The organism is Nocardia fodinahabitans, from assembly GCF_052983615.1.
In genome coordinates this window covers 230,687-288,357 of the sequence record NZ_JBRJJC010000001.1, presented here as the reverse complement: position 1 = coordinate 288,357, position 57,671 = coordinate 230,687, and the positions used below count along the sequence as shown (strand labels likewise).

Sequence of the window (57,671 nt, the reverse complement as noted above, 5' to 3'; positions counted from 1 at the left end):
GGCGACCTGGACCGGCGGGTGCCGACCTGGCCGGTGATCGAATGGCTCGCCATGCGCCCCGGCGCCAGACAGATGTGGCTGTCGCCGGAGACCTCCAGCGCCACCCTGCAGGCCGATCTGGTCGACAGCGGCGCCACCGGGGCCGCGCGCGCCGTCGCCCTGCGGGCCACCGAGACCGCGAGCGCGGCCCTGGGCATCTTCCCGTCGTCGCCGGCGCGCGACGACCTCCGCGAACTCTTGCAGCAGGTGATCAACCGATGAGACAGACCAGAATCGGCTCCCTGGCCTACGGGCTGCGGCATCTTCGGCGCGCGCCGGACATGACCGCGCTGCGGGCCGCGTCCTCGCCGGCGGAGCTGGCCCGGCTGGCCCTGATCCCCGCGGGCCGCAACCTCGGCATCTCGGTGAGTTTCCTGCCCGCGCACCTGCGCGCGGAGGCGACCGCCGCGCTGCTCGCGTGTCGGGTGCTCGACGCCTTCGAGGATCTCAGCGATCGAGCGGTCGCGAGCAGTGCGGTGCTGGCCGCGGCCGACTACCTCAACAGCACCTCCGACACGCCGCCGCCGGCGCTGCCGGCCGTCACCGCCGAGGCCCGCGACAGCGAGGCCGTCGACCGGCTGCTGGCCGAGCGTATCGGCGACATCAGGGCGCTGCTGTCGGCGCTGTCGGCGGAAGGCCGGCAGCGGGTCGGCGAGGTGATCACCGATGTGGCCGGGGTGATGGCCCGCAATATCGACGGACCGCTCTCGCGGATGGCCTACAGCGAGGGCGTGCTCGGCCGGGTCACCCACTACGCGTGCGCGCTGGTCGCCGAGAACGTGCTCTCGGAAGCGGACCTGCGCGAACTGACCGGGTGCGTCGCGGTGATCGCCCAGTCGGCGAACGACCTGCGCGACAACGAATTCGAGATCTACGGCGTCGCCGACCGCGAGGAACTGAAGCGGATGGTGATGCTGCAACTGCTGGCGCCCGCCCTCGGCGGGTTCGCCCTGCTGGCCCGCCTCGGGCCCGGCACGCCCAGTCGCGGTGCGCGCGCGGCGATGGCGTACATGACCATCACCACCTCCGCGTTCCTGTGCTCGGTCGTCGACGCGCCGTCGCCGTATCGGCGCAAGGTCGGCGCCGCGCTGCTGGCCGCCTCCTCGTCGCGGTACTGGACCAGGATGATCGACCGGGTCCGCCACACCGCCGACCTGGCGATCCACCGGATGCTCGACGCCTCACCGGATGTCACCGACGGCGCCGGCCATACCCGCGAGGTGCTCGGTGCGGGCGATCCGGCCACGATGGCGACCTCGCTGGTCCCACTGATCGTCGACACCACGTTCGCGCTGGTGCAGACCCTGCCGGAAGCCCCACTGACCGGCGAACTGCCCGACGCCGAAGTGCGCACCATGATGATCGCCGACCATCTCGCCTTCGGTGCGATGGAACGAGTGCCACCGCACGAACCCGAAGCGCTGCAGGCGCTCGCCACGAGACTCCAACTCGCTGCCCTCGACACCAGCACCCAAGGGAGCCGCCCATGAGCACCGTCACCAGACCCGCGCTCACCGTCCTGGACATCACTAGCGAAGGAGCTCGACTATGAGCACCGGAACGCCCGTCGCGCCCGAACAGACACCGTTCAGCAAACGCGTGCTCAAGCTCGAGCACGCCTCCAATGTCGGTCCGCTCGTGCACATCGCGCTGTGGATCGGGATGACGGCCTTCGGCCTGTTCGTGCCGTTCGCGTCGAACTGGTACGTCGCGGTGCCGCTGATCATCGTGCTGGCACTGCTGAACCTCTCGCTGACCATCGGCGTCATGCACATGCACACCCACCGGCCGCTGTTCGTGTCGAAGTTCCCGAATCGCATCGTCGACATCCTGTGCTGCCTGCCGGGCAACCTGACCGCGGCCGAGATGCGGGAGGTGCACGTCCTCAACCATCACCGCTTCAACGACGGGCCCGGTGACGTCACCGCGACCACCGGCATGGAAAAGGGTTTCGGCGCCATCTGGTACTGGGTCCGCTACGGCGTGATCGTCAAGATCCACACGATGCGGATGGTCTTCGCCGCCGACCCGGCACCGCGCCGTCGCCGCACCCGCCACCAGTTCCTCTTCGACATCGCGGTGTACACGGTCGTGATCGGCAGCGTGTGGTACGTCGCCGGCATGGAGAAGTTCGTGCTGTTCTACTGGGTCCCGTTCTTCATCACCCAGGTCAACGCGGGCTACTTCGCCTGGCTGAGCCACGCTCCGGCGCGCGGGTTCGACGACGAGCCGAGCACCTCGCTGAACAACGCGGGCAACATCCTCAACTTCCTGATCTTCAACCAGGGCTACCACAGCGTGCACCACCGCTACCCCGGTATCCACTGGAGCCAGATCCCGGACAAGCTCGACTACATGCGCGATGTCAACCCCGGCGTCATCGTCCCGTATTGGATGGTCGCGCAGTCGGGGTGGCGCCTGTTCTGGCCGGGCGGCTTCCTCAACGAGGGCTACGGCACCCAGTGGAAGGCCAAGCTGGAGAAGCGCATCGACGAGGGGACCGTGCGTAACCGGTACCTGCCGTGGTTCGCATGGATCTGATCACCCCGACTCCCACCCAGACACGGGACGTGCTGACGAGCCGTTCGCGGCTCGTCCCGTTCCTGTTCTCCTTCGCCGTCTACGGCGTCGCCGGCATCACCGTGCCGCTGATGCTGCTCTTCGCCGGCGGCTGGTTCCTGCCGAAGACGATCGACCAGGGCCCGCACCTGTCGACCGTCCCGGCGCTCGTCATCGATGTGGTGCTGCTGGCACTGTTCGGCCTGCAGCACTCGGGCATGGCCCGGCCCTCGTTCAAGGCGTTCATCACCCGCTGGGTGCCCGAGGCCCTCGAACGATCGGTCTACATCCTCATGGTGTCCCTGGTCATGTGGGTGATCATGCTGGCGTGGCAGCCGATTCCGGCCGAGCTCTGGTCGGCCGAGGGCACGGTGGGCCTGGTGCTCGACGCCGGCTTCTGGCTCGGTTTCGTGCTCGTCTACGCGGCGACGTTGCTGCTGAACCATTTCCACCTGCTCGGCATCAGCCAGGCCTACCGCGAGTACGTCATCCAGGTACCGGACGCGACCGTGGACCGGTTGCAGGTGAACGGGGTCTACAAGCTCGTCCGGCATCCGCTGATGACCGGCCTGCTGATCTCGTTCTGGTTCGCCAGCACGTTCACGGTCGGGCACCTGGTGTGGGCACTCGGGCTGACCGGCTACATCCTGCTGGGCACCTACCTGGAGGAACGCGATCTGATCGCGCGCTTCGGCGCGTCCTACCGCGCCTATGCCGCGCAGGTCCCCGCGTTCTTCCCGTCCGTGCTCCGCATCTTCGGCCGATCGACTCGGCAGCCGTAACGGCCGGCCGCCCAGCGTGTTTCCCCGCGGGGGGACGCGCCGGGCGGGCACTGCCCGAGTTCGGGAGAGGAATCGACGTGAACGGTCATCCTGTTCGAGAGCGCATCAGACACAACTCCACCGACCCGGGTCCCGTCGCCGGCGTCGGCCACTCCTACGCCAAGGCGATCCTGCTCGGCGAGCACACCGTCGTCCACGGCACTCCCGCCATCGCGTTCCCGCTGCCCGCGCTGCCGGTGCGCGCCGTCGCCCGGCCCGCGTTCGCCGGGACGGAATCCGATGTGCTCGCCGCGGGACACTTCCGGTTCCGCGCCGGTGACGCGGGCACCGCATCCGGACCGCGCGTCGCGGTCGAGGAAGCGCTGCGGCGCTGGGGATTCGCCGAGGACGTCGTCGATGTCGTTGTCGAGTGCGACATTCCGCTCGCGCGTGGCCTGGGCTCCAGCGCCGCCTGCGCGGGCGCCGCGGTGCGCGCGGTGGCCGATCTGTACGGCCGCGAGGTCGATCCCGGCACGCTCTACGAGCTGGTGCAGTGTGGCGAACAGGTCGCGCACGGCCGGGCCAGCGGCATCGACGCCGGCGCGGTGCTGGCGAGCGGGCCGATCTGGTTCCACGAGGGCGCGGCCCGACCGATGGCCGTCGGCCTGGACGCCGCGCTGGTGATCGCCGACACGGGGGTGCCGGGTTCCACCCAGCACGCGGTGGCGGGCGTGCGCCGGGTGCTGGACCGGGACCGAGCGGCCGCCGATCGGCTGCTGGCCAGGGCCGCGGACCTCATCGCCACGGCCGCGACCGAGCTGTCCGCCGGGCAGGCCGCGGCGCTGGGCACGACCATGCTCGAATTCCAGCGCCTGCTCGCCGAACTCGGTGTCAGCACGCCGCATATCGACACCCTGGTGAGCGCCGCGCTGGACGCGGGCGCGTACGGCGCGAAACTCACCGGCGCCGGCCTGGGCGGCTGCGTCCTCGCCCTCACCGCGACCGGCGCCGCGCCGACGGTCAGCGCCGCGCTGCGCCGTGCGGGCGCGACCCAGACCTGGACCGTGCACACCGCGAGCCTGCGCTCGGACGCCCTGCCCCTATCCGCCTCGAGACCGGAACGCGAAACCCATCGATGACACCCACTTCCGCAGTACCCGTCGCCGCCGCAGGGCCGGGCGAGCACGTCCGCGAGGGCGAGGCCGTCGCGGTCGCCTACCCGAACATCGCTCTGGTGAAGTACTGGGGCAAGCGCGACGAGACCCTGTTCCTCCCCGTCACGGGGAGCCTGTCGATGACGCTGGACATCTTCCCGACGACCACCTCGGTGCGGCTCGTCGACAGTCCGGCCGACACCGTCGAACTCAACGAGGCCGCGGCCACCGGCACCGCCCTGACCAGGGTCGAGAAGTTCCTCGACGTGGTTCGCGCCCTGGCGGGCCGCGACGAGCGCGCCGCCGTGGTGACCAGCAACGCGGGCCCCACCGGCGCGGGCCTGGCGTCCTCGGCGAGCGGGTTCGCCGCGTTGGCCACCGCCGCGGCCGCCGCCTACGGACTCGACCTGGACGGTCGCGCCCTGTCCCGGCTGGCCCGCCGTGGTTCCGGTTCGGCCTCGCGCTCGATTTTCGGCGGCTTCGTCGTGTGGCACGCGGGCGAGGGCGACGGCGAGGCGGGTGACCTGAGCTCCTACGCCGAGCCGATCGGCGGCGACGAACTCGACCCCGCCCTGGTCGTCGGCGTGGTCGAGGCGGGCGCCAAGGCGGTGTCGAGCCGGGTGGCCATGCGACAGACCACCGCGACCTCGCCGTTCTACCGCCCGTGGGCCGACTCCTCGGTGCTCGACCTCGCACAGATGCGCGAAGCCGTTGCCCGCGGGGACCTTCCGTCGATCGGGGAGATCGCCGAGCGCAACGCCCTCGGCATGCACGCCACCATGCTCACGGCGCGACCCGGGATTCGCTACCTCTCGCCGCACTCGATCGCCATCCTGGACACGGTCCTCGCGCTGCGCGCCGACGGCATCGCCGCCTACGCGACCATCGACGCGGGCCCGAATGTGAAGGTGCTGTGCACTCGCGCCGACGCGCCCGTCGTCGCGGCCACCCTCGAGGCGCTCGGCGATTTCGTCACCACCCGGACCGCGCACATCGGTCCGGGCGCCCGGTTGATCGGGGGTGACGACCGGTGATCAGTTGTCGCGCTCCGGGCAAGCTCTTCATCGCGGGGGAGTACGCCGTCGTCGAGCCGGGGCACCTCGCGGTGCTCACGGCCGTCGACCGCTACGCGACCGCCACGGTGACCGACGCGCCCGCCGGGGCGGCGGTGACGCTGCATTCGGATCTGAACGGCGGCATCTCGCTCACCCTCGGCCGCGACGGCGACCGGCTGGTCCCGGCGACGCCCGAGGGCGCGGTGCCCGCCGCGTTCGCGTACGTCTTCGCGGCCGTGTCGGTCCTCGACCGGCTACGCGCCGAACGCGGAATCGATGCGAGGCCCTATAGTTTGACGGTTTCCGCCGACCTCGGCGACGCCGACGGCCGCAAGTACGGCCTCGGGTCGAGCGCGGCCGTGACGGTCGCCACGGTGGCCGCGCTCGGCCGGTTCCACGACCTCGGGCTCGGCGCGATGGACCGGTACCGGCTGGCGATGCTGGCCACGATCGAGGTCAACCCCCGGGCTTCCGGCGGCGATATCGCCGTGAGTACCTGGGGCGGCTGGCTCGCCTACGGTTCCCCCGACCGCGCGGTGGTAGCCGCGACGGCAGCCACCGACGGGATCGACGCCGCGCTGCGTGCCCCGTGGCCCGGCCTGTCGATCCGCCCGCTGCCGACCCCGACCGGCCTGGACCTGCGGGTCGGCTGGACCGGCGACCCCGCCTCCACCCCGGCCCTGGTCGGCGCCGCCACCTGGGCTCGGGGCGACCGGACGGTGTTCAACGCCAGCAGCAACGAGTGCGTGCGCCGCCTGCTCACCGCCGTCGAAGCCGACGACTCCGCCGGTGTCGGCACCGAGATCGACTACGCCCGTGGCCTTCTCCTCGACCTGGACGCTACCGCGGGCTTGGGCATCATGACGCCGCGACTGCACGCGCTGTGCGCGGCGGGCGCCGCCGTCGGCGCCCCGGCCAAGCCGTCCGGCGCGGGCGGCGGCGACTGCGGGATCGCGCTCGTCGACCGCGCGCGCCCGGCCGCGAGCACCGAACTGACCGACCGTTGGGTCGCGGCCGGTATCCGGCCGCTGCCCTTGCGGACCCACCCGTTCGAAGGGGACACCGCATGATCGCCGATCGCAAGGACGACCACGTTCGCCACGCGGTGAACCAGCGTCGCGCCGACACCGGCGCCAACGACTTCGATGCCGTCACCTTCGTCCACCACGCGCTGGCGGGCATCGACAGCCAGGACGTGTCGCTGGCCGTGGACATCGCCGGAAAGCAGTGGGACACACCGCTCTACGTCAACGCGATGACCGGCGGCAGCGCCAACACCGGCGAGATCAACCGCAAGCTCGCCATCGCCGCCCGCGAGACCGGTATCCCGATCGCCACCGGTTCGATGAGCGCCTTCTTCCGTGACCCAGAGGTCGCGGGCACCTATCGCGTGCTGCGCGAGGAGAACCCGCACGGGTTCGTGATGGCCAATGTCAACGCGACCGCCTCGCTGGATCAGGCGCGCCGCGCGATCGACCTGCTCGAGGCCGACGCGCTGCAGATCCACCTCAACGCGGTCCAGGAAGTCGTGATGCCCGAGGGGGACCGGTCCTTCGGCTCGTGGCCCCGCCAGATCGAGCACCTCACCGCCAACGTCGCGGTGCCGGTGATCGTGAAGGAGGTCGGGTTCGGTCTGAGCAGGCAGACCGTCGCCTGGTTGCGCGACGCCGGTGTCGCGGTGGCCGATGTCGGCGGCCGGGGCGGCACCAACTTCGCCCGCATCGAGAACGAGCGGCGCCCCGCCGCCGACTTCGCCTTCATCGAGAGCTGGGGCCAGTCCACCCCCACCTGCCTGCTCGACTGCGCCGGGATCGACGGCATCGATATCGCCGCGTCCGGGGGCATCCGGTCCCCGCTCGACATCGCCAGGGCACTGGCGCTCGGCGCCGCCGCGACCGGGGTCGCCGGCGCCTTCCTGGACACCATCGTGCGTCAGGACACCGACGCGCTCGTCGCGCAGATCCGCACCTGGCTCGATCAGTTGCGCCAGATCCTGACCGTGCTCGGCGCCCGCACCCCGGCCGACCTGGCCGGCTGCGACCTGCTGATCACCGGGGACGTGGCGAGCTTCTGCGCATTGCGCGGCATCGACGCGGCGTCTCTTGCCCACCGGAGTCCCTGGTGGCGCGAATCGAAAGACCGAGGAGGAGTCATCGATGAATGACATGTCGTACGCAGCGGTCCCGCTGCAGTGGGTGGGGCCCTTGCGCATCACGGGCAATGTCGTCGACGATGCCGTCGACGTTCCCCTGGCCACCTACGAAACGCCCCTGTGGCCCTCGGTCGGTCGCGGCGCCCGGATCTCCACCCTCGCCGAGCGCGGCATCGTCTCGACGCTCATCGACGAGCGGATGACCCGCTCGATCCTGCTCGAGGCCGACGACGCCTACACCGCGCTCACCGCGGTGCGGCAGCTGAAGGACCGCTTCGCCGAGTTGCAGGAGGTCGTCACCGGCAGCAGCCGCTTCGCCCGCCTGATCGACCTGCACCACCAGATCAACGGCAATCTGCTGTTCCTGCGGTTCGAGTTCAGCACCGGCGACGCCTCGGGCCACAACATGGCCACCCTGGCCAGCGACCACCTGATGGACCACATCCTGACCACGGTCTCCGGTGTGCGCTACGGCTCCATCTCCGGCAACTACTGCACCGACAAGAAGGCCACCGCGGTCAACGGCATCCTCGGCCGTGGCAAGAACGTGGTGACCGAGCTGCTGATCCCCCGTGAGGTGGTACAGCAGCGTTTGCACACCACCGCGCGGCAGGTGGTGGAACTCAATATCCGCAAGAACCTGATCGGCACCTTGCTGGCGGGTGGAATCCGGTCCGCCAACGCGCATTACGCCAACATGCTGCTGGCGTTCTACCTGGCCACCGGGCAGGACGCCGCGAACATCGTCGAGGGCTCCCAGGGCGTCACGCACGCCGAGGACCGCGACGGTGATCTGTACTTCTCGTGCACGCTGCCCAACCTCATCGTCGGAACCGTCGGCAACGGCAAGCACGCCGGCTTCGTGGACGAGAACCTCGAACGGCTGGGCTGCCGCGAGGACCGGGAGCCCGGCGAGAACGCCCGCAGGCTCGCCGTCATCGCCGCGGCGACAGTGCTGTGCGGCGAGCTGTCGCTGATGGCCGCGCAGACCAATCGCGGTGAATTGATGCGCGCCCACACCCAATTCGAGCGGTCCACCACGAGCAACGGAACACAACGATGAACACATCCTCGGTCGGCATCCACGACCTGTCCTTCGCGACCACCCACTACGCCCTCGACCACGCCGTGCTCGCCGAGCGGCTCGGCGTCGACCGCGACAAGTTCTACCTGGGCATCGGCCAGGAGAAGATGAGCGTCGCCGCGGCCGACGAGGACATCGTCACCATCGCCGCGGCCGCGGCCGCGCCCATCCTCGAACGCCACGGCACCGACAACATCCGCACCGTGCTGCTGGCCACCGAGACCGGTGTCGACCAGTCCAAAGCCGCGGCGCTGTACCTGCATTCGCTGATCGGGCTGCCCAACGCCGCGCGCGTGGTGGAGCTCAAGCAGGCGTGCTACGGCGGCACCGCCGGCTTGCAGTTCGCCGCCGGGCTGATCGCGCGCGATCCGGCGCAGCGGGTGCTGGTCATCGCCGCCGACATCGCCAAGTACGACCTCGATTCCCCGGGTGAGCCGACCCAGGGCGCCGCCGCGGTGGCGATGCTGATCACCGCGAATCCGGCCATCCTGCAACTGGATCCGTACTCCGGTCTCTACAGCGCCGACATCATGGACTTCTGGCGCCCGAACTACCGCAGCGCCGCCATCGTCGACGGTAAGACCTCGGTCAACGCCTACCAGAAGGCCGCCCAGGAGGCCTGGACCGACTACCGACGCCAGGGCGGCCGCGAACTCGGCGAGTTCGCCGCGTTCTGCTACCACCAGCCCTTCACCAAGATGGCCTACAAGGCGCATCGGCACCTGCTGGAGAGCCAGGGCCAGACCGCCGACGCCGCCGAGATCGAGGCCGCCATCGGCGACACCACCCGCTACAACCGCACGGTCGGCAACAGCTACACCGCCTCGCTGTACCTGGGCCTGGCCGCGCTGCTCGACCACGCAGGCGACCTGACCGGCCGGGCCCTGGCCATGATCAGCTACGGCTCCGGCAGTGTCGCCGAATTCTTCAGCGGCACCGTGCAACCCGGCTACCGCGAGCACCTGCGGACCGAGGCGAACCTTGCCGCGATCGACTCACGCGAGCTGATCGGCTACGAGCACTACCGGGAGCTGCACGAGGCCGGCTCGCCCAGCGACGGCGCCTACCACGCCATGGCGGAGCAGACCCGCCGTCCGTACCGGCTGGCCGCCGTCTCCGGCCACAAACGCATCTACGAATCCCGCTGAGGTCGCCACATGAGCAGTAACGACACTTCCACATCCGTGGACGACCGGTCCGCCGGCGACACCACCCGGCGGCACGTGCAGGTCCTGATCGTCGGCAGCGGCCTGTCCGGCCTCGGCACGGCGATCCGGCTCAGCCAGCACGGCGTGAGCGACTACCTGGTCATCGAACGTGGCCCCGATGTGGGCGGCACCTGGCGCGACAACACCTATCCGGGCGCGGGCTGCGATGTGCCCTCGCACCTGTACTCGTACTCCTTCGCGTTGAATCCGGACTGGTCCCGGTCGTTCTCGCCGCAGGCCGAGATCGAGCGGTACCTGCGCGAGGTGGCCGACCGGTACGGGGTACGCGACAAGCACAAGTTCGACTGCGCGATGACCGCGGCGCGCTGGATCGACGCCGACGGCCGGTGGGAGATCGACACCAGCGACGGTGCCTTCTCCGCCGACTTCGTCGTCTCGGCGGCGGGCGTGCTCGCCGAGCCGAATCTGCCCGATATCAAGGGGATCTCGAGCTTCGAGGGCGAGATCTTCCACTCGGCGCGCTGGAACCACGACGCGAGCCTGGCGGGCAAGAAGGTCGCCGTCATCGGCACCGGTTCCTCCGCCGTGCAGATCGTCCCGTCGATCGCGCCCGAGGTCGAGCGGCTCGACGTGTACCAGCGCACCGCGACCTGGGTGATGCCCCAGCTGAACCGGCCGTACCTGGCGCCGGAACGCTTCGCCTTCAAGCACGTGCCCGGCCTGCAGCGACTGATCCGCGCGCTGATCTACACCACGCGCGAACTGTTCGTGATCACCCAGGTGAAGTACCCGTGGACCGGCCTGCTGCTCGAGGCCGTCGGGCGGGTGAAGATGCGGCTCGAGATCCGCGACCCGGAGAAGCGTCGCAAGGTGCTGCCCCAGCACCGCATCGGCTGCAAACGCATGCTGGTCTCCAACAAGTTCTACGGCGCCCTCGATCGCGACAACGTCGATCTCGTCACCGACGGCATCGCCGAGGTGCGCGAGCGCTCGATCGTCACCGAGGACGGCACGGAACGCGAAGTCGACGCCATCGTGCTGGCCACCGGCTTCCACGTCGCGGATTCGCCGACGTTCAACCTGTACACCGGCCGGGACGGCCGGACGGTGTCGGAGGCGGCCGACGCCGAGGGCTACCAGATGTACAAGGGCACCACGGTCGCGAACTTCCCGAACATGTTCTTCATGCTCGGCGCCAACTCCGGGCTGAACTACACCTCGCTGATCTACGTCATCGAGTCGCAGATCAACTACATCGTCGACGCGGTCACCACCATGCGGGCGCGTGGTCTGCAGTCGTTCGAGGTGAAGGTGGACACCCAGCGCGCGTACAACAAGGCGCTCGAGCCGAAGATGGCCAAGACCGTCTGGGTCACCGGCGGCTGCACCAGCTGGTTCCTCGACAAGCACGGCAACAACTCCGCGCTGTGGCCGGACTTCAGCTTCCGGTACCGGAAGTTGGTGCGGCACTTCGACATCGAGGCCTACGACACCACGGCGACCACGCGGTGACCGACACGCCTCGGCGCCACGTCCGGGTGGCGATCATCGGGGCCGGGTTCGCCGGGCTCGGCGTGGCCATGCGGCTGCGCCGGCTCGGGATCACCGACTTCGTCGTGTTCGAGCGGGCGGGCGACATCGGCGGCACCTGGCGGGACAACACCTATCCCGGCGCGGGCTGTGATGTGCCGTCGCAGCTGTATTCGTGGTCGTTCGCGCCGAATCCGGACTGGACGCACTCGTTCTCGACGCAGCCGCAGATCCAGCGGTACGTCCAGGACACGGTCGACCGGGAAGGGGTGCGCGAGGCGATCCTGCTCGACTGCGAGGTGACCGACGCGCGCTGGAACGTCGCGACGGCGCGCTGGGACATCCAGACCAGCCGGGGCGTGTTCACCGCCGACATCACGGTGTCGGCGGCCGGTCCGCTCAGCGCGCCGAAGCTGCCCGATATCAAGGGCATCAGCGCGTTTCGCGGCGCGCTGTTCCACTCCGCGCGGTGGGATCACGATGTCGACCTCACCGGCAAGCGGGTGGCGGTCGTCGGCACCGGCGCCTCGGCCATCCAGATCGTGCCGTCGATCGCGGGGCAGGTGGGCCGGCTCGAGGTGTACCAGCGCAGCGCGCCCTGGGTGCTGCCGCGCCTGGGTCATCGGTACACGCTGCCCGAACGCCTGTGGTACCGCCATGTTCCCGGTGCGCAGCGGGTGGCCCGCACAGGGGTGTACTGGCTGCGGGAGTCGTTCGTGCTCTGGCAGTCGAAGTATCCGCCGCTGGCCGACGTCTTCGCGGCGGGTGCCCGCCTGAAGCTCTGGTGGGTGATCCGGGACGCGGCCTTGCGGCGCAAGGTGACTCCGGACTACCGGCTGGGCTGCAAGCGGATGCTCATCTCGAACGAGTACTATCCGGCCCTGGCGCGCGCGAACGTCGATGTCGTCACCGACGGGATCCGGGAGATCGGGGAGCATTCGATCGTCGCGAACGACGGCACCGAACGGGAGGTCGACGCGATCGTGCTGGCGACGGGATTCGAGATCACCGACTCGCCGACCTACGACCTGATCAGCGGCCGGGACGGGCGCACCCTGGCGGAAGTGTTCGGTGAGAACGGGCTCAGTGTCTACAAGGGCACCACCATCGCGAACTTCCCGAATCTGTTCCTGATGATCGGCCCGAACGCGGCACTGAGCTACACCTCGGCGGTGTTCACCATCGAGTCGCAGATCAACTACATCGTCGACGCGATCACGACCATGGACGCGCGGGGACTACGGACGGTGGAGGTGCGCGAGCAGGCGCAGACCGAGTACAACCGGAACCTGCAGACGAAGTTCGTCGGCACCGTCTGGAACGCGGGTGACTGCACCAGCTGGTTCGTCGACGAGCAGGGCAGGCACTCCCGGCTCTGGCCGGACTTCAGCTTCCGCTTCGAGCGGATGCTGCGGACCTTCGACGTGGACGCCTACGACACGACCGTGCGGACGTAGCGCGCGAACGGGCAGCTGATCCCGGGACGAGATCGGTGGCGTCCCGGGATCACCGCTGAGCTAGCCCGACAGCGTCTCGAGCAGTGCGGTGACGATATCGATGAGGTCACCGAGAATTGCCGACATGAATCTCTCCCTTCCGTCGGATGATCGGCCCGCAGGAGTACCCAGAGCGGCGCAGAGCGCGGCTCCATCGGTGTTGTGCAGAATGGGCGGAAGCCCGTAATCCGGACTGCGGGAAGATCGCTGGAATATCCGGGATCACACCAGACTCGGTGTGGAAACGCATCCACACCGTAGCAAACCGGGTTTTGCGCGTACAAGGATTTGTAGGCCGGCTAAATATTCGTTATCGGAGTTTCGAATTTGCAGGTCACGGCGGTATTCGGGGTGCAGTAGCCGTCGATGGGCCGACGTTTTCGGCCCATTGCTCTCCGTCCATGGCGGGGTGGTCGGGACAGCCATTGTTGCGGCGCGTCCGCCGGACGTTATCGGAACGTATTGTTGGCTGCCTGCCCGGCTGGTCGCGTCGATCCGCGCAGCGGGTTGGCGGTGGGGAAAGTGATCGACGGGAGCGTCACCCACATGCGGACCCGGGTGCCCTTCTCGTCGTGGCCGAATTCCAGGTCCTCGGTGAGCACCCGCATCATCTCCACGCCGCGCCCGCGATAGCCGGGGTCGGTCGGGGTGGGAATCCAGCGGCCGGAATCGGTGACCTCGATGACCACCCGGTCGCCCTCGCAGGTGGCGGTGAGCGTGACCCGGCCGGGCTCGGTGTCGCGGTAGGCGTGCTCGACACTGTTGCTGCACGCCTCGTTGGCGGCCGCGACGAGGTCGGCGGCGAGATCGTGCGGGACCGCGGCGGTGGCGAACCAGCGGTAGAGATTGCGCCGCAGTCCGGTCAATTCCGCCGCGGCGGCGGGGATGTCGAGATGCAGCGGTTCCGGCGGCTGGCGGTAGACGACCATGGCGACGTCGTCGTCGTAACCCGCGGGCGGGCACAGCCGCGACAGCACGGCGTCGGCGACATCGCGGGGCAGCGCCGCCCCGGTCTCGCTGAGCACGCCGGCGATCTTGACGAAGCCCTCTTCGATGTCGTAGCCGCGCTGCTCGACCAGGCCGTCGGTGAACAGCACCAGCGTCGCGCCCGGTGGCAGCGCCGTGGTGGCCTCGGGCCTGCGCGGAGTGTCGAAAGTGGCCAGCGGCACCGCGCGTCCGCCCTCGAGCACCCGGCCGGTGCCGCCGGGCGGGGCGAGGATCGGCGGCATGTGACCGGCGTTGGAGTAGCGGACCATCCCGCGCTCGGGATCGAGCACCGCCGCGCACACCGTGGTGCACATGGCGCCGGGAATCCGGGCGGCGACCGCGTCGAGCTCGGCAAGCAGCTGCGCCGGACCGGCGCCGCGCAGCAGCAATGCCCGTGCGGCCGTGCGCAATTGGCCCATCACGACGGCGGCCGACAGGCCACGGCCGACGCAGTCGCCGACCACGACGCCGATGGTGCCGTCGCGCAGCGGCACCACGTCGTACCAGTCGCCGCCGATCTCGAGCGGCGGCAACGCGGGCTCGTAGTGCACCGAGAAGCGCGGCGGCAGCTCGATCGGGCCGAGCATCGCGCGCTGCAGGGTGAGCGAGGTCGCGCGCGCCTGGTCGAAGTTGCGGGCGCGCTGCAGGGCGACGCTGAGATGGCCGACCAGCAGCGAATACAGGGCCCAGTCCGCGGCGCTGATCGCGCGGGGCGCGCCGAAGCGCACCCACAGTGCCGCGTCGCCGGTCTCCCCGAGCGGCGCGACCACGGCGTCCACCCCGCCGTCCTCGCCGGTGATCGCGGACAGGCCGCGGGCGGGCTGCCTGCGCGCCCGATCGACCAGGGCTCGGATCTCCTCGTCGAGGACGACCCGTCCCGTCGGTCCCGAGACCGGTGCGGCGACGAACTGCGGTGTGCCCTCGATATTTTCGGTGGCCTCGGGTGCGCCGGTCGGCGGCTCGCCGCAGGAATACACGTCCGGCTGCCCGGTCCGGCTCGGCCACACCGCCACGAGCGCGGTCCGCGCGCCCATCGTCCGGCGCAATTCGTCGAGTCCGACCTCGAGCACCTCCACCATGCTGGTGGCCGCGCCCACGGCGGTCGCCAGCCGCGAGGCCGCCTGATCGCGGGCCTGCGCATCGTGTTCGGCGGTCACGTCGCGCACGGTGCCGACGAAGATCTGCTCGTTGTTCTCCTGCTTCACCAGCGAGCTCGCGCTCACCGCCAGCCAGCGTTCGCGGCCGTCGCGATGACGCACCGGCATCACGAAACGTGATGCCTCCGTACCGATCTGGGGGTAGCCCGTCCGATCAGGCAGAGCCCACGGATGCGGCACCGGGTAGGGCACCGCGTCCGCGCCGTAGCCGGTGAGCACGCCGAAGGCGGAGTTCACCTCGACGATGGTGCCGTGGTCGTCGGCGACGAAGAACCCGTCCTGCAGCGATTCGACCAGCGCGGCGCGGAAGGCATCGCGGCCCGCGAGATCCTCGGCGCGCGAACGCTGCTGCTCATAGCGGCGGGTGCCGTCGAGATAGCCGCGGGTGGCGATGTCGAGCGCGGCCATCGTCTGCAGCAGGAACTCCAGCGCCACCTCGGCGCTGCGCGAATCCGTCGCGTCGCCGGTGTACGCGGCGACCGCCCGGAAGTGGTTCTCGGTGAGGTCGAGCAGACTGATGCCCTCGACGAGGGCCCGCCTGCCGAGGTCGTAGCCCTCGGTGAGGCCCGCCTGGCCGGGCGCGGCGACGTGACGGCGTAAGGCAGCCGAGTAGTCGTCGAGAAATGCGGCCAGGACAGCGCTCATCGGCAACCTCTCATGGACGAGCTCCGCGGAAACGGGCCGCGAGGACCAAGGCGTCGTCGGTGTCCTTGGCGTCGCGGGCGAGCAGGTCGCCGGCGATCTGGGTGGCCGGTCGGGCCAGATCGATGGACTCGGGGCCGACCGAGACGATGCCGTCGGTGGCCATCAGCAGCAGGTCACCGGGCCGGATCGGCAGGGTCTGGGGTTGCAGGTGGGAGGGCAGCCGGTAGCCGACGATGCCGCCGGTGAGCAGCATGGTCGCCCGCAGTTCCGGGCCGGCCGGGCCGAGCGTCAGCAGCCGCGACTCGACATTGCCGACCCCGAGCCACTGCAGCGTCTCGCCCGGTCCCATCAGGGCCAGCGAGACCGCGGCGCCGCGGGTTTCGACCATTGCGCGATGACACAGCACCATCAGCACGTCCAGCGGTTCGCCGCGGTTCTCGGCCAGGATGACCATCGCGCGGTCGGCCGCGTCGGCCGCGGCCGCGCCGTGCCCCAGCCCGTCGAGCACGCCGAACAGCGCCCCGCCGTCACCGGTGTCGAGGATGACGGCGCGGTCACCCGAGACGTCCTGCCCGGGCAGTGCCCGACCGGCCGTCGACCATTCCGTGCGGCCGATGATCCCGTCTTCATGCACCGTCGGGTACCCACTTCCACATCTCGATCAACGTCCCGCGTCCGGGGGCGGAATCGACGGTGAGGCCGTCCATCAGCCTGCGCGCGCCGGGCAGGCCCAGCCCGAGTCCGCGGCCGGTGGAGTAGCCGTCCTCCAGGGCGCGCCCGATATCGCGGATGCCCGGTCCCTGGTCTTCCGCCTGCACGACGAGGGAGCGTCGGCCGTCGCGCAGGTCGACGAGCAACCGGATCTCGCCGCTGCCCGCGTAGCTGGTGATATTGCGCGCGATCTCCGAGATCGCGGTGGAGATCATGGTGCGGTCGGTGAGGGTGAAACCCAGGGCCGCGGCCAGCTCGTGTCCGGCCTGGCGTGCGGTGACGATGTCTTCGGAGACTTTGACCGCGATGGCCACCTGCTCAGCGGCCACTGTCACGACCGTCTCGTCGCCTGCTGGGGAGGCGGTTCAGCCACGCGAGGCCTTCCTCCAGATCAAGCGCGGTGTGCATGTCCTCGAAGGTCAGGCCGAGCTGAACCATCGCGAACGCGACCTCGGGCTGCAGCCCGACGATGACGGTTTCGGCACCGCGCAGCTGGGTCATGTGCGCGATGGTGCGCAACGAGCGCGCGGCGAAGGAGTCCATCACGTCGATCGCGGTGACGTCGACGACGATGCCGGTAGCCCGATAGCGGCTGACCTGCTTCATGAGGTCGTCCTGGAGCCGCTCGGTGTCGCTGTCGGTCAGGGCGGACTGCACCGAGGCGATCAGGAACGTGCCCTGTTTGAGAATGGGTACCGGCATGGTGGCTAGCTCAGCGTCCGTCTCGTTCGCTCAAGCGCTCGGTGACCCGGGAGACCTCATACCCGAGCAGGCGCTCGGCCTCTTCGATGCCGCCCTGCAGGTCGCCGACCGCGTTCATCTTCGACAGATCCAGGCCGATGGTCACCAGCGTGAGCGCGATCTCCGAGGACAGGCCGGTGATGATGACGTTGGCGCCCATCAGACCCGAGGCGTCGACGGTCTGCACGAGGTGGTTGGCCACCACGGAGTCGATGGCGGGCACACCGGTGATGTCGATGACGACGACCTTGGCGCGGTTGGCGCGGATGGCGCGCAGCAGCTGCTCGGTGAGCTGGCGGGCGCGCTGGGAGTCGAGCACGCCGATGATCGGCAGGATGAGCAGCTGTTCGCGCACCTGGAGCACCGGGGTCGACAGCTCGCGGATGGCTTCCTGCTGCTGGCGGATGACGCGCTCGCGCTCCTGCACGAACGAGATGGCCACGGTGCTGGCGATGCGGTTGGCGGCCGGTTCGTAGGCATCGAGGACCTGGTTGAGCAGGTCGAAGTCGGCCTGGTACTTCTCGAACAGCGAGCGGGCCAGCACGTCGCGCAGGAGCAGCACGATACCGAGGACCTCGTCGGTCTCGACGCCTCGCGGAATGATGCGCTCGGACAGGTCGCGTGCGTAGGCCTGCAGCGCTTCGACGCTACCGGTGACGAGCACCTCGACGTAGTTGTCGTACATCGACGTGGCCTCGGAGAAGATCTCCTCCGGGGTCATGGCCGTCAGCAGCTCGGCCTCGGTGATGCGCCGTGCCCACTCCTCACGCAGTCCGGTGCGGTTCTGCCGGAGGTGCTCGACCAGTTGCGGCAGCAAGTTGTCTACCGGGCGCGCCGGCAGCGAATCCGCCGAAAGACTCATGGACACCTCGGACATGAAAACTCCTGCCCCTTTCGACGGGTCTTTTTCTGGTGCGCACCGCGCGCTTGGCTCGAGCCTACTCATACCCCATCCGGGATGCCGCCCAAACGTGTCGGTTGTTCCGCGGGCGCGGGCTACTCCGGGGCGAACCCTCGCTCCAGCGCCCGCAGCGCGCGGTCCAGATAGCTCGTCAGATCGGTGTCGCCGCGTTCGAGCCAGGCGTCGAACGCGGCCCGCGCGGCCGCCAGCGTGGTGCGGCCGACGGCCAGGGGGATCAGGTCGCCCGCGGTGGTGCCGAGGCGGCGGGCGGCGAACTCGCCGACCGCGCGTTCCCAGGCGTCATAGTGCGCGCCCGCGCCCGCCGAGAGCGCGGGGACGCCGGAGACCAGCCGCATCCTGGTGCGCAGCTCGGGGATGTCCTCGGCACGATATCTGTTGGCCGCCACCACGATTCGGCGCACCGCCGCCATCATCGGCTCGTCGTCGGGTACCGCGGCGAACGCGTCGCGCAGGTCGGCGACCTCGTTGTCGAACTGATGCCACAGCACTTCGGCCTTGCTCGGGAAGTACCGGAAGAAGGTGCGCTCGCTGACGCCCGCCTCGGCCGCGATGCGCTCGACGGTGATGTCGTCGAAGCCGTGCTCGGCGAACAATCGCATCGCGATGACTTCGAGTTCGCGGCGCGTGGTGCGCGGCGGGCGGCCGCGATGAGCGCGCGGGGACGGGGCTGGCATGGATACAGAGTAGGGAATCCCGACCCCTTGATTATGTCAGTGACTGTCGTTAATGTCGGAACCATGTTCGTGGCCCACCTCACATGGCCCGAGGCGGGCACATGTGCCGCCGCGGGGGTGATCCTGGTCATCCCGCTCGGTGCCACCGAGCAACACGGCCCCCACCTGCCCCTGTCCACCGATACCGACATCGCCGCCGCCCTCTGCGCGCGGGCCGCCGCCGAGCGCGCGGACGTGCTGGTCGCCCCGGCGGTGCCCTACGGCGCCAGCGGCGAGCACGCCGGGTTCGCCGGCACCCTGTCGATCGGGCAGGCCGCGCTGGAACTGCTGGTCGTCGAGCTGTGCCGGTCGGCCACCGACACCTTCGACCGGATCGTGCTGGTGAACGGGCACGGCGGCAATGTCGAGGCGCTGCGGCGCGCGGTCGCGCTGCTGCGCGCGGAGTCGCGCGACGTGCGCCTGTTCTCGCCCGGCTACGGCGGCGACCCGCACGCGGGCCGCACCGAGACCTCGATCCAGCTCGCGCTGACGCCCGCTCTGGTGCGCGCCGAGCTGGCCGCGCCGGGGGACCGGCGCCCGCTGGCCGAACTGCTGCCGCTGCTGCGCGCGGGCGGCGTCCGGGCCGTGAGCCCCAACGGAATTCTCGGTGACCCCACCGGGTCGAGCGCAGGCGAAGGCGCCGCGCTGCTGAACGCGGCAACGACCGCACTGCTGGCAGACCTGGGCCGCTGGTGGCCCCAGGTTCCTGAGGAAGGATCACGTCGATGAATCCCTGGTTCGAGACCGTCGCCGAGGCGCAGCGCCGCGCCCGCAAGCGCCTGCCGAAATCGGTGTACGGCGCGCTGATCGCGGGCTCCGAACGCGGCCAGACCATCGAGGACAACCAGACCGCGTTCACCGAACTCGGCTTCGCCCCGCACTGCGCGGGCCCGATCGGCGAGCGCGACCAGTCGACCACCGTGCTCGGCCAGCAGGTCTCGATGCCGGTGCTGATCTCGCCCACCGGCGTGCAGGCGGTGCACCCCGACGGTGAGGTCGCCGTGGCCAGGGCGGCGGCCGCGCGCGGCATCGCCATGGGCCTGAGCTCGTTCGCGAGCAAGCCGATCGAAGAGGTCATCGCGGCCAACCCGGCCACGCTGTTCCAGCTGTACTGGTGTGGCAACAAGGACCAGATCCTCGAGCGGATGGCCAGGGCGAAGGCGGCGGGCGCGGTCGGGCTCGTCCTGACCCTGGACTGGTCGTTCTCGCACGGCCGCGACTGGGGCAGCCCGGTGATCCCGGAATCGCTGAACCTGCGCACCATGATGAAGTTCGCGCCGCAGACCCTGGCGCGCCCGCGCTGGCTCGCCACCTACCTGCGCTCGGGCTCGATTCCCGACCTCACCGCCCCCAACATGGCCGTCGGCGGCGGCGCGGCGCCCGGCTTCTTCGGCGCCTACGGCGAGTGGATGCAGACCCCCGCGCCCGATTGGGACGACGTCGCCTGGATCTGTGCCCAGTGGGACGGTCCGGTGCTGCTCAAGGGCGTCATGCGGGTCGACGACGCGCTGCGTGCCGTCGACGCGGGCGTGGCGGGCATCTCGGTGTCCAACCACGGCGGCAACAACCTCGACGGCACCCCGGCCGCTATCCGGGCGCTGCCGGTGCTCGCCGACGCGGTCGGTGACCAGATCGAGGTCGTCCTCGACGGCGGCATCCGCCGCGGCAGCGATGTCGTCAAGGCCGTGGCCCTCGGTGCCCGCGCGGTGCTGATCGGCCGCGCCTACCTGTGGGGCCTGGCGGCCAACGGCCAGGCGGGCGTGGAGAACGTGCTCGACATCCTGCGCGGCGGTATCGATTCGGCGCTGCTGGGTCTGCGCAAGACCTCGATCGCCGATCTCGACCGGGGCGACATCATCGTGCCCGCCGGGTTCGAACGGGCCCTCGGCGTGCCCGCCGACCTCGAACGACCGCTCACCACAGCGGATCTCGTCCAGCAGTAGCGGCTCACCGGCGACGGACCTCGGCAGCGTCGAGGTCCGTCGCCGGTGTCGTTCGCGGGACGGGTGACCCGGTGCGCCGTTAAGATCGGCGGGTCGTCGGAATCGAGGGGGATTCGTGCGTGGGGGAGTACCGGGCGAGCGTCGGCGTGCCCGAATCATGAAGTCGCGCAGTGTGTCCTGCACGTTGCCCGCCGTGGTGGCACTGGCGCTGGTGTCGGCGGGCTGCGGCACCGGGACGCCCGCGCATCGCGCGGCGACCACCTCGGCGAAACCGCCGGTGACGAGCACGGCCAGGCCGACGACGGCCGCCCGGCCCACGACCACGACGTCGGTCCGGCCCACCACCAGCGCGCCCGCGCAGCCGACCGCCGTCGGGATCTGTGTGGACACCACCTCGTCGACCCGGGTGGCCGACGGGCAGTGCGACACCGCCGACAGCCGATACAAGAACTTCTGGTACCAGCACACGGACACTCTGGTGTACCCCGCGATCGGCGCCGCCGTCGCGCTGGCCGCGGGCAGCTTCCTCCGGCCGTCCGGCACCGGCGTCTACGACCGTGGCGTGCCGGACTCCGGCGGCACGGTCCAGCGCGGCGGACTCGGCACCAGCCGTCCCGATTCCGGCGGCAGCACCGGGTCGTAGCGATCAGGCCGGATCCGGCGCCGGCTCGGCCCTGGCGGCCGCGCTGCCCCGTCCGGTGGGATCGAATCCGCCTGCCGCACTGCGGTGATGGTTGATCAGCACGTCGTAGATCTCGGCCAGGGCAGCCAGCTGACCACGGTCGAGCACGTCGATCATGTGCCGTCGCACGCTGCGCACGTGCGCGGGCGCGGCGGTGGTGAGCAGCTGGCCGCCCGCGGTCGTCAGGCGGGCGACGGTGCGGCGCTGGTCGTGCGGCATGGTCTCCCTGATCACCAGCCCGCGCTTCTGCATGCGCGTGATCTGGTGCGAGAGCCTGCTCTGCGACCATTCCAGCGCGCCCGCCAGATCGGCGAAGGTGAGCCGCTGTCCCGGCGCGTCGGCGAGGTACACGAGCACCGAGTACTCGACCCAGCTGAGGTCGGCCGCCCGGCCCGCGTCACGCCCGATCGCCGCGGCGATCAGGTCGCGGGTTCGGACATAGCCCAGCCAGGCGCGCATTTCGACATCATCGAGCCACTGTGGATCGGTCACGATCGAGCTCCAGATTCTCCGGTGCAGGCTTCGGATTGGAACGGCGCACGCCCCGCCACCGTTCGGGAGAATGGGTAGCACCGTTTGGGTTGAACGTGCAACCTCGATCTTGGTTCAGGCGTCTGGCTTACGTCACATAGGGTTGCCTAACCAGCAGGTGGACGCGGGTGGTCGATAGGCTGCCGAGTGCTTTGTGACCAGCCACCCGAGGAGTGCGATTCGTGACCGCGCCGGAGTTCCGCTATTCCGATCTGCTGCCGATCGGCGCCGACGACACGCCGTACCGCTTGCTCACCACCGAGGGGGTCAGCACCTTCGAGCACAACGGGCGCACCTTCCTGCAGGTCGAGCCCGAAGCGCTGCGGCTGCTCACCGAGACGGCGATCCACGACATCAGCCACTACCTGCGCCCCGCGCACCTGCGCCAGCTGCGCAAGATCATCGATGACCCGGAGTCCTCGGGTAACGACCGCTTCGTCGCGCTGGACCTGCTCAAGAATCTCAACATCTCCGCGGGCGGCGTGCTGCCGATGTGCCAGGACACCGGCACCGCGATCGTGATGGGTAAGAAGAGCGAAGGCGTGCTGACCGGGGTCGACGACGCCGAGTGGATCAGCCGCGGTGTGTTCGACGCCTACTCCACGCTGAACCTGCGTTACTCCCAGCTCGCCCCGATCACCATGTGGGACGAGAAGAACACCGGCTCCAACCTGCCCGCGCAGATCGAGCTGTACTCGACCGAGGGCGACGCCGACAACCCGGTCTACAAGTTCCTGTTCATGGCCAAGGGCGGCGGTTCGGCCAACAAGTCGTTCCTGTACCAGGAGACCAAGGCCGTCCTGAACCCCGAGCGCATGCTCGAGTTCCTCGACGAGAAGATCCGCTCGCTCGGCACCGCGGCCTGCCCGCCGTACCACCTCGCCGTGGTCATCGGCGGCACCAGCGCCGAATTCGCCCTCAAGACAGCGAAGTACGCCTCGGCGCACTACCTCGACAACCTGCCGACCGAGGGCTCGATCACCGGCCACGCGTTCCGCGATCTCGAGCTCGAGGAAGAGGTCTTCCAGCTCACCCGCGAGTTCGGCATCGGCGCGCAGTTCGGCGGCAAGTACTTCTGCCACGACGTGCGCGTGGTCCGCCTGCCCCGGCACGGCGCCTCGTGCCCCGTCGCGATCGCCGTCTCCTGCTCGGCCGACCGCCAGGCGCTGGCCAAGATCACCAAGGACGGCATCTTCCTGGAGCAGCTGGAAACCGAACCGGCCCAGTACCTCCCGGAGCAGACCGAGGACATCCTCGGCGGCGACGTGGTGCAGATCGACCTCAACCGCCCGATGGACGAGATCCGCGCCGAGCTGTCGAAATACCCCGTGAAGACCCGGCTTTCGCTGACCGGCCCGCTGGTCGTGGCCCGCGACATCGCGCACGCCAAGATCAAGGAGCGCCTCGACGCGGGCGAGCCGATGCCGCAGTACCTGCGCGACATGGCCGTCTACTACGCCGGCCCGGCCAAGACCCCCGAGGGCTACGCCTCCGGGTCCTTCGGTCCCACCACCGCGGGCCGCATGGACTCCTACGTCGACCAGTTCCAGGCCGCGGGCGGCTCGATGGTGATGCTGGCCAAGGGCAATCGCTCCGCCCAGGTGACCAAGGCCTGCAACGAGCACGGCGGCTTCTACCTGGGCTCCATCGGCGGTCCCGCCGCCCGCCTGGCGCTGGACTGCATCAAGAACGTCGAGGTGCTCGAGTACCCCGAACTGGGCATGGAAGCCGTGTGGAAGATCGACGTCGAGGACTTCCCCGCCTTCATCGTCGTCGACGACAAGGGCAACGACTTCTTCGCCGAGACCTCCAAGCCGATCGCCCTGCGCGTGCGCACCCGCTCCAAGGAACGCGTGTAACCGTCCGGTCGGACCACGAACCACGAAGACCCCGGCGTCGCCACCGTGCGACCCGGGGTCTTCGTTCGTCCGCCGGTGCTCCGACCGCGGTGTAGTGTGACCCGCGACATACGCTGGACCGGCTCGACGGGGGTGGACATGGCGGCCACCGGGATACCGCCCTCGGGGCGCGTCGCGCGCGGCGCGAAGCTGGGGCAGCTGGCGGCCGAGCAGACCGTGCGCGGGGTCGGGACGCGGCTGTCGATGATCGGGCGCACCGAGGAGGCCAGGCAGGTCCTGGCCGAGCGGTCGGCGATGAAGACCGCGCAGCAGATCGTCGCGGTGCTCGGCAGTATGAAGGGCTCGGCGATGAAGCTGGGGCAGATGCTGTCGGTGCTCGACCTCGACTTCATCCCCGAATCGCACCGCGCGCAGTTCACCCGCCAGCTCGCGGCGCTGCGCGACCGGGCGCCCGCTGTCGCGTTCCCCACCATGCGCCGGGTGATCGAGGAGGACCTCGGCCCGCTGTCGGCAATCTTCGCCGATTTCGACGAGACCGCGATCGCCGCGGCGTCGATCGGTCAGGTGCACCGGGCGACCCTGCGCGACGGCCGCGTGGTGGCGGTCAAGGTGAAATACCCCGGCGTGGAACGCGCCGTCCACGCCGATATCGGCAATCTCGAATTCCTCAGCAAGATGGCCAGATCCGTTCTGCCGAGCATGGCCGACACCGGGGTGCTGGAGGAGGTCGCCGCCAATCTGCGCAGCGAGCTGGACTATCTGCGAGAGGCGCGGACCCAGCACCGGGTCGCCCAGCGCTATCGCGGCCACCCCTACATCACCGTGCCCGACGCGATCGAGGAGCACTGCTCGCACAACGTGCTGGTGACCGAATATGTCGCGGGCCACGGCTTCTCGCACTTGCAGGGGCTGCCCGACGCGGACCGGGACCACTACGGCGAACTGATCTACCGGTTCTATCTCGGCGCCCTGTTCACCGACAACGAGTTCTGTGGCGATCCGCACCCGGGCAATGTGCTGCTCGCCGAGGACGGCAGGCTCGCCTTCGTCGACTTCGGGCTCTACAACCGGATGGACCCCGAGCACGTCGATTTCGAGCGCTCCTGCCTGCGGGCCGCCGCCGAGAACCGGCCCGAGGACCTGTACGCGGCCTGGGTCGGGCGCGGCATCATCGACCCGGCCGCCGGCGTCACCGTCGAGGAGTGCCTGGCGTATGTGTGGGCGGCCTGCGGGTGGCATCTGCTCGACGACGAGGTCACCATCACTCCCGAATTGGCCACCAGCGCCGTCCTGCTCGCCGTCGACCCGCGCTCGGTCGAATTCCAGGGTATGCGCAGCCAACTGCTCCCGCCCGAGCACGTCTTCTCCCGGCGTGCCGACCTGTTCACCTTCGCCACCCTCGGTCAGTTGCGGGTCGGCGCCAACTGGCATCGGCTGGCCCGCGAATGGCTCTACGGCGAGCCACCCGTCACCGAGATCGGCCGCGCGATCGCCGGGTGGCGGGCGGGTTCTCAGCCGCCACCACGCCCGGATCGCCCGGCTCGACGGCGCTGACCTGTGTCAACGCAATGACGTAGTAGCTTGGTCGGCGTAGGTCACCGGCGACGAGCGACAGGGAGGCACGGTGGGTCATCGGACTGACCGTTCTTCGTCGCGCCGGGCGGGTGTGCTGTGCGCATTCGTCATGATCATGGCCGCCGTGTGCGCGCTCGTGATCGACTGCACCACGGTGCATCACGACGACCACCACGGCCCGGAGGCGCCGCTCGGCGTGGTCGCCGCCGTCGCCGACGGGGCCTGGCTCGCCCTGCCCGATCATCCGCTGCCCGACCACTGTCTGGTCGGTGCCACGGCGCCCGATACCGGGCTCGTGCTCCCACTGCTGGGCCTGCTCGGGGCGCTGGTCGTCGTGCTCCTCGCGGGCCTCGGTCATCCGGCCGCGGCCCCGCGCGCCCCGCCGCGCGCGCCCCTGCGGTACCGCCAGGGCCGCGACATCCTCACCCGGTACTGCATCTGTCGACGCTGATCGGTCAGCGCCAGGCCTGCCACACCCGTGGACGGCCGGTGTTCGCGTGCCCGTTCTCGTCCGTGCCGTCGTGCCCGGCGGCCGACACAGGAAGCGACAGACATGCAGGAATACGTGCTCGACCGGACCGTTGCCTCGATCGCCGAGCGTCCACAGGGACTCGTCGGCAACACCCCGGTGATGTGGGTGGGGGCGCCGCTGGCCACCGCCGACCGGGGGTTCTGGGCCAAGCTGGAAGGATTCAATCCCGGCGGGATGAAGGATCGTCCCGCCCTGCACATGGTGCGTAGGGCGCAGCAGCGCGGTGACCTCGCTCCCGGCGCGCGGATCGTCGAATCCAGCAGTGGCACCCTCGGACTCGGGCTCGCCCTGGCCGGACTCGGGCACGGTCATCCGGTCACCGTGGTCACCGATCCCGGGCTGGAACCGATCGTCGCGCGGATGCTCGCCGCCTTCGGCGCCCGGGTCGACCTGGTCGAGCGGGCCCATCCCACCGGTGGCTGGCAGCAGGCGCGCCGGGACCGGGTCGCCGAACTGCTCGCCGCCGAGCCCACCGCGTGGTGCCCGGACCAGTACAGCAATCCCGACGCCGCCGACGGCTACGCCGGGCTCGCGCACGAGCTGATCGACCAGCTCGGGCGCGTCGACGTGCTGGTCTGCGCGGTCGGCACGGGCGGCCATTCCGCTGGTGTCGCCAGGGAACTGCGCCGCCGGTTCCCCGATCTGCGCCTGATCGGCGTCGACACGGTGGCCTCCACGATCTTCGGCCAGCCCGCGGGGCCACGGCTGATGCGCGGACTCGGCTCGAACATCCACCCGGCCAATGTCGACTACCGGGCCTTCGACGAAATCCACTGGGTCGCACCGGCGGAGGCGGTCTGGGCCTGCCGGACCCTGGCCGCCACGCACTACGCCACCGGCGGGTGGAGCGTCGGCGCGGTCGCCCTGGTCGCGGGCTGGGCCGCCCGGACCGCCGACGCGGCGACCAGGATCGTCGCCGTCTTCCCCGACGGCCCGCACCGCTACTTCGACACGATCTACAACGACGGCTACTGCCGCGAGCACGGCTTGCTGTCGGGGCCGCCCGCCACCGATCCCGACACGATCGATCACCCGGCCGAACGCGTGGTCGAGTCCTGGACCCGGTGCACGACGGTGCTCGACCCCGGCACGCTCGCGGCCGGGACGGGACCGGTGCGCGCATGAAGACATTGCGCACCTTCGCCGGTTTCGACACACCGGCGCGACTGCTGATGATCAACCAGTTCGGCATCAACTTCGGCTTCTACATGCTGATGCCGTATCTGGCCGGGTATCTGTCGGGCCCGCTCGGCCTGGCCGCGTGGGCGGTCGGGCTGGTGCTCGGCGTCCGGAACTTCTCGCAGCAGGGGATGTTCCTGATCGGCGGCACCTTGGCCGACCGTCTCGGGTACAAACCGCTCATCGTGGCCGGATGTGTGCTGCGCACCGCGGGATTCGCCGCGCTGATCTTCGCCACCTCGCTGCCGATGCTGCTGATCGCCTCCGCCGCAACGGGATTCGCGGGCGCGCTGTTCAACCCGGCGGTGCGCGCGTATCTGGCGGCCGAGGCCGGTGAGCGGCGGGTCGAGGCGTTCGCGGTGTTCAACGTGTTCTATCAGGCGGGCATCCTGGCGGGCCCGCTCGTCGGCATCGCCCTGCTCGGCGTGGATTTCCGCTGGACCGCCGCCGCGGCCGCCGCCGTGTTCGCGGTGCTCTCGGTGGCGCAGCTGTGCGCACTGCCCCAGCGCTGCGGCGTGACCACCACGGCCTCGGTGTGGACCGACTGGCGCACGATCGCCGGTCACCGGCGGTTCGTGGCGTTCGCGGTGGCGATGGGCGGCACGTATGTGCTGTCGTTCCAGGTGTATCTGGCGTTGCCGCTGCACGCGGGAGCCATCTCGGGCGCCGGCGCGCAGGAGCTGACCGCGCTGGTGTTCGTGGTGTCCGGGGTGGTCGCCGTCGCCGGTCAGGTGCGGATCACCGCGTGGTTGCGAGCGCGCTGGGGGATCGAGCGCGGTCTCGTCCTCGGCGTCGGCGTGCTGGCCGTGGCGTTCGTCCCGCTCGCGCTGGTCCCCGGCGCGGCGCCGTTCGGGACGGTGGCCGCGGCCGTGGCCCTGCTGCTGTCGGCCGCGGTGCTGGCGGTCGGGACGGCGGCGGTCTTCCCGTTCGAGATGGACACCGTGGTGTCGCTGAGCGAGGGCAAGCTGGTGGCGACCCACTACGGGTTCTACAACACGATCGTCGGGGTGGCCATCCTGGCGGGCAACCTGGGGACCGGCGCGATCCTGGACCTCGCCCGCGCGGCCGGCGCCGACCGGCTCGTGTGGGTGGGGCTGACGCTGCTCGGCGTGCTGACCGCCCTCGCGGTGCGGCGCGCGATCCGTCCTGCCGCCGGACGGCACCGGCAGTTCGACGCACTGCCCGCCTACACCGCGGCGCCGGGCCGCTGGCCGGTCCGGTCGGATCGTGAGTCCTCGGACGAGCTGACCCGCACGCTGTGAACGGTCGCCGGACCTGCCGGAATGACCGTGCACACCGTGCCCGGGCCCACCCCGGTGTTCGGCTCGGGCACGGGCCGGGTCGATAGACTCCCCGCATGACTACTGTGCTCGGCCGCCTGGCCGACCGGATGCTGGTGACGGTCACGGCCGCCGCGGCCGTGACCGCCGTCGGCATCGGTATCGCCGAGGCCCAGCCGACCGACCAGCGCGAACAGTTCCAGTCCGCCGCGGGGACCGAGGGCCTGGACCCGCCGCTGGCCCTGGCCTACACCCTCGCCGAACAGCAGGCGCACGCCGAGGGTGTCCCGCTGTCGGTCACCTCCGGCTACCGCACCCCCGAGCAGCAGGAAATGCTGTGGCAGGACGGCCTGGCCACCTACGGCACCCCCGACGAGGCCCGCCGCTGGGTCCTGCCGCCCGCGGAGTCGACCCACGTCTCCGGCCACGCGGTCGACGTCGGCCCGCAGGAGGGCGCGCAGTGGCTCGAGGCCAACGGCAATCGCTGGGGCCTGTGCCGGACCTTCGACAACGAATGGTGGCATTTCGAGCTGGTCACCGCGCCGGGCACCGCATGCCCGCCCAGGGTGCCCGACGCCAGCATGCGGTAGTCCGCACGAGGAACGCCATCACCGGGCAGGGTGCCGCGCGCACCCTGCCCGGTGTGCTGTCACCGGCGGGATTCAGCACAGGTCGGCGAAGAAGGTGCGGATGTCGGTGACGTGGGCCAGGGGTTCCTCCATCGCGACGAAGTGGTTGCCCGGGTTGCCCGCGGGCCAGTGGGTGATCTTGTGGTCGCGGTCGGCGAGCGTGCGCATCAGCGGTGAGCCACCGCCGTAGACGCCGGTCGGCACCAGGTTCTGGCCGGTGGGCCAGCCGAAGCCGCCCTCGCGCAGGCCGTCGTACATCGGCCACGAGGAGGTGCCCGCGGTCTGGGTGAACCAGTAGATCGCGGCATTGGTGAGCAGGTGGTCGCGGTCGATGACGTCCTCGGCGAGATCGGCCATCGGGGTGAACTCCTGGAATTTCTGCATCAGCCAGGCCAGCAACGCCACCGGGGAATCGTTCCAGCCGAGCGCGAAGGTCTGCGGCGCGGCCCGCAGCAGCGTGTGATGGTCGACGCCGCCGGTCATCCACTGCTGCATCTCCTCCCACTGCCGCAGATCCGCCGCCGACATGTCCGGCACGTCGGCCGCTGTCGGCATGCCGATACCGCCGTCGAGGTGGACGCCGATCACGTGCTCGGGCGCGGCGAGCGCCATCTCCGGCGCGACATAGGCGCCGAGATCGCCGCCCTGGGTGCCGTAGCGGTCGTAGCCGAGCGAGTCCATCAGCGTCGTCCACATCCGGGCCACCCGCGCCGTGCTCATCCCGGTCTCACGCGGCGCCGCCGAGAAGGCGAAGCCGGGCACCGACGGCACCACGACGTGGAAGGCCAGGGCCGGATCGAGCCCGTGGGCCCGTGGATCGGTCAGCGGACCGAGGGTGCGGGTGAACTCGACGAACGAGTTCGGCCAGCCGTGGGTGAGCACCAGCGGCACCGCGTCCGGCTCGGGGGAGCGCACGTGCAAGAAGTGCACGTCGAGTCCGTCGATCCCGGTGACGAACTGCGGGAACTCGTTGAGCGCGGATTCCTGTGCGCGCCAATCGAAATCCTCGGCCCAGTACCGCGCCAGCTCGCGCAGGTAGCCGGTCGGCACGCCGCGTTCCCAGCCCGCTCCCGGCAGCGGCGCGGCCCAGCGGGCCCGGCCCAGGCGCTCGCGCAGGTCGTCGAGGTCGGTCTGCGGGATGTCGATGTGGAAGGGGCGAATGGTCGTCATCTGAACTCCTCGGTCGGTGTGCACCCCACGGTAGGAGCCATCTAGGACAGTTTCGGTCCTAGATGCGCGGCAGAATGTGAACCATGACCGATACCGCCGCCCGCCTGCTCCGGTTGCTCTCCCTGCTGCAGATGCCACGGGAGTGGCCGGGCAGCGAACTCGCCGACCGGCTCGGGGTCACCGACCGCACGATCCGCCGCGATGTCGACCGGCTGCGCGAGCTGGGCTATCCCGTGGTGGCGGCGCTGGGCGCGACCGGCGGCTACCGCCTCACCGCGGGGTCGGCGCTGCCGCCGCTGGTGCTCGACGAGGACGAAGCGGTGGCCGTCGCGGTCGGCCTGCGGGTCGCGGCCGGGCAGGCGGTCGCGGGCATCGAGGACGCGTCGGTGCGCGCACTGACCAAACTCGAACAGGTGCTGCCCACCACGCTCCGCAGGCGGGTCCGGGTGGTCGGTGCGGCCGTGGCGGTCCGCGCGGGCACCGGCCCCACGGTCGACCCGGAGGTGCTCACCACGCTCGCCGCCGCGGTGAGCAACCGGGAACGGGTGCGCCTGCGCTACCGGGACGCCGCGGGTACCGAGTCCCGGCGTCACGTCGAGCCGATCGGCGTCGCGGCGGCGGGCGGACGGTGGTATCTGGTCGCCTACGACCTCGATCGGGACGCCTGGCGCAGCTTCCGCGCCGACCGTATCGAGGGGCCGCAACCCACCGGCGCCCGCGTCGTCGCCAGAGCGCTCCCCGCCGCCGACGCCGCCGAGTACGTCGCGGGCCGCCGAACCGACTGGGCCACGGCGGAATACGAGGTGGATGTGACGTTCGAGGCGCCACCGCACCGGGTCGCGGGCAGACTCGGTGCGGTGCCGGGCGCCCTCGTCGCCGTCGGTGAGACCGGGTGCCGGCTCACCGAAACCCGCGACGACGACCCGGAATGGCTTGCCGCGCAACTGATCACCCTGGGTTTTTCGTTCCGGGTGCACGGTTCGCCGGAACTGCGCGCGTGCCTACGCGCGCAGTCGTCCCGGCTCACGCAGGCACTCACCGAGTGAACTCAGAGCCTGCCGGTGTCCTTGAGCACCCGGCGCGACTGGGCGAAGAGCATGCCCACATTGACCGTCTTGCGGCACACCACCACGACCACCAGATCGTCGCGGCTCTCCGCGCGCAGGAACAGGTGGGTGAGGTTGTTGGAGTTGACCAGGATCTCCTGGAAGTAGTGTTCGTCGCTGCGGATCCCGCGGCGCTCCTTCCAGATGTCCTCGATCATCACCACATTGCGGCCCTGGAACAGGTCGAGGGTGGCGGCCGCGAGCAGATCCAGGACCTCCGGCGGGTGGTTGTCGACGGTCTCCACCGCCAGCAGCATGCCGGTCGACATGTCGATGACGCCGGCCGCGACGCAGTCGGGGACTTCGCTGCGCAGCGACTTGACCATTCCGGTGAGCCGTTCGGTCATGCTGGCGGGGGTGCCGTTGGTGTTCATGAGATCCTCTCGGTTCTCCGCCGTGGCGAAGAGTCGGGTACATCCACGGCGGTCGTGGACGGGGGAGCGGCCTGCGGTGGACGTGGCCGCAGGGTGTCGTTGATGCCGCTGGCACCGCGGCGGCGCCGGGGCAGCGCCGGGTCGACCATGCCCGCCCCGACGGTGGCGGGTGGCTGGTCGGCGGCGTGCCGGGACGGCACCGTCAGCAAGCCGCCGCCGAGCAGGCGCGCGACCTCGACGGTCACCGGATAGAGCGGACGGCCGAGCAGGAAGGCCAGATCACGGCAGTTCCTCGAGCCGTCCACCAGTCGCAGGAGATCACCGCCCTCGTCGCGCCTCGATCGGCCGAAGTCGGTGAGTGCCAGCAGATTCCGGTACGGCGAGAAGCCTGCGTGCGCGAGTGCGGTCAGCCTGCGATCGGTCTCGCCGAGCAGCCACTCGGCCTCGTAGCCGGGATCGTCGCCAGCGATGACCTGCGGGTGGGCGTCGATCCAGTGGCAGCGATCGATCCAGCCTGCCGCGATGGCGAACGTGCCGTCGACGGTGGCCGTCATCCGCAGCAGCCGGGTGTGGGCCGCGCCGAGCGGCTGCTCGCCGTCCCGATGGTCGATTTCGTCGAAACCCGGTGCGCCACCGGTACTCACGGCCACGATCCGGCCGTCGACGAGACGGATGTCACCGCCCGGCTCGCCGGTGACACGCAGAATGCCGGTGAACAGGCCCGCGTCGGCGTCGGTGAGCGCGGCCGCGAGTGGACGGGTGGTGTCCCGGAGGGGGACGGGGAACTGCATGGTGGTCACATCCCGCGGTGAGCAGGGAAAGGTCGGCGCCGGATCGGTGGAACGGCGACCCGGGCGCAAGCGAGCCAGCAACGGCCGCACACCATTTCCGGTGAATATGTCCGGCACCTTCATCGGGCTGGGTAGGCCGAGTTCCGGCGAACTCAGCGCATCGTCGTCCGCGGCGACCGCGACAGGCCGGCGCGCACGCCTCCCCAGCCCGAGGCGGTACCGGAAGACTGCCGGTGTGGCCGGGGCGGGAGGTGTTGATTCTGCCGATATCGCACGACGATCCCCTGAAGACTTGCTGATGGCGTGCGGTGGCGACCGCACCGTGATCGTGTCGGCTCGACCGGGGTCGGCGCCGTCACGAGCAAAATCCTGGCAGCACAGAGGATTTCGAGCAACCGATTCCGTGAAATTCGATTCGGTTAATTCCGGGTAAGAAAACTGGTCGGTCTAGGAGATCCGGCAATTGCCTGGCCACCACGCCGTCGGCGCGGCGCGGTGGCGTCAAGACCGGTTGGCGTACCGGGCGGTTCAGCCCACCGGTGCCGGTTCGCCCGGCATGCCCTCCAGGGTGAGTCCGCCCTCGATGGTGTTGGGGACGCGGCGCCGGTTGGGGGAGCCCAGCGCGGTGGTCAGGTCGCCACCGTCGTGTTCGGCCAGCAGTTCGCCGCTGTCCCACACCAGCAGCGTGGCGCTGACGGTGTTCTCGGCGGTCGAGTGCGCCAGGTCGTAGTGCGCGCAGCCGGGGACGTGCCCGTAGGTGATCCACAGGTCGTAGCCGGTCATGAACAGGTCGAGATCGAATTGCACGCTCAGACCGAGCAATTCGCTGCGGCCGTTGTCGTCGACACCGGCGAACGCCTCGTCCAGCGCGAGCAGGCGCGGCGCCTGCGGATCGGCGGAGTCGAGCATCACGTGCGCCGCCGCGAACAGCGGCAGGTGCAGCGAGACCGACTGCTCGCCACCGGAGAGCGCGCTGTGCCGGGCCACGGTCAGCTTGTCCTCGCTGCCGTCACCGTTGATCAGGGTGAACGAGAACACCCGCCAGGCGCGGTAATCGAGGGTGGCGCCGAGGATCTCGGGGTAGGACCGCTCCGGGTGGGCGGTGCGGGCCGCCCGGATCTCGGCGGCGAAGTGGGCGCGGACCGCGCCCAGATCCTCCGGGCTCAGCGCCGCGGTGTCCCGGTCGAGCAGTTTGCACATGGCGCGGGCGGCCTCGGACAGACCGTCGGCCAGGATCCAGTGCACGCCGATGGTGTTGCCCGAGGACATCCGGCGCTGCTTCATCTCCGCGCCCATGCGGGTGATGAGGTCGCGTGCGTCGCTGGTGCGTTCGTGGATCTGCTGGGCCAGGCCGGTCAGCAGCGCGTCCTCCAGGATGCGGCGTTCGGCGTCGGTGAGCAGGAGCTCCTGATCGCGGCGCGCGGCGTCGATGCGGGCCGCGAAATCGGCGAGCGCCGCCTGGCCGTTCTCGTCGTGCACCGCCACCACGGTGAGCCCGTCGGCGGCGTCCCAGTGCAGCCGGTAGTCGCGGCCCGACGCGGTGAGGGCGGCATCGAACTCCTGCAGCGCGCTGGTCACCGCCGACCGGGTGGACTTGCGCCCGGCCTCGGTGGCCCGCACCTGGGTGGTGGCGGTATCCAGGTCGGCGAACAGGGCGGCCACCTCGTCGGGCAGCACGACCGGGTCGGTCTCCGGTCCCGCGGCCACGATCCGGTACTGCAACTGCTCCGGCGTCGACCACGCGGCATCGGTGCTCGGCCAGCGGTGCTCGACCGACGCGCCGAGCAGGCTCAGCAGGTCCGGCCGGGCGTAGGGCGCCAGGGAGCGCACCTCCGCCAGTACCTCGGTGAGCGCGGTGGCCAGCGCCTCGTTGGCGGTGCGGTAGGCGGCCTCGGCGTCGCCGACCGCCTCGATCGCGGCATTGGCGGCCTTGCGCGCGGCCCGCTGCTCGGCCTTGGCGGCCTCGATCGCGCCCCGCGCGGCCTCGAGCTCCCGATCGATATCGGCGGCACCGGCGCCCAGCGCTTCCCGGAGAGTCTCGAGCTTGCGCTGCTGTTCGGCGAACCCGAGCCGGGCGGCTTCGGCCTCCTCGGCGAAGGCCTCGGCCAGCGCCCGCGCCTCGTCGTGGCGGTCGGCGCCCTCGCGTTCGCGTTCGCGTTCCCGTTCGTGCTCCGCGCGCAGACGCAACAGCCCGGTGCCGGTGTTCTCGAAGTGCCGGATCGCGGCGGCGAGCGCGTCGAGCTCGCGGGCCTCGGTCGGGGTGCGATGCGCTTGGGCGGTGGCCCGTAGCTTCTTGTCCATCGCGGTGGCCTCGCCGACCGCCTGGTCCAGATCGCGCTCGGTCTGGGTGACGGCCTCGGACCGGGACCGCATGAGACCGGCCGTCTCCGCGACCGCGCGCAGGGCGGCGGTGATCGCGGACGGGCGGGGAAGGGCTTTGGTCGCCGCGCTGATGGCCGCCAATTCGGCGGTGGCCGTGGCCTCGTCGGCCTTCGCCGCGTCGGCCTCGGCGGTGACGGCCTCGATCGCCGCGTCGAGTTCGGCCTGACGCAGTTCCCTGCGGCGGGCGCGCGCGGTCGCGCCGAGGAATTCGGCTTCGGGCTTGGTGTTGCGTCCCACGTGCAGGCCGTGCCGGAAGATTCCGGCGGTGCCGATGACGACGGTGTTCCCCGCACTCACCGGGCTTGTCGGGAGCCGGCGGACTCGCGCGGCAGTCGTTCCGGCTACGACTGGTTCGGTGCCTGCCTCGTCGGCGGCGGGTGCCTCGTCGAGTGCGATCGAGGCCAGCACATCGGTGACGATGCCCGTCGGGATCGACAGATCGTCGGAGTCGTCCTCGACGACAAGGACTTCGGCGAGCGTGCGACCGGTCGGGCGATCGGCGGCGGGCAGCGGGAGCAGGTAGCGGACCCCGTCGATATCGGGGACGCGGGTCGGGTCACAGATCCAGGCGTCGAGGAGCCCGGTGGCCTGGAGCGCGGCCTCGATACCGGCGGCTTCGGCCGGGGTCACCGTGTCCGCGAAGCGGACCGAGCGCCAGAAGGGCACGCCGGGAAGGTCTTTCGGCTCGCGGGCGTCGGTCGGGTGCACCGGCGGCGCGTCGTCACGTTCGGCGGCCACCTTGTCGCGCTCGGCGACCAGCGTTTCCCGGCGTGCGGCCGCGGCCGCCGCCCGCGCCTTGGCTTCCTGACGGCGGGTGCGGATCTGCTCCTGCAGGGGCTCGCAATACTCGGCCAGCACCTCGTGCGCCGACGGGACGTCCTCCGCGCCCGCCGCGGCGACGGCCGACGTCAAGGCGTCGAAAAGCCCGGGGCTCTCCGAATCGCCGATGCGCGGTACGCCTCCGGAGCCGGAGCCGGAGCCGGAGCCGGAGCCGGAGCCGACCGACCGACCTGCGGGGTCGGTGTCGTGCCCGGTCGGCAGCGTGCCTGCGGCGATCGGTGCCAGCACCGCCGCGTTGGCCTGCCACCAGGTGCGCAGGGCGGCAGCGGATTCGGTCCTCGCCAGCGCGACGGCGGCTTCGGCGTGGGCCACCTCGGTGGCCGCGGCATCGCGCAGTTCCACGGCGCGTTCGGCCAGCCGTTGAGCGCGCGTGCGGTCGGCGGCCAGGGCCTCCCAGCGGCTCACCGCCTTGCGCACCGCGCGCACATCGGCATCGCGTTCCTCGGCGTGTCCACGCACGGCGGCGGTGATCTGATCGCCGCGGCCGTCGGGACCCGGCGCGGTCCACTCGATGCCGGCTTCCTCGGCGGCGGCGCGCAGGGCGTCCTCGCCGCGGACCAGCGCGGCGGCCGCGGTGCGCACCGCCTCGGCGGCCCGCTCGGCCTCCTCGGCCCGGCGCTGCAGCGTGTGGCCCGCCTCGGCGGCCTTGTCGCGGTGCACGGCGGCGGAGGTCTCGAGCCTGCGGACCGCGTCGGCGAGGTCGTCGAGCTGCTGTTTGCCCTCGTAGGCGCTCGAGCGCTGGAGATTCTCGCGGTCGGCGATAGCCTGCTCGTAGGCGCGGTCGGCCTCTTCGGCCCTGGTCTCGGCCGCGGTGCGGTCGGCCTCGCGCCGGGTGCGCAGCGCGGTGGCCGCGAACAGGGCGGTCGAGGCGTTGGTGACCGCGTCGAGGCGGGTACGGACCTGGTCGACATCGGTTTTCGCCTGCACGGCGAGGTATTTGCGGTACACGTCGACGAAGCGGCGGGTCGCGGTGTCGGCCTGGACGAGCCCGTCGAGGGTGCGCCCGACCTCCTCCATATCGCTGAAGGACCGGGCCGCGTCCAGGATCAGCTGCTCGTCGAGCGGGCGCAGGCCGTCGGTGAGCGCCTGCGAGAGGCCGCGCGGGTCCAGGTTCTTGGCCAGCTGCGGCCGGCGCAGCGTGAGGATCAGGTTGATCAGCTGGTCGTAGCGCTGCACGCCGAGCCCGAACATGCGGGCGTCGATGGCGGCCCGGTATTCCACCGGCCGGTCGACGATCGCGTCGCTGCCGATCTGCTCGGCGAGCTGCTTGCGGGTCAGCGGCCGGTCGTCGGGCCCGATCAGGGAGAAGTCGACGCCCGCGCGCCCGTCGGCGACGAAGTACCAGCGTGTCACCTTGTCCGAGGACCGGGTGGCGCGCATGCCGATGCCGACGGTGACGACCTCCGGGTCGTCCCAGCTGCCGCGCGCGAACTCCATCCACACATACGAGTAGGCCGATTCCTGCTTGCGGTACAGCAGATTCGACTTCATGGTGCGCTCTTCACCGGCGAACGGATTGAGCCTGCGCGGTTCGATCCGCCCGTCGAGCACGAACGGAAACAGCACCTCGAGGGCCTTGGTCTTGCCCGATCCGTTCGGTCCGCGCAGCACGAGCCTGCCGTCGGCGAAACAGAACTCCTGGTCGCGGTAGTCCCAGAGGTTGACGATGCCCGCGCGGGTCGGGACGAAACGCACTCCGCCGTGAATGAGCGACATCTCCTCAGTTCCCTCCCGTTCCGGTGCTGCTGCCGTCGGTCTCGGCGGCGGTGACGAACAATTCCTCGGCCTGGCGGACCCGCACGGTGACCACCGCGCCCCGGTATCTGGCCAGCGCGGGCAGGATCAGCAGCCCGCCCTCGACCGGCCGGACCAGGCGCAGCTTGGCGAGCAGGGCGACGACCTCGGCGGTGAGCCCGCCGACATCGGCCTGCCACTGCGCGGCGAAGGTCGCGCCGTAGCGGTCGGTCAGCGCGGTGACGGTGCCGCGCACCCAGGCGTCGTCGAGGAACGGATAGCTGACCGGCTCGGCGTCTACGAGCTCGTCGTCGACGGAATCCGCTGTGCTGTCGAGTATTTCGGGATCCTCGGCGAGCGGCGCGAACACGCCGGCCGCGGGGATGGCCGCGTCGAGCTGGTCGAGCAGCGCGTCCTCGGTGGTCGGTGCCGGGTGATGCGCGACGGGATTGTCGATATCGAGGACCATGTCGGCGATCTCGCCGATGAGCAGCAGGGCCACCTGCGCGAGCGTGCCGGTGCCGGGGAAGCGGGTATCGGAGAGCCTGCCCGAGGTGTCGATGAGCGCCACCCCTTCGGCCCGGCGCTCGGCGCGCAGTCCGGTGCAGTACTCGACCTCGTCGACCACGCGATCCTGGCCGAGCAGCGCGCGCTCGGCGGGCGAGAGGTCTTCGAGATACACGACCGGACGTTCCACCAGGGCGCGGCGCACCCGGCGGGCCTGTTCGGCGGGCGCGTGCACGGTGTCCTCGGCCAGCAGGCCGCGCACGCTGTGCAGGTGCTGCAGCGCGCGCGGCGGCCGGAACAGCGCGAACACCACCGGCCGGTCGATGTCGTAGAGGGCCTCGCCCGCCTCCGGGTCGCTGGCCCAGCCGCCCGCGTCACCGTCGGCCAGGGTCAGCGCGCCCCTGGCGCCGAGCCAGCCGACCGCGTCGACGAAGGCGTCCCGATCGGCGGCCCGGTCGGTGGACAGCTCCAAGCCGTCGATCCGGCTCGCGTAATCGGCCACGTGCTCGGCCAGTTCGGACAGCGTGATCTGATCGCCCGCCCGGCCGAGCGCGGCCAGCGCCAAGGAGAGATAGGCGTAGCGCCGGCGATCGAAGACGCGATCGTTGACGCTGCGCGCGGGCAGGGTGTCGTCGAGCCGGTCGTGCACCGGGTAGAGCCGGGCGGTGGTCTCGGTGACCTCCAGGCGGTAGCCGAACAGCTCGGCCAGATCCTCGCGCAGTTCGGTGGCCCAGCGCCGGATCAGCGGCAGCGCGATCCGGTCCGGGTAGACGCGGGTGACCAGGTGGTTGGCGAGTATGACGCGGGCGGCGCGCTGGTAGCTGTCGAGGGCGAGGGCGTCGATGCGGCGCTGCTGTCTCATCGTGGCGTCCCCCGTCGCGTCGTCGCGGTGACCTCGAGGCGACGGTTGTTCAGGTGTAGCAGGCCCGCCGCGGTACGGATGACCGTCGACCCGTCGCACGGCCGCACGGTCAGGGTCACGCCGTTGTCGGAACCCGTTGTGCCGTCGACCTTTCCGCTGACCGGCACCCAGGCCGTGGACGCGGCGTCGAGCAGGCGCAGCAGTACCTCGGTCTCGCGCTGGTCCAGGATCCGCTCGTGCACGGCGCCGATGGCCAGCGAGGCCGCGGCCGCTGCCCGCTCGCGCTGGGCCGCCAGCTGGGCCTCGCGCAGCCTGCGGATACCGGCGTCGTTGCGCGCGATCCGGGCCGGCGCGCCCGCCGTCGGCGCGCGACCGGTCTCGGCGAGGGTCCGCGAGATCTCCAATGGCGGTGCCGCCCACCAGGACCGGCCCGCCGGGATCACCTCGGCGTCGGGATGCTCGAGCGCGAGATGACGGGGCCTGCCCAGGCCGAACACCGCGTCGTAGAGCGCGTGCGCGCTGCCGGTGGTGGGGGTGTCGACGAACCAGGCGGCCAGATGCCGCAGCGCCGATTCCCGGCTCACCCCGCCGCGGCGGGTCTCGGTGACCCGGCGCAGCAGCGACAGCACCGCCGCGATCGCGCTCATCGTCGCCTCGCGCAGCCGGTCGGCTTCGCACGACTCGTTCGCCTCGCCGCTGCCGGCGGCCACGAACCAGGTGCGCAGGCCGTCCCAGCGCGACTGCCAGTCGGCCTCGCGTTCGGCCGGGCTCAGCAGCACCCGCTCGTCGCAGCTCGCCGCGCGGCCGATCAGCTGCTCGACGCCGGTGTCCTCCACCTCACCGATCGCGGCCGCCAGCCGGGGCGCGAACCTGGCCAGGTCCATGCTGAACTCGCGCATGTGCGCGAGCAGCGCATCCTTGTGCGCGAGAAAGGATTCCGGCGTGATCTCGGTGGTGCGCACCAGATCGCCCAGCGACAGGTAGAAGTGCGCCGCGCGCGCGGCCATGTCGGTGAGGGCGGCGTCGAGCCTGCGCAGCGTGGTGTACACCCGCTCGGCGTCGCCGTCGCGATTGGCCGCGGCGAGGGTGCGCAGGTCGGTGAGCAGCTCGGGCAGCACCAGTCGCGACAGCGACGCGTCGTCCATCCTGGCCGTCAGCACGCCCGCCACCGCCCGGTACGCCTGGAAGCCCGCCTGCGCGAACTGGTAGACGTAGTGCCGGTTGCGGTACTCGGCCAGCGTGGCCGCGCGGGTGCCGTCGTAGCTGCGTTCCAGCACACCCCAGCGGTGCAGCTGCTCGAGCAGCGGGCCGATCTCGACGGCGGGCAGCGGCACCCCGGCGGGTCCGGCCTGCGCGCCGATCTCGGCCCTGGCGATCCACTCGGCGACGTCGTCGGCGTGCAGCAGCACCACGTAGGCAGCGCGGGCGCTGTCGAAGGCGCGCAGCACGCGCAGGTAGTCGGCGCGCTTCTCCGCGGTCGCGAACGAGAACAACCGCAGACGCTCGTCCCACAGGGCGGGTACGGCGCTGGGCAGGCCGTCGGCGAGGTCGGTCACCGTAGACAGGTTAGTGGTGGCCGCTCCCCGCTCCGGGGGACCCGTCCCGGATCGGCGTGCCCCCGCCGTCTGGTAGGCCCCGCTCACCCGACGTTGAGCGAGCGCAGCTGCTCGAGGAACGCCTGGGTGCGCGGGTCTCCTGGGTAGCGTTCGATGATCTCCCTGGCCGCCTCGCCGGCGATCCAGGCCAGCGACGGCAGCGAGCGCCAGCCCGCCGTGAACGCCGCCATGCCCTCCTCGACCGCGCGCTCGAGATCGCGGTCGCGCACGGCGACCACGGCCAGCGTCAGCCGGGCCTCCGAGACCCGCATCGGATTGCGGACCGAGCCGTCGGGCCGGGTCGAGTTGTTGATCACCTGCTGGGCGTAGCGCTCGGCCAGCCGATCCTGGCCCGCGACACGACAGCAGTCCATCGCGTAGAAGTCGAACTTCGTCGCGTCGACGACGAAGTGGTTGTGCAGATCGGCCGGATGACCCATCCGCGACAGGATCGCCCTGCCCTCGTCGAGCGCGCTCTGCACGGCCCGGCGATCGCCGAGCCGGGCCCAGCCCTTGGCTCGCTGGGCGGCCAGCTGCACTCCGACACTCATCGACGTGGTGCCCGGCATGGCCTTCTCCGAAGCATCGATCGCGCCCCGGAAATTGCCCTGGGTGAGCGCGAACCAGGCCGACATCTCGGCCGCCCACGCGGTGATCTCGACATTGCCCGCCTCACGGCCCAGCGAATCGGCGGCCCGCCGGGTGGCCTCGGCGCCGGCCCGGTGTCCGAGGTCGTAGTCGACGCAACCGACCAGCAACGCGACCCAGCCCGCCAGCACGAGGATCTCCCGATGCTGGCTCAGGGTGAGCCTGCCGTCGAGCAGCGAGGTGATCCGGCGCAGCCACGCGGTGCCCTCGGCGTGCAGCTCGTGCGGGTCGGCGTAGGCGTACTCGCAGCACAGCCGTTCGGCGGTGATCCGCACCGCGTCCAGGGTGGCGCTGTTGACGTCGGACATCCGGAGTCTGCCGATGAACTCCAGGGTGTCCATACCCGTCGCCGATAACAGCTCGTCATCCCGGTTGGGTCGGGCCTTCGGGAAGAACGCGGCGGTGACGGTGTCGAACGCGGCCGCGATGATCGGCGCGTAGAACTCGTCGGGACGTGATTCCCCGGACTCCCAGCGGCGCCAGTTGCGCAGCAGAGTACTGTCCGTCGGCAGGTTGTGGGAGGACTTGGCACGCATCGCGCGGACGGCATCGGCTTGCGACCATCCCCTCGCGTCACGTTCCGAACGCATCCGAACAGCCCAGACGGGTCGATCATCAGTTGCGGTCACGGCGGTAGTATCCCATCAGTTAACGTTCGGCGTCCCGAATAGGGCATGTAGATGTCATCGGCTTGACATCTGCCGCGCGGGGCCGCGAATACGCATGCTGTAAGTAGGTGCTCGTCGTCGACCCGGCGGGCACCCGCTGTGCAGGAGAGCTTGCAGGGCAACGCAGTACCCCCGCGCGGCGCACGGCGTGGCGCGGGGGGATCCGACAACAGAACAGCGATCCCAATCCAACGGAGGTTCGGGTGGAAGCGTTGATCTATGGATACTTGCGGGACGACCTGGCCGAAGGCCAGAGCGACCAATTGGAGGACGCGCTACGCAGTCTCGCGCGTACCGCGGGGATGTGTTTCGCCGCGACGTTCCATGAATCGACCGCGGGTGACGGTGCGGCGTTCGCCGAACTCACTCAGGAATTGAAGCGGGCCGACGCCCACCACGTGGTGGTGCCGTCACTCGATCACCTTGCCGGCCAGACCATCCCGCGTGACTTGCTGATCGCGAAGCTGGCGCACGAGGCGGCCGCCCAGGTGCTGACCTTGGAGCGCTAGCCGTGGCCGGTTCCGTCGGCACAGAACCACCATCCTGGTAGCGGCCACACCGGCCGCGAGCGAGGCGAACAACGCGAGCAGTCGCTGGTCGCCGAACACCGGATACACCTGCCAGTGCAGCAGGTACGCGAACAACGAGCTGTCGGCCACCGCCACCGCCACCACGGCGACGACGGCGGGCACGCGCAGCGCGGGCAGCCAGACGAGCAGCAGGATGCCCGCCATCACCAGGCGTTCCCGATCGGTGACGCCGAAGTACCCCGGCACACTTGCCAGCAGCACGGCGCTGACGATCAGCCGCTGCCAGACTGCCGTCGCCTTCGCTCCGGCCCAGCCGAGAGCGAAGTACCAACAGGCCAGCGGTGACAATGGGATATCGCGCTCGGGATAGAGCCCGAACGAGTGCCAGCGCGCCACCAGCGTGAGACCGAGCAGGGCCAGGGCGAACCAGAACGGCCCCCGCCGCTCCCAGCGGTCCAGCAGCGGGATCCGCATCAGCAGCGCGGCGGCGACCGTGCAGTAGACCAGCACCTCCAGGAACCACAGATGCCCCGCCGTGTCATTGCGCGGGCCGAGGATCTTGTTGAGCAGCAACACATTCTGCCAGCTGTAATAGCCGGGCTGCCACACCATCGTGATCAGCACCCACAGCGCCGTCGGCACCGCGATCATCGCCACCGAGCGCGCGGTATGCCGGAGGCGTTGTGCCGGGGGAGCCGAACTCACCGCGAACCGCGCGAAGTTGTATCCCGCCACCGCGAGCAGCACGTGCGCCGCGCCCCAGACCTCGAACAGCTGGATGTGCGAGCCGAGAACGAGCACGATGCCGATGGCGCGCAACGCCGTCGAGGTATCGAGTGCCCGCCCGAAACCGCCGCGGCCACGCGGTGTTCGCTCCAACCGGTCGATCGACTGCTGCGGCCAGTCGGCGGGCAGCCTGCCGATGACCCGCTCCAGCCGGGCCGCGGTGGTGACGTATCGGAGCGAATCGCCGCCCAGCTCCACGAAGCTCTGCTCGCGCGAGATCCGCTCGACGGGCAGGGCCAGCGTGTCGGCGTAGATCGATCGCACGTCGTCGCCGGTGTCGCGCGCGGCCGGGGGCAGCGCGCGGATCGCCGGGTAGTCGATCTTCCCGTTGGCCAGCCGGGGCAGCTCGCCGACGACCCTCACCGCCACGGCCGCCGCGGGCAGACCCGCGGCGCGAGCGATCAGCGCGACGGGATCGCCCCGGCCGGTATCGGTCACCGCGGCGATGAGCCGGGCGCCGTCGTCGGTGCAGGCCGCGCCGACACCGGCTGCGGCGAGCTCGGATTCGATCCGGCCCAGATCGATCCGCAGACCGAACAGTTTCGCGAAGCGGCTGCGCCTGCCGGTCACCTGGTACAGGCCGTCGGGGGTGCGCCGGGCCAGGTCGCCAGTGCGCAGGGCCGTGACGGTGCGGCCCAGCGCGAGTTCGGCGGGCCGGGTCGCGTAGCCGAGCATGACATTCGGGCCGTGATAGACCAGCTCCTCGGCGGCCCCGTCGTCGACCGGCTCGAGCGTGAAATGTCCGCCGGGCACCGGTATCCCGATGCATTCGGGGTGCTCGGCCGCCAGTTCCGGTGGCAGATACGCCATCCGGGCGGTCGCCTCGGTCTGGCCGTACATCACGAAGAACCGCCACCCCGCGGCCGCGCCGAGCCGCGCGTAGGCCCGCACCCGCGCGGGTTCGAGCTTGCCGCCCGCCTGCGTCACGTACCGCAGATCGGGCAGTGACATCGCCGCGAAGCCGATCCGGTCCAGCAGCTCCACCGTGTACGGGACCGCGGCGAACGAGGTCGCCCGGTGCGCGCGGAACTCGTCCCAGAACCCGGGGTCGAGCACCGACCGGTCGGTGAGCAGCAGGCTCGCGCCACGCAGCAGGTGACTGTGCACCACCGACAGCCCGTAGCAGTAGAACAGCGGTAGTGTGGTCGCCGCGCGTTCGTCGGGCCCGATCTCGAGAGAGCGGGCGATCGAGTCGGCATTGGCGAGCAGGTTCGTCGTCGAGAGCCGGACCAGCTTGGGCGACCCGGTCGACCCGGACGTACTCAACAGCAACGCGAGCTCCGGATGCAGCTCGTGCGCCGGGTCGGCGCGCTCGGCGAGGATCCGCCCGCGGTCGATGACGACGTCCGGGTCGTAGGTTGCGGCGAGTTCACCGGAGAGCTCGCCGGTCAGCAGCACCGCGCAGCCCGCGTCGAGCGCGCCCAGGTAGGCGACGAGGGAGTCGATGTCGTTGCCCGCGGTCAGCGCGACGAGGCGGCGCACCGGGCCCAGCCGCGCCGAGAACTCCGCGACGCGGTCGGCGAGCTGGGCATAAGTGACGCGGCACAGGGTGTCGGCGGGCACTGTCGGGTGCCGGTGCAGCACCGCGATCCGGTCGTCGAATCCCCGGAGATGAGCGACGATCGGGTGGTTCGGCACGCGAAAAAGTCTAGGTGGCGTTCCTTCGACATCCCGCAGGTGGTCGCCTGGCGAACTCCTGGTGAACGCGGGTCAGAGCCCGAAACTGCCCGGGCCGCGCCTGCGCAGGTACTTCTCGAACTCCGCGGCGATGGCGTCACCGTCGATCTTGGCCATCGTCTCGTTGAGGTCGATCGCCGCGTCGCCGCGCTCCTCGAGCGAGCGCACGTACTCGTTGATCTCCTCGTCGCCGACGGTCATCTCGTTGACCGCGGCCTCCCACTCCTCGGCCTGTTTGGGCAGCTCACCGAGCGGAACCTCGATGTCGAGGACGTCCTCGACCCGGTGCAGCAGCGCGATCGTGGCCTTCGGGTTCGGCGGCTGCGAGACGTAGTGCGGCACCGCCGCCCAGAACGACACCGCGGGCACCCCGGCCTTGACGCACATGTCCTGCAGCACCCCGGTGATCCCGGTCGGGCCCTCGTACCGGGTCTGCTCGAGGCTGAACCGCTCGGCGGCCTCGGAGCTGTAGGCCGATCCGGTCACCGGCACCGGACGTGTGTGCGGCGTGTCGGCCAGCAACGCGCCGAGAATGACCACCGTCTCCACCCCGAGCTGCTCGATGAACTCGAGCAGATCGTTGCAGAAGCTGCGCCACCGCATATTGGGCTCGATCCCGCGCAGCAGCACGACATCGCGGTCGCTACCGGGGGGCGAGCACACCGACAACATGGTCGAAGGCCACTGGATCTCCCTGGTCACCCCGTCCACCTGGCGCACCGTCGGGCGGTTCACCTGATAGTCGTAGTAGTCCTCGGAATCGAGTTCGGCGAGCGGCTCGGCGTCCCAGATCAACTCCAGATGTTCGACCGCGCCACTGGCGGCGTCACCGGCGTCGTTCCAGCCCTCGAAGGCCGCGACCAGCACGGGATTGCGCAACGTCGGCAGTTCCGTCTCGGGGGGTTCACTGGCATCCACCCGGTCAGCCTAGTGTCTTCGGCGAATTGTTTTGCGGTGACCGGCGCTGTTGCGTGTTTCCCGCGCGGGCTGTGTCGGGCGCCACTCGAATCACCCGCAGTGGTCTTACGCGTCGGGCCCGCCCATTAGTCTTGAACCATGTCTGCGTCCTTGCCCACCGGGTTCGATACCACGCTCCTCGATACGCTCCGACGGCGTGTCGTCATCGGCGACGGTGCGACGGGCACGATGTTGCAGGCCGCGGATCTGACGCTCGACGATTTCCGTGGCCTCGAAGGATGCAACGAGATCCTCAACGACACCCGCCCCGACGTGCTGCGCGCGATCCACCGCGCGTACTTCGAAGCGGGCGCGGATGCGGTGGAGACCAACACCTTCGGCTGCAACCTGCCCAACCTGGCCGACTACGACATCGCCGACCGGATCCGCGATCTGTCCGAGCGCGGCACGCGCCTGGCCCGCGAGGTCGCCGACGAGATGGGCCCGTCCGCCGACGGCACCCCGCGCTACGTCCTGGGCTCGATGGGGCCGGGCACCAAGCTGCCGACGCTGGGCCACGCGCCGTTCGTCTCGCTGCGCGACGCCTACACCGAGGCCGCCCTCGGCATGCTCGACGGCGGCGCCGACGCCATCCTGGTCGAGACCTGCCAGGACCTGCTGCAGGTCAAGGCCGCGATCACCGGCAGCAGGCGGGCCATGGTCGCCGCGGGCCGCCGGATCCCGATCATCGCCCACGTCACCGTGGAGACCACCGGCACCATGCTGGTCGGCAGCGAGATCGGCGCGGCGCTGACCGCGCTGGAGCCGCTCGGCATCGACATGATCGGCCTGAACTGCGCGACCGGCCCCGACGAGATGAGCGAGCACCTGCGGCACCTGTCGCGGCATTCGCAGATCCCGGTCTCGGTGATGCCGAACGCGGGCCTGCCGGTGCTGGGCGCCAACGGCGCGGAGTACCCACTGACCCCGGAGGAGCTCGCGGTCGCGATGAGCGGCTTCGTCTCCGAGTTCGGGCTCTCGCTGGTCGGCGGCTGCTGTGGCACCACCCCCGAGCACATCCGTCAGGTCGCGGAGGCGGTACGCGCGGTCGAGGCCACGCTGCCGCCGATCGAGGCGCGCCGCACGCCGGAGCACGAGCCGGCCGTGTCGAGCATGTACACCGCCGTCCCGTTCGAGCAGGACGCTTCGATCCTGATGATCGGCGAGCGCACGAATGCCAACGGCTCCAAGGCCTTCCGGGACGCGATGCTGGCCGAGGACTGGCAGCGCTGCCTCGAGATCGCCAAGGACCAGACCCGCGACGGCGCGCACATGCTCGACCTGTGCGTCGACTACGTCGGCCGCGACGGCACCCAGGACATGAACGAGCTGGCCTCGCGCCTGGCCACTGCCTCGACCCTTCCGATCATGCTCGACTCCACCGAACCGCCGGTGCTGCAGGCCGGTCTGCAGCACCTGGGTGGCCGCTGCGCGGTGAACTCGGTGAACTACGAAGACGGCGCCAGCCCGGATTCGCGCTTCCAGCAGATCATGCGACTGGTCGCCGAGCACGGCGCGGCCGTGGTCGCGCTGACCATCGACGAGGAGGGCCAGGCCCGCACCGCCGAGACCAAGGTGGCGATCGCCGAGCGGCTGATCGAGGACATCACGACCAACTGGGGTCTGCTGGAGTCCGACATCATCGTCGACACCCTGACCTTCACGCTCGGCACCGGTCAGGAGGAGTCGCGCAAGGACGGCGAGGAGACCATCAAGGCCATCCGCGAGCTCAAGCGCAAGCACCCCGACGTGCAGACCACCCTCGGTCTGTCCAACATCTCCTTCGGCTTGAACCCCGCCGCCCGGCAGGTGCTGAACTCGGTGTTCATGCACGAATGTGTCGAAGCCGGCCTGGATTCGGCGATCGTGCACGCGTCGAAGATCCTGCCGATGAGCCGGATTCCCGACGAGCACCGCCAGGTCGCGCTCGACCTGATCTACGACCGGCGCACCGAGGACTACGACCCGCTGCAGAAGCTGATGGCGCTGTTCGAGGGTGTCTCGACGGCGTCGTCGAAGGCGTCGCGGGCCGAGGAGATGGCCGCACTGCCGCTGTTCGAACGGCTCGAGCGGCGCATCGTCGACGGCGAGCGCAACGGCCTCGACGTCGACCTGGACGAGGCGATGCAGACGGTGCCGCCGCTGCAGATCATCAACGAGACCCTGCTCTCGGGCATGAAGACCGTCGGTGAACTGTTCGGCTCCGGCCAGATGCAGCTGCCGTTCGTGCTCCAGTCGGCCGAGGTGATGAAAACCGCTGTCGCGCACCTGGAACCGCACATGGAGGCCACCGACGACTCCGGCAAGGGCCGGATCGTGCTCGCCACCGTGAAGGGCGACGTGCACGACATCGGCAAGAACCTGGTCGACATCATCCTGTCCAACAACGGCTACGAGGTGGTCAACCTCGGCATCAAGCAGCCGATCGCCACCATCCTCGACGCGGCGCAGGACAAGAAGGCCGACGTGATCGGCATGTCCGGGCTGCTGGTGAAGTCGACCGTGGTGATGAAGGAGAACCTCGAGGAGCTCAACGCCAAGGGCGTCGCCGAACAGTTCCCGGTGCTGCTCGGTGGTGCCGCGCTGACCCGCGCCTACGTGGAGAACGACCTCACCGCCGTCTACGAGGGCGACGTGCACTACGCCCGCGACGCCTTCGAGGGCCTGCGGCTGATGGACGAGATCATGACCGTCAAGCGCGGCGGTGGCCTCGATCCCGACAGCCCGGAGGCGATCGCCGCCAAGGAGAAGGCCGCCGAGCGCAAGGCCCGCCACGAGCGGTCCAAGCGGATCGCCGCCGAGCGCAAGGCCGCCGAGGTGCCGATCGAGGTGCCCGAGCGGTCCGACGTCGCTGCCGATCTGCCGGTGCCGACCCCGCCGTTCTGGGGCACCCGCGTGGTGAAGGGCCTGCCGCTGCAGGAGTACTCGGGTCTGCTCGACGAGCGGGCACTGTTCCTGGGGCAGTGGGGCCTGCGCGGTCAGCGCAGTGGTGACGGGCCGACGTACGAGGAGCTGGTGGAGACCGAGGGGCGCCCGCGGCTGCGGGCCTGGCTCGACCGCCTCGCGACCGAGAGTGTGCTGCAGCACGCCGCCGTGGTCTACGGGTACTTCCCGGCGGTGTCGGAGGGCGACGACGTCATCGTGCTCACCGAGCCGAACGCCGACGCACCGGAGCGGTACCGGTTCACCTTCCCGCGTCAGCAGCGCGACCGGTTCCTGTGCATCGCCGACTTCATCCGCTCGCGCGAGCGGGCGCGCGAGACCGGCCAGGTCGACGTACTGCCGTTCCAGCTGGTCACCATGGGTCAGCCGATCGCCGACTTCGCCAACGCGCTGTTCGCGGCCGACAACTACCGCGACTACCTCGAGGTGCACGGCATCGGGGTGCAGCTCACCGAGGCGCTGGCCGAGTACTGGCATCGCCGGGTGCGCGAGGAATTGACGCTGGACGGTCAGTCGGTCGCCGACGACGATCCCGCCGACATCCTCGACTACTTCAAGCTCGGCTACCGCGGCGCGCGGTACTCCTTCGGCTACGGCGCCTGCCCGGAGCTCGAGGACCGGGCCAAGCTGGTCGACCTGCTCGACGCGGGCCGGGTCGGGGTGACTCTGTCGGAGGAGCTGCAGCTGCACCCGGAACAGTCGACCGACGCGTTCGTCCTGCTGCATCCGGAGGCGAAATACTTCAACGCCTGAGACACTGACAGGCGACGGCCGATCGGACCGGTCCCCGCGGGGCCGGTCCGATGTCGTTGTGCCGGTTGTGAGTCTGGTCACGAAGCGGCCGGGAGTCCATGGACCGGGGCCGTCGGGGACGAGGGCAAAGCAATTCAGCACGTAGGATTTTCGGAAGTTTCATCCCGCTGTGGCGCGGAGGGCTGGACGACTCGGCGGTATTGCAGGAGGGGCACACGCTATGACATCGGATCGGTTGATCGCGGGACGCTATCGACTCACCGACCCGATCGGCACGGGCGCGATGGGGGTGGTGTGGCGCGCCACCGACGTCCGGCTGCGCCGCACCGTCGCGGTGAAGCAGTTGCTGCTCGCGCCGGGGCTCACCGGATCGCAAGCGCTGGAAGCGAAGCTGCGGGCGATGCGCGAGGGCCGCATCGCCGCGCGCCTGCACCATCCCAACGCGATCACCGTCTTCGATGTCGCCGAGGAAGACGGCCAGCCCTGGCTGGTCATGGAGTACATGAACGCGCCCAGCCTCGCCGTCAAGCTGGCAGGCGGGGCGACGCTGCCACCGCTCGAGGTGGCCGGGATCGGCGCCCAGTCCGCGGCGGCGCTGTCGGCGGCGCACGACGCCGGGATCATGCACCGCGATGTGAAGCCGGCCAACCTGCTCGTCGGCGACGACGGCACCGTCAAACTCACCGACTTCGGGATCTCGCACGCCACCGGCGATGTCACCGTCACCGCCACCGGCTTCCTGGCGGGCACGCCCGCCTACCTGGCGCCCGAGATCGCCCGCGGTGACGACCCGAAACCCGCCGCCGACGTCTTCGCGCTGGGGTCGACCCTGTACGCCGCCGTCGAGGGCGCCCCGCCGTTCGGTGAGGGCGACAACCCGCTGGCGGTGCTGCACGCGGTCGCCAGGGGCGTGGTGCCGGAACCGAAGCAGGCGGGCCCGCTCGGGCCGGTGCTGATGTGGCTGCTGACCGCGTCGGCCGAGGATCGCCCGACCATGGCGCAGGCCCGCAAGGCGCTCGAGGATGTCGCGGCGGGCCGGGTCCCGGCGCTGCCCGCCACGGCGACGAAGGTGCTGCCGCTGAGCGAGGCGGCCACGACGGTGCTGCCGCAGCCGACCGCGCCCACCGATGGCGCGGCGGCCAAGTCCGGCGCGGCGGCCCTGCTCGGTGGTGGGCTGGCGCTGGCCAAGGCGGCCAGGTCCGCGATCACCGGCGGGTCGTCCGCCGCGGGAACGGGTGGCGCACCGGGCGTTTCGGTGGCCGCTTCGGGATCGGACGGCGCCGCGTCGGCGGGGACGGACGCGCGACGGCACGGTGTGCAGGACGCGGTGCCCGGCAGCGGCGACGAGCGCGCCGGGTCCCCGGCCGGCCCACCGCCGATCGGCCCGCCGCCCGCCCGCACCGGCACGCCGAACAACAGCCGGGCCATCCTGCTGCTCGCGGCCGCCGTCGCCGCGTTCACGGTGATGCTGATCGTGCTGGTCGTGACGCGCGACCGGGGCACGGATCCCACCCAGCAGGCGCTGGATCCGGTCACCGTCACCACGGTGGTCGACGGCAAGGTCAGCACCGTCGTGATCGTGCCGGAGCAGGAGACGGTGACCGTGTCCGCGCTGCCGAGCCCGGCGCAGACCGGGCCGACGACCGCAGGCGCGACCTCGTCCGCGACGAGCACCTCGGGCAAGCCGACCGCCACCCCCAGCCCGACCAGCACCACGATCACCACCACCCCGTTCGGCCCGCCCAGCCCGGACCGCATCGGCCAGTTCATCGCCGGGTACTACGGCATGCTGCCCGGCAACATCGGCGGCGCCTGGGCGCAGCTGGCGCCCGGCTATCAGGCGCAGACCGGTGGCTACGCGCAGTACTCCTCGTTCTGGTCGACGGTGCGCTCGGTGACTGTCGGCTCGATCACGCCGAACGGGGAGAACCGGGCGGTCGTCTCGCTCACCTATCACCTCGCCAACGGCACCGTGACCTCGGAGAACCGCTGGATCCAGGTCAGCGGCACCGGCGCGAGCCTGCAGATCGCCGGATCCGGCGTCTGACGCGCACCGGCTACCCTGAACGCGGCTCGGTGTCCGCCGGGCCGACCCGACGTGCAGAGAACGAGGCGAGAAACAGGTGAGCGCGCGACCGGCCGCGGTGCTGTGGGACATGGACGGCACGCTGCTCGACTCCGAAAAGCTGTGGGACATAGCGGTGCGCGAACTGGCCCGCGAACACGGCAGTGAGCTCACCGACGAGATCCGCCACGCGCTGATCGGCGCCTCCGGCCCGAACGCGCTGCGCATGCTGTTCGACGGCATCGGGGTCGAGGCCACGCCGCGGGTGATCGCGGAGGCGGGGGAGTTCCTCGAATACCGGGTCACCGAGCTGATGCTCGGGCCGATCCCGTGGCGGCCCGGCGCCAAGGACGCGCTCGCGATGGTGCGCGCGGAGGGGCTGCGCTGCGCGCTGGTCACCAACACCAAGCGCTCGCTCACCGAATACGGTCTCGACACGCTGGGGCGCGACTTCTTCGACACCTCGGTCTGCGGTGACGAAGTGGCGCACGGCAAACCCGATCCGGCTATCTACGGCAAGGCCGCCGACCTGCTCGGACTCGATCCCGCCGACTGCGTGGCGATCGAGGATTCGCCCACCGGCGCACTCGCGGCACAGGGTGCGGGTTGCGGCCTGATCGTGATTCCGTGCGAAATCGCGGTTCCCGAGGCGCCCGGGCGGGTATTCCGGGAGTCACTGGTGGGTTTGTCGGCCGCCGATCTGGGCGCTGCGCTCGTGGTGCGCGACGAACATTTCGGCAGCGCAGCGAGATAGGGCGAATAGCCTACCGTGATAATTCCGGTATCGACAGGGAATGTGTGAAAACTGTTGTCGCACAGTTGATTTCATAACGCTGTGATCTGCCTGGGATAGGCCGGATTTGCCGAAACCCTGGGCGTGTCGGCGAAAGTTCCCGCAAACTGAAGTCATGACAGGGACGCGGGGGCTTGACGAAATCGTCGACATCGCACGGTATCCGCTCACCGATCTCGGTGGTCCGGGCCGGCGCGCCGCGGTCGAGGCCGCCCGCGCGGAACTGGCCGAGGACGGCTGTACGGTCCTGCGCGAGTTCATCCGCCCGGAGCTGTGGGAGACGCTGCGCGCGGAGGGGGAGCGGATCGCCCCGCACGCCCATTACAAGGTGGAGCGGGTCAACGCCTACAACGTTCCGCTCGACGCCGAGCTGCCCGCCGACCACCCGGCCCGGATCGTGCTCGATCGCGGCAACGCCTTCGTCGCCCGCGACCGCATTCCCGCCGACGCGCTGATCCAGCGCCTCTACACCGACCCGATCTTCCAGCGTTTCGTCGCCGACTGTTTCGAACTCGACGAACTGCACGAATTCGCCGATCCGCTGGCCGGGCTGTGCCTGAACGTGGTCGAGCCGGGCATGTCGCACCCGTGGCATTTCGACACCAACGAGTTCACCGTCAGCATGCTGACCCGCCGTCCCGAAGCCGGCGGCGTCTTCGAGTACTGCCCCAATATCCGCGACCCGCACGCCGAGCATCTCGACGACGTGCGTGCCGTGCTCACCGGCGAGGGCGAACGGTTCATCCGCGCCCTGGAACTGCGCCCCGGCGATCTGCAGCTGTTCAAGGGCCGCTTCTCACTGCACCGCGTCACCGAGGTGGCCGGTGCGGGACAACGACATTCGGCGATCTTCGCCTACACGGACCGGCCCGGGGTGATCGGCACTGTCGAACGCACCAGGCAGCTGTTCGGCCGTGTTCTGCCCGACCATGTGGCCGCCGCGGCCGACGCCGTCCGAGGTGACCGACTGCTCGACTGAGAGGAACCGCCCATGTCCGTTCCGTTGCACACCACCGGCAAAGCATCCTTCGACGACATCTACGAAAGTCCCGATCCGCGTGCTTACTTCGCGCGGATGAACGAGCTGGACTACCGGATCCCGGAGCTGGCCAAGCCGCATTTCCAGGAGCAGTTGCGGCAGTTGCGGGCGGCGCGTCCGGATCGGATCCCGACGGTGCTTGACCTGGGCTGCTCCTACGGGGTGAACGCGGCGTTGCTGCGGACCGGTACCACGGTGGAGGAGCTGGCCGGGCACTATCGCGACCATGCCGAGACCGACAAGGTCGGGCTGATCGCGGCGGATCGGGAGTGGTTACGCGCCGATCTGATGCCCGACGTACGCTTCGTCGGGATGGACGCCGCACGCCCGGCGCTGACCTACGCCCACGCCGCCGGATTCCTGCACGACTACGTGCACGCCGACCTCGAGGCCACCGAGCCGACCGAGGCCCAGCGTCGTGTGCTCGCCTCCGCCGATCTGGTGATCTCCACCGGATGCGTCGGCTACATCACCGAGAAAACCCTGTCCAGGGTCGCCCAGGCGGATCCCCGCAAGCGGCCGTGGATGGCGCATTTCGTGTTGCGGATGTTCGATTTCGGCCCGATCGCCGCGGAACTCGCCGCGCTCGGCTATCGCAGCGAGCAGCGTCCCGGTATGTTCCAGCAGCGGCGCTTCGCTTCGGCCCAGGAACGTGCACAGGTGCTGGAAGCGTTGGCGGCCAAGGGAATCGACACCACCGACCACGAAGCCGAAGGCTGGCTCTATGCCAACCTGTTCGTGTCCCGCCCGCATCCCATCGAGACCTGAGGATCTGGATTGAACCAACCGACGTTCGCCGCCGAGGACAGCCTGCCCCGGGTTCCGCTGCCGACACTGGACGACAGTTGTGCGCGGTTCCTGCAGTGGTGTCAGCCGTTGCTCGGCGCCGAGGAACTCGCCACCACCGAGGCCGCAGTAGCCGAGCTGCTGCGGCCCGGTGGGGCAGGCCGGACCCTGCACGCCGCGCTCGCCGAGTACGACGCCACACCGGGGGTCGGCAGCTGGCTCGACGAGTTCTGGCCCTCGCGGTACCTGGGCCGCCGTGACCGGATCGCGTTGAACGCCAACTTCGTCTTCCTGTTCCGCGACGACACCCCGCTGGCCGCCTCCACCGTGGCGGGCCAGGCCGAGCGGGCCGCCGCGATCATCGGCGCCGCCGTGGACTACAAGCTGGCCCTGGACTCCGAGCAGATCCCGCCGGTCACCCAGCGCGGGCAGCAGCTGTCGATGTGGCAGAACAAGTACCTGTTCTCCGAGACCCGCATCCCGGGCGAGGTGCAGGACACCGTGCGCAAGCCCTACAGCCCGGAATGGCCGGGTCCGTCGGACGCGCGCCACATCGTGGTCTTCTACCGCGGCAACATCTTCCGGATGGACGTGATCGGTCCCGACGGCGCGCCGTACGCGTTCGAGGATGTGGTCGACGGGCTGCGCGCGGTCATCAAGGGCGGCACCAAGCCCGCGGCCACCGACACCTCGGTCGGGCATCTGACCACCAAGGCCAGGGCGGAGTGGGCGCGCAGCCGGGCCACCCTGCGCGCCGAGGCGGCCAATGTCGCGGCGTTCGACGAGGTCGAGACGGCGCTGTTCGCGGTCTGCCTGGAGGACTTCACCCCCCGCGACGAGCTGCACGCCTGCGATCAGCTGCTGCACGGTGACAGCGCCAATCGGTACTTCGACAAGTCGGTGTCGTTCATCGTCTTCGCCGACGGCCAGGCCGGCATCAACATCGAGCACTGCGGCCTCGACGGCACCACCGTGCTCTCGTTCGTCGACGCGCTGCTCGAGCGGACCGCGCAGGATCACGCCGCCACCAGCGGCGCGCGGGCCCAGGGACTGCCGCAGGTCGAGCCGGTCGAGTTCGTCCTCGACTCGGCCGCCCGCGCCGACATCGCCGCGGCGGGCGCCGATTTCGCCCGCTTCGCCGCCGACACCGCGACCGCGCTGGTCTCGTTCGACGACTTCGGCACCGGCGCGGCGAAGCAGCTCGGCATCTCGCCGGACGCGTTCGCCCAGCTGGCCTACCAGCTCGCCCACCGGCGCAGCAAGGGTCTGACCGGCGCCACCTACGAGTCCATCGCGACCCGGCAGTTCCGCAACGGCCGCACCGAGGCCATGCGCGTGGTGACCCCGGAGATGGTGGCCTTCGTCGACGCGATGGTCGACGACACCGTCGAGCGCGCGGACAAGCTGGCCGCGGCCCGCACGGCGGCGTCCGCGCACGTCGGCCGGGCCAAGGAGTGCCAGGCGGGCCAGGCGCCCGAGCAGCACCTGTGGGAACTGCAGTGGATCCAGCGCCGCCGCGGTGCGGAACTGGGGGTCGCCGACGAGCAGATCGCGCTGTTCGACAGCCCCGGCTGGACGATCATGCGCGACGACTACCTGAGCACCAGCTCGGCGCCGTCGGTGCACATCCGCTACTTCGGTTTCGGTTCCACCAGCCCCACCTGCATCGGCATCGCCTACGTGCTGCTGCCGGACCGCTGGAACATCTACCTGGCCACCCCCAAGTCGGTGGCCGACCAGATGTACGCCTTCGCCGACCACCTGCGCACGGCGGTCGCCGACCTGCGCGAGTTGCTGAGTTAGTCGGAGCGCTGGCGCGCTGTGTTTGTCGGAGCGCTGGTGCGCTCGAGTTCGCGGCCCCTTGGTCCCGCCGGTCAGGCACCGTTGCTTGCTCCTTCGTCGCTGACGCAACGGCACCTGACCGGCGGGACGGCCGCGAACCGGCCACTGCGTGGCCGTCCCCTCCTCGAGGTCGGGGAGTGCGGGGGCGGGTTCGTTCGGCGGCCGTCCGGGGGTGCGGGTGCGGGGCTGGGAATCCGGTGGCGGGCGTGTGAAACAATCATTCATCGTGAAGAACTTCGAATCCCTGTTCGCCGAGCTGACCGAGCGTGCCCAGACCCGTCCCGAGGGGTCGGGCACCGTGGCCGCGCTGGACGCAGGCGTTCATTTCCAGGGTAAGAAGGTGCTCGAGGAAGCCGGTGAGATCTGGCTGGCCGCCGAGCACGAGAGCGACGAAGCCCTCGCCGAGGAGATCTCCCAGCTGCTGTACTGGGTCCAGGTGATGATGGTGGGTCGCGGGCTGAAGCTCGAGGACGTGTACCGACATCTGTGACGGCTGATCCGTCCCGGTCGACACCTCCCCTCGTCTTCTCCCCCCGAAAGGACCCTTCCCATGTTGCGCGTCGCAGTTCCCAACAAGGGCTCGCTGTCGGAATCCGCCGTCTCGATCCTGAGCGAGGCCGGTTACCGCAAACGCACCGACTCCCGTGAGCTGACCGTCCTCGATCCCGCCAACCAGGTCGAATTCTTCTTCCTGCGGCCCAAGGACATCGCCATCTACGTCGGCTCCGGTGAGCTCGACCTCGGCATCACCGGCCGCGATCTGGCCCTGGATTCCGGTTCGCCGGTCAACGAGCGTCTCTCGCTCGGGTTCGGCCGCTCCTCCTTCCGCTACGCAGCCCCGGCCGGTGCGGACTGGAAGGTCGAGGATCTGGCGGGCAAGCGCATCGCCACCTCGTACCCGAACCTGGTCCGCGCCGACCTCGCGCGCTTCGGTATCGAAGCCGAGGTCATCCGCCTCGACGGTGCCGTCGAGATCTCGATCCAGCTCGGCGTCGCCGACGCGATCGCCGATGTCGTCGGCTCCGGCCGGACCCTGCGTCAGCACAACCTGGTCGCGTTCGGCGACTCGCTGTGCGATTCCGAGGGTGTGCTGATCGAACGCACCGGCTCCGACCAGTCCGACCGGGCGCGCAACCAGCTCATCGCGCGCATCCAGGGCGTGGTGTTCGCCCAGCAGTACCTGATGCTGGACTACGACTGCCCCAAGTCACTGCTCGACGAGGCCGTCGCCATCACGCCGGGCCTGGAGTCGCCGACGGTTTCCCCGCTCACCGACCCCGACTGGGTCGCGGTGCGCGCACTGGTCCCGCGCAAGCAGGGCAACGACCTGATGGACCGCCTCGCCGACCTCGGCGCCAAGGCCATCCTCGCCACCGACATCCGCTCCTGCCGCGCGTTCTGAGCACGATCGAGTAGTCACAGATCGAGCGCGAGGAAGAACGCCGCCGCCTGGCGGACGAGGAACGCCGCCTGCGCTAGCGGGCGAGGAACGGTCCGGCGAGCGCGATCCGCTCGTCGGGCCGTTCGCGTAGCGAGCCGGGGGTGCGGTGCTGCGCGAGATCGGTTCAGGATCAGCGCAATCGGGGCCCGGAACGCCCTGATCCTGGCCTTCGTCTCGATCGGCCTGGAGTTCTCGCCGCGCGGGCTGCGCACAGCGGGCCGGCAGCCGATCGCGGTCTTCGGCTCGGCAGTCGTGGTGAATCCGGCTGTCGTTCTGGGGCTTTCGGTGCTGTTGTTC

47 protein-coding genes (1 of these 47 cut by a window edge) are annotated in these 57,671 nt (G+C 70.4%); 31 read left to right on the top strand and 16 right to left on the bottom strand.

Annotation, left to right across the window (positions count from 1 at the left end; translation table 11 throughout):
- The 12 genes from NV348_RS01355 to NV348_RS01300 form a co-directional block, all read left to right on the top strand.
- A protein-coding gene (locus tag NV348_RS01355; protein ID WP_447145294.1) for a polyprenyl synthetase family protein crosses the window boundary here: on the top strand, nt 1-261 show its end. 837 nt of this gene lie to the left of the window's left edge; only the last 261 of its 1,098 coding nucleotides appear in the window; its start codon lies beyond the left edge, outside the window; the stop codon is at nt 259-261.
- Nucleotides 258-1,529, top strand: coding sequence for a hypothetical protein (locus NV348_RS01350; protein WP_447145293.1), 1,272 nt, complete (start codon nt 258-260; stop codon nt 1,527-1,529). The genes NV348_RS01355 and NV348_RS01350 overlap by 4 nt, the downstream gene beginning before the upstream one ends.
- Nucleotides 1,530-1,587: 58 nt before the next feature.
- Complete coding sequence (locus tag NV348_RS01345; RefSeq protein WP_447145292.1) at nt 1,588-2,580, top strand: fatty acid desaturase; 993 nt, start codon at nt 1,588-1,590, stop codon at nt 2,578-2,580.
- Nucleotides 2,571-3,380: a methyltransferase family protein gene (locus NV348_RS01340; RefSeq protein ID WP_447145291.1), complete on the top strand. Its 810-nt coding sequence runs from the start codon at nt 2,571-2,573 to the stop codon at nt 3,378-3,380. The genes NV348_RS01345 and NV348_RS01340 overlap by 10 nt, the downstream gene beginning before the upstream one ends.
- 77 nt (nt 3,381-3,457) lie before the next feature.
- The gene (mvk, locus tag NV348_RS01335; RefSeq protein WP_447145290.1) at nt 3,458-4,498 is read left to right on the top strand and encodes a mevalonate kinase; all 1,041 of its coding nucleotides are present in this window, start codon (nt 3,458-3,460) and stop codon (nt 4,496-4,498) included.
- Nucleotides 4,495-5,547, top strand: coding sequence for a diphosphomevalonate decarboxylase (gene mvaD / locus NV348_RS01330; RefSeq protein WP_447145289.1), 1,053 nt, complete (start codon nt 4,495-4,497; stop codon nt 5,545-5,547). The genes mvk and mvaD overlap by 4 nt, the downstream gene beginning before the upstream one ends.
- The gene (locus NV348_RS01325) at nt 5,544-6,638 is read left to right on the top strand and encodes a phosphomevalonate kinase (RefSeq protein ID WP_447145288.1); all 1,095 of its coding nucleotides are present in this window, start codon (nt 5,544-5,546) and stop codon (nt 6,636-6,638) included. The genes mvaD and NV348_RS01325 overlap by 4 nt, the downstream gene beginning before the upstream one ends.
- Entirely contained in the window at nt 6,635-7,732 is a 1,098-nt protein-coding gene (gene fni / locus NV348_RS01320) for a type 2 isopentenyl-diphosphate Delta-isomerase (RefSeq protein WP_447145287.1), read from the top strand. The genes NV348_RS01325 and fni overlap by 4 nt, the downstream gene beginning before the upstream one ends.
- Nucleotides 7,725-8,783, top strand: coding sequence for a hydroxymethylglutaryl-coenzyme A reductase family protein (locus NV348_RS01315; protein ID WP_447145286.1), 1,059 nt, complete (start codon nt 7,725-7,727; stop codon nt 8,781-8,783). Before fni ends, NV348_RS01315 begins: the two co-directional genes overlap by 8 nt.
- Complete coding sequence (locus tag NV348_RS01310; RefSeq protein WP_447145285.1) at nt 8,780-9,952, top strand: hydroxymethylglutaryl-CoA synthase; 1,173 nt, start codon at nt 8,780-8,782, stop codon at nt 9,950-9,952. Before NV348_RS01315 ends, NV348_RS01310 begins: the two co-directional genes overlap by 4 nt.
- A 9-nt stretch (nt 9,953-9,961) precedes the next feature.
- A complete protein-coding gene (locus NV348_RS01305; RefSeq protein WP_447145284.1) occupies nt 9,962-11,485 on the top strand; it encodes a flavin-containing monooxygenase in 1,524 nt (507 codons plus the stop codon).
- Nucleotides 11,482-12,960 carry a flavin-containing monooxygenase gene (locus NV348_RS01300; RefSeq protein WP_447145283.1) on the top strand — a complete coding sequence of 493 codons (1,479 nt, stop codon included), beginning with the start codon at nt 11,482-11,484 and terminating at the stop codon, nt 12,958-12,960. Before NV348_RS01305 ends, NV348_RS01300 begins: the two co-directional genes overlap by 4 nt.
- Before the next feature lie 488 nt (nt 12,961-13,448).
- Here the strand turns inward: NV348_RS01300 and NV348_RS01295 are convergent, their stop codons facing one another.
- The 6 genes from NV348_RS01295 to mftR form a co-directional block, all read right to left on the bottom strand.
- Nucleotides 13,449-15,788, bottom strand: a complete 2,340-nt coding sequence (locus NV348_RS01295; protein ID WP_447145282.1) for a SpoIIE family protein phosphatase — start codon at nt 15,786-15,788, stop codon at nt 13,449-13,451.
- 10 nt (nt 15,789-15,798) lie between these two features.
- Nucleotides 15,799-16,422, bottom strand: coding sequence for a PP2C family serine/threonine-protein phosphatase (locus tag NV348_RS01290; protein WP_447145281.1), 624 nt, complete (start codon nt 16,420-16,422; stop codon nt 15,799-15,801).
- A complete protein-coding gene (locus tag NV348_RS01285) occupies nt 16,415-16,828 on the bottom strand; it encodes an ATP-binding protein (protein WP_447150900.1) in 414 nt (137 codons plus the stop codon). Before NV348_RS01285 ends, NV348_RS01290 begins: the two co-directional genes overlap by 8 nt.
- Complete coding sequence (locus NV348_RS01280) at nt 16,818-17,201, bottom strand: STAS domain-containing protein (protein WP_218719716.1); 384 nt, start codon at nt 17,199-17,201, stop codon at nt 16,818-16,820. The genes NV348_RS01285 and NV348_RS01280 overlap by 11 nt, the downstream gene beginning before the upstream one ends.
- 10 nt (nt 17,202-17,211) lie before the next feature.
- Nucleotides 17,212-18,117, bottom strand: a complete 906-nt coding sequence (locus NV348_RS01275) for an STAS domain-containing protein (protein ID WP_218719715.1) — start codon at nt 18,115-18,117, stop codon at nt 17,212-17,214.
- Nucleotides 18,118-18,236: 119 nt separating this feature from the next.
- The gene (gene mftR / locus NV348_RS01270) at nt 18,237-18,836 is read right to left on the bottom strand and encodes a mycofactocin system transcriptional regulator MftR (protein ID WP_447145280.1); all 600 of its coding nucleotides are present in this window, start codon (nt 18,834-18,836) and stop codon (nt 18,237-18,239) included.
- Between the two features lie 63 nt (nt 18,837-18,899).
- Between mftR and mftE the strand changes: the two genes are divergently transcribed.
- From mftE to NV348_RS01255, 3 genes are all read left to right on the top strand, one after another.
- Nucleotides 18,900-19,604 (top strand): mycofactocin biosynthesis peptidyl-dipeptidase MftE, encoded by a 705-nt coding sequence (gene mftE, locus NV348_RS01265; RefSeq protein ID WP_447145279.1) that lies wholly within the window; start codon nt 18,900-18,902, stop codon nt 19,602-19,604.
- Complete coding sequence (mftD, locus tag NV348_RS01260; protein WP_447145278.1) at nt 19,601-20,818, top strand: pre-mycofactocin synthase MftD; 1,218 nt, start codon at nt 19,601-19,603, stop codon at nt 20,816-20,818. The genes mftE and mftD overlap by 4 nt, the downstream gene beginning before the upstream one ends.
- Before the next feature lie 157 nt (nt 20,819-20,975).
- On the top strand, nt 20,976-21,461 hold the full coding sequence (locus NV348_RS01255; protein WP_447145277.1) for a hypothetical protein: 486 nt from the start codon (nt 20,976-20,978) through the stop codon (nt 21,459-21,461).
- Nucleotides 21,462-21,464: 3 nt separating this feature from the next.
- Here the strand turns inward: NV348_RS01255 and NV348_RS01250 are convergent, their stop codons facing one another.
- A complete protein-coding gene (locus NV348_RS01250; protein ID WP_447145276.1) occupies nt 21,465-21,992 on the bottom strand; it encodes a MarR family winged helix-turn-helix transcriptional regulator in 528 nt (175 codons plus the stop codon).
- A gap of 221 nt (nt 21,993-22,213) precedes the next feature.
- On the opposite strand from NV348_RS01250, the gene NV348_RS01245 reads away from it, so the two are divergent.
- From NV348_RS01245 to NV348_RS01220, 6 genes are all read left to right on the top strand, one after another.
- Entirely contained in the window at nt 22,214-23,890 is a 1,677-nt protein-coding gene (locus NV348_RS01245; protein ID WP_447145275.1) for a fumarate hydratase, read from the top strand.
- 138 nt (nt 23,891-24,028) lie between these two features.
- Complete coding sequence (locus NV348_RS01240) at nt 24,029-25,444, top strand: AarF/UbiB family protein (protein ID WP_447150899.1); 1,416 nt, start codon at nt 24,029-24,031, stop codon at nt 25,442-25,444.
- Nucleotides 25,445-25,514: 70 nt separating this feature from the next.
- The gene (lpqS, locus tag NV348_RS01235; RefSeq protein ID WP_447145274.1) at nt 25,515-25,916 is read left to right on the top strand and encodes a putative copper homeostasis (lipo)protein LpqS; all 402 of its coding nucleotides are present in this window, start codon (nt 25,515-25,517) and stop codon (nt 25,914-25,916) included.
- Between the two features lie 102 nt (nt 25,917-26,018).
- Nucleotides 26,019-27,122: a PLP-dependent cysteine synthase family protein gene (locus tag NV348_RS01230; protein WP_447145273.1), complete on the top strand. Its 1,104-nt coding sequence runs from the start codon at nt 26,019-26,021 to the stop codon at nt 27,120-27,122.
- Complete coding sequence (locus NV348_RS01225) at nt 27,119-28,438, top strand: MFS transporter (protein WP_447145272.1); 1,320 nt, start codon at nt 27,119-27,121, stop codon at nt 28,436-28,438. Before NV348_RS01230 ends, NV348_RS01225 begins: the two co-directional genes overlap by 4 nt.
- A gap of 95 nt (nt 28,439-28,533) precedes the next feature.
- The gene (locus NV348_RS01220; RefSeq protein WP_447145271.1) at nt 28,534-29,046 is read left to right on the top strand and encodes a M15 family metallopeptidase; all 513 of its coding nucleotides are present in this window, start codon (nt 28,534-28,536) and stop codon (nt 29,044-29,046) included.
- 72 nt (nt 29,047-29,118) lie between these two features.
- On the opposite strand, the gene NV348_RS01215 is transcribed toward NV348_RS01220, so the two are convergent.
- A complete protein-coding gene (locus NV348_RS01215) occupies nt 29,119-30,255 on the bottom strand; it encodes an epoxide hydrolase family protein (RefSeq protein WP_447145270.1) in 1,137 nt (378 codons plus the stop codon).
- A gap of 83 nt (nt 30,256-30,338) precedes the next feature.
- Here NV348_RS01215 and NV348_RS01210 point away from each other — a divergent pair, with 83 nt between their 5' ends.
- A complete protein-coding gene (locus tag NV348_RS01210) occupies nt 30,339-31,301 on the top strand; it encodes a helix-turn-helix transcriptional regulator (RefSeq protein WP_447145269.1) in 963 nt (320 codons plus the stop codon).
- Between the two features lie 2 nt (nt 31,302-31,303).
- On the opposite strand, the gene NV348_RS01205 is transcribed toward NV348_RS01210, so the two are convergent.
- The 6 genes from NV348_RS01205 to NV348_RS01180 form a co-directional block, all read right to left on the bottom strand.
- Nucleotides 31,304-31,735, bottom strand: a complete 432-nt coding sequence (locus NV348_RS01205) for a hypothetical protein (RefSeq protein ID WP_447145268.1) — start codon at nt 31,733-31,735, stop codon at nt 31,304-31,306.
- Nucleotides 31,732-32,526, bottom strand: a complete 795-nt coding sequence (locus NV348_RS01200; protein WP_447145267.1) for a hypothetical protein — start codon at nt 32,524-32,526, stop codon at nt 31,732-31,734. The genes NV348_RS01205 and NV348_RS01200 overlap by 4 nt, the downstream gene beginning before the upstream one ends.
- A gap of 528 nt (nt 32,527-33,054) precedes the next feature.
- Nucleotides 33,055-37,464: a TIGR02680 family protein gene (locus NV348_RS01195; RefSeq protein WP_447145266.1), complete on the bottom strand. Its 4,410-nt coding sequence runs from the start codon at nt 37,462-37,464 to the stop codon at nt 33,055-33,057.
- Nucleotides 37,465-37,468: 4 nt separating this feature from the next.
- A complete protein-coding gene (locus tag NV348_RS01190; RefSeq protein ID WP_447145265.1) occupies nt 37,469-38,851 on the bottom strand; it encodes a TIGR02678 family protein in 1,383 nt (460 codons plus the stop codon).
- Nucleotides 38,848-40,407 (bottom strand): TIGR02677 family protein, encoded by a 1,560-nt coding sequence (locus NV348_RS01185; protein WP_447145264.1) that lies wholly within the window; start codon nt 40,405-40,407, stop codon nt 38,848-38,850. Before NV348_RS01185 ends, NV348_RS01190 begins: the two co-directional genes overlap by 4 nt.
- Before the next feature lie 83 nt (nt 40,408-40,490).
- A complete protein-coding gene (locus NV348_RS01180) occupies nt 40,491-41,630 on the bottom strand; it encodes an NsdA family TPR-like regulatory protein (protein ID WP_447145263.1) in 1,140 nt (379 codons plus the stop codon).
- 200 nt (nt 41,631-41,830) lie between these two features.
- Between NV348_RS01180 and NV348_RS01175 the strand changes: the two genes are divergently transcribed.
- On the top strand, nt 41,831-42,271 hold the full coding sequence (locus NV348_RS01175; RefSeq protein ID WP_447145262.1) for a hypothetical protein: 441 nt from the start codon (nt 41,831-41,833) through the stop codon (nt 42,269-42,271).
- Here NV348_RS01175 and NV348_RS01170 read toward each other — a convergent pair.
- Complete coding sequence (locus NV348_RS01170) at nt 42,173-44,716, bottom strand: AMP-binding protein (RefSeq protein ID WP_447145261.1); 2,544 nt, start codon at nt 44,714-44,716, stop codon at nt 42,173-42,175. The two genes, NV348_RS01175 and NV348_RS01170, sit on opposite strands and share 99 nt — an antisense overlap.
- Before the next feature lie 72 nt (nt 44,717-44,788).
- Nucleotides 44,789-45,673: a PAC2 family protein gene (locus tag NV348_RS01165; protein WP_447145260.1), complete on the bottom strand. Its 885-nt coding sequence runs from the start codon at nt 45,671-45,673 to the stop codon at nt 44,789-44,791.
- 138 nt (nt 45,674-45,811) lie between these two features.
- On the opposite strand from NV348_RS01165, the gene metH reads away from it, so the two are divergent.
- The 8 genes from metH to hisG all read left to right on the top strand — a co-directional run bounded on the left by metH (nt 45,812) and on the right by hisG (nt 57,335).
- A complete protein-coding gene (gene metH, locus NV348_RS01160; protein WP_447145259.1) occupies nt 45,812-49,408 on the top strand; it encodes a methionine synthase in 3,597 nt (1,198 codons plus the stop codon).
- Nucleotides 49,409-49,628: 220 nt separating this feature from the next.
- Nucleotides 49,629-51,455 carry a serine/threonine-protein kinase gene (locus NV348_RS01155; protein ID WP_447145258.1) on the top strand — a complete coding sequence of 609 codons (1,827 nt, stop codon included), beginning with the start codon at nt 49,629-49,631 and terminating at the stop codon, nt 51,453-51,455.
- Nucleotides 51,456-51,531: 76 nt separating this feature from the next.
- Nucleotides 51,532-52,227 (top strand): HAD family hydrolase, encoded by a 696-nt coding sequence (locus tag NV348_RS01150; protein WP_447145257.1) that lies wholly within the window; start codon nt 51,532-51,534, stop codon nt 52,225-52,227.
- Between the two features lie 154 nt (nt 52,228-52,381).
- The gene (locus tag NV348_RS01145; protein ID WP_447145256.1) at nt 52,382-53,245 is read left to right on the top strand and encodes a HalD/BesD family halogenase; all 864 of its coding nucleotides are present in this window, start codon (nt 52,382-52,384) and stop codon (nt 53,243-53,245) included.
- A gap of 12 nt (nt 53,246-53,257) precedes the next feature.
- On the top strand, nt 53,258-54,073 hold the full coding sequence (locus NV348_RS01140) for a class I SAM-dependent methyltransferase (RefSeq protein ID WP_447145255.1): 816 nt from the start codon (nt 53,258-53,260) through the stop codon (nt 54,071-54,073).
- 9 nt (nt 54,074-54,082) lie between these two features.
- A complete protein-coding gene (locus NV348_RS01135) occupies nt 54,083-55,894 on the top strand; it encodes a choline/carnitine O-acyltransferase (RefSeq protein WP_447145254.1) in 1,812 nt (603 codons plus the stop codon).
- A 265-nt stretch (nt 55,895-56,159) separates the two neighbouring features.
- Nucleotides 56,160-56,423 (top strand): phosphoribosyl-ATP diphosphatase, encoded by a 264-nt coding sequence (locus NV348_RS01130; protein ID WP_110041330.1) that lies wholly within the window; start codon nt 56,160-56,162, stop codon nt 56,421-56,423.
- A 60-nt stretch (nt 56,424-56,483) separates the two neighbouring features.
- Nucleotides 56,484-57,335, top strand: a complete 852-nt coding sequence (gene hisG, locus NV348_RS01125; protein ID WP_447145253.1) for an ATP phosphoribosyltransferase — start codon at nt 56,484-56,486, stop codon at nt 57,333-57,335.
- Nucleotides 57,336-57,671: the final 336 nt, after the last annotated feature.

Bases quoted from the DNA above. Each gene is read 5' to 3' on its own strand.
- NV348_RS01145 (WP_447145256.1), top strand. From the start codon at position 52,382: ATGACAGGGACGCGGGGGCTTGACGAAATCGTCGACATCGCACGGTAT.
- NV348_RS01210 (WP_447145269.1), top strand. From the start codon at position 30,339: ATGACCGATACCGCCGCCCGCCTGCTCCGGTTGCTCTCCCTGCTGCAG.
- fni (WP_447145287.1), top strand. From the start codon at position 6,635: ATGATCGCCGATCGCAAGGACGACCACGTTCGCCACGCGGTGAACCAG.
- NV348_RS01140 (WP_447145255.1), top strand. From the start codon at position 53,258: ATGTCCGTTCCGTTGCACACCACCGGCAAAGCATCCTTCGACGACATC.
- NV348_RS01310 (WP_447145285.1), top strand. From the start codon at position 8,780: ATGAACACATCCTCGGTCGGCATCCACGACCTGTCCTTCGCGACCACC.
- NV348_RS01190 (WP_447145265.1), bottom strand. From the start codon at position 38,851: ATGAGACAGCAGCGCCGCATCGACGCCCTCGCCCTCGACAGCTACCAG.
- NV348_RS01315 (WP_447145286.1), top strand. From the start codon at position 7,725: ATGAATGACATGTCGTACGCAGCGGTCCCGCTGCAGTGGGTGGGGCCC.
- NV348_RS01255 (WP_447145277.1), top strand. From the start codon at position 20,976: ATGAAGTCGCGCAGTGTGTCCTGCACGTTGCCCGCCGTGGTGGCACTG.
- NV348_RS01180 (WP_447145263.1), bottom strand. From the start codon at position 41,630: ATGCGTGCCAAGTCCTCCCACAACCTGCCGACGGACAGTACTCTGCTG.
- NV348_RS01155 (WP_447145258.1), top strand. From the start codon at position 49,629: ATGACATCGGATCGGTTGATCGCGGGACGCTATCGACTCACCGACCCG.
- NV348_RS01240 (WP_447150899.1), top strand. From the start codon at position 24,029: ATGGCGGCCACCGGGATACCGCCCTCGGGGCGCGTCGCGCGCGGCGCG.
- NV348_RS01305 (WP_447145284.1), top strand. From the start codon at position 9,962: ATGAGCAGTAACGACACTTCCACATCCGTGGACGACCGGTCCGCCGGC.
- NV348_RS01215 (WP_447145270.1), bottom strand. From the start codon at position 30,255: ATGACGACCATTCGCCCCTTCCACATCGACATCCCGCAGACCGACCTC.
- metH (WP_447145259.1), top strand. From the start codon at position 45,812: ATGTCTGCGTCCTTGCCCACCGGGTTCGATACCACGCTCCTCGATACG.
- NV348_RS01200 (WP_447145267.1), bottom strand. From the start codon at position 32,526: ATGCAGTTCCCCGTCCCCCTCCGGGACACCACCCGTCCACTCGCGGCC.
- hisG (WP_447145253.1), top strand. From the start codon at position 56,484: ATGTTGCGCGTCGCAGTTCCCAACAAGGGCTCGCTGTCGGAATCCGCC.
- NV348_RS01340 (WP_447145291.1), top strand. From the start codon at position 2,571: ATGGATCTGATCACCCCGACTCCCACCCAGACACGGGACGTGCTGACG.
- mvaD (WP_447145289.1), top strand. From the start codon at position 4,495: ATGACACCCACTTCCGCAGTACCCGTCGCCGCCGCAGGGCCGGGCGAG.
- mftE (WP_447145279.1), top strand. From the start codon at position 18,900: ATGTTCGTGGCCCACCTCACATGGCCCGAGGCGGGCACATGTGCCGCC.
- NV348_RS01220 (WP_447145271.1), top strand. From the start codon at position 28,534: ATGACTACTGTGCTCGGCCGCCTGGCCGACCGGATGCTGGTGACGGTC.
- NV348_RS01275 (WP_218719715.1), bottom strand. From the start codon at position 18,117: ATGTCCGAGGTGTCCATGAGTCTTTCGGCGGATTCGCTGCCGGCGCGC.
- NV348_RS01350 (WP_447145293.1), top strand. From the start codon at position 258: ATGAGACAGACCAGAATCGGCTCCCTGGCCTACGGGCTGCGGCATCTT.
- NV348_RS01225 (WP_447145272.1), top strand. From the start codon at position 27,119: ATGAAGACATTGCGCACCTTCGCCGGTTTCGACACACCGGCGCGACTG.
- NV348_RS01280 (WP_218719716.1), bottom strand. From the start codon at position 17,201: ATGCCGGTACCCATTCTCAAACAGGGCACGTTCCTGATCGCCTCGGTG.
- NV348_RS01345 (WP_447145292.1), top strand. From the start codon at position 1,588: ATGAGCACCGGAACGCCCGTCGCGCCCGAACAGACACCGTTCAGCAAA.
- NV348_RS01205 (WP_447145268.1), bottom strand. From the start codon at position 31,735: ATGAACACCAACGGCACCCCCGCCAGCATGACCGAACGGCTCACCGGA.
- NV348_RS01195 (WP_447145266.1), bottom strand. From the start codon at position 37,464: ATGTCGCTCATTCACGGCGGAGTGCGTTTCGTCCCGACCCGCGCGGGC.
- NV348_RS01230 (WP_447145273.1), top strand. From the start codon at position 26,019: ATGCAGGAATACGTGCTCGACCGGACCGTTGCCTCGATCGCCGAGCGT.
- mftR (WP_447145280.1), bottom strand. From the start codon at position 18,836: ATGCCAGCCCCGTCCCCGCGCGCTCATCGCGGCCGCCCGCCGCGCACC.
- NV348_RS01295 (WP_447145282.1), bottom strand. From the start codon at position 15,788: ATGAGCGCTGTCCTGGCCGCATTTCTCGACGACTACTCGGCTGCCTTA.
- mftD (WP_447145278.1), top strand. From the start codon at position 19,601: ATGAATCCCTGGTTCGAGACCGTCGCCGAGGCGCAGCGCCGCGCCCGC.